At 60.8% G+C, this 56,846-nt stretch carries 54 protein-coding genes (1 of these 54 cut by a window edge); 19 read left to right on the plus strand and 35 right to left on the minus strand.

Going from position 1 to position 56,846, the window contains the following annotated elements; genetic code table 11:
* The 3 genes in view from FP026_RS23925 to moaB are tightly spaced (at most 8 nt apart) and all read left to right on the plus strand, a layout consistent with a single transcriptional unit that may run on beyond the window.
* Positions 1–1,580, plus strand: the 3' portion of a protein-coding gene (locus FP026_RS23925; protein WP_149637071.1) for a tetratricopeptide repeat protein. Its footprint begins 280 nt before the window's first position; the window shows 1,580 of its 1,860 coding nt (coding positions 281–1,860); its start codon lies off the left edge, out of view; the stop codon is at positions 1,578–1,580.
* 8 nt (positions 1,581–1,588) lie between these two features.
* Complete coding sequence (locus tag FP026_RS23930; protein ID WP_149637072.1) at positions 1,589–2,503, plus strand: 4-(cytidine 5'-diphospho)-2-C-methyl-D-erythritol kinase; 915 nt, start codon at positions 1,589–1,591, stop codon at positions 2,501–2,503.
* Positions 2,503–3,057 (plus strand): molybdenum cofactor biosynthesis protein B, encoded by a 555-nt coding sequence (gene moaB / locus FP026_RS23935; RefSeq protein ID WP_149637073.1) that lies wholly within the window; start codon positions 2,503–2,505, stop codon positions 3,055–3,057. The genes FP026_RS23930 and moaB overlap by 1 nt, the downstream gene beginning before the upstream one ends.
* A gap of 31 nt (positions 3,058–3,088) precedes the next feature.
* Here moaB and FP026_RS23940 read toward each other — a convergent pair whose 3' ends face one another.
* Both FP026_RS23940 and FP026_RS23945 read right to left on the minus strand, forming a co-directional pair.
* Positions 3,089–3,403 (minus strand): hypothetical protein, encoded by a 315-nt coding sequence (locus FP026_RS23940; protein ID WP_149637074.1) that lies wholly within the window; start codon positions 3,401–3,403, stop codon positions 3,089–3,091.
* 178 nt (positions 3,404–3,581) lie between these two features.
* Positions 3,582–4,100, minus strand: a complete 519-nt coding sequence (locus FP026_RS23945) for a glycosyl transferase (protein WP_149637075.1) — start codon at positions 4,098–4,100, stop codon at positions 3,582–3,584.
* A 240-nt stretch (positions 4,101–4,340) separates the two neighbouring features.
* Between FP026_RS23945 and FP026_RS23950 the strand changes: the two genes are divergently transcribed.
* Both FP026_RS23950 and FP026_RS23955 read left to right on the plus strand, forming a co-directional pair.
* Positions 4,341–5,498 (plus strand): PA0069 family radical SAM protein, encoded by a 1,158-nt coding sequence (locus tag FP026_RS23950; RefSeq protein WP_149637076.1) that lies wholly within the window; start codon positions 4,341–4,343, stop codon positions 5,496–5,498.
* A 105-nt stretch (positions 5,499–5,603) separates the two neighbouring features.
* Positions 5,604–6,263 carry a ribonuclease HII gene (locus FP026_RS23955; RefSeq protein ID WP_149637185.1) on the plus strand — a complete coding sequence of 220 codons (660 nt, stop codon included), beginning with the start codon at positions 5,604–5,606 and terminating at the stop codon, positions 6,261–6,263.
* A 4-nt stretch (positions 6,264–6,267) separates the two neighbouring features.
* Here the strand turns inward: FP026_RS23955 and FP026_RS23960 are convergent, their stop codons facing one another.
* The 10 genes from FP026_RS23960 to apbC all read right to left on the minus strand — a co-directional run bounded on the left by FP026_RS23960 (position 6,268) and on the right by apbC (position 15,915).
* Complete coding sequence (locus FP026_RS23960) at positions 6,268–7,032, minus strand: phosphotransferase enzyme family protein (protein ID WP_149637077.1); 765 nt, start codon at positions 7,030–7,032, stop codon at positions 6,268–6,270.
* Positions 7,033–7,146: 114 nt separating this feature from the next.
* Positions 7,147–7,638: a F0F1 ATP synthase subunit B gene (locus FP026_RS23965; protein ID WP_149637078.1), complete on the minus strand. Its 492-nt coding sequence runs from the start codon at positions 7,636–7,638 to the stop codon at positions 7,147–7,149.
* Between the two features lie 3 nt (positions 7,639–7,641).
* On the minus strand, positions 7,642–8,235 hold the full coding sequence (locus FP026_RS23970; RefSeq protein ID WP_149637079.1) for a F0F1 ATP synthase subunit B: 594 nt from the start codon (positions 8,233–8,235) through the stop codon (positions 7,642–7,644).
* 78 nt (positions 8,236–8,313) lie between these two features.
* The gene (locus FP026_RS23975; protein ID WP_004109844.1) at positions 8,314–8,541 is read right to left on the minus strand and encodes a F0F1 ATP synthase subunit C; all 228 of its coding nucleotides are present in this window, start codon (positions 8,539–8,541) and stop codon (positions 8,314–8,316) included.
* A gap of 66 nt (positions 8,542–8,607) precedes the next feature.
* Positions 8,608–9,360, minus strand: a complete 753-nt coding sequence (locus tag FP026_RS23980; protein ID WP_149637080.1) for a F0F1 ATP synthase subunit A — start codon at positions 9,358–9,360, stop codon at positions 8,608–8,610.
* A gap of 78 nt (positions 9,361–9,438) precedes the next feature.
* Positions 9,439–9,783, minus strand: a complete 345-nt coding sequence (locus tag FP026_RS23985) for an AtpZ/AtpI family protein (RefSeq protein WP_120663124.1) — start codon at positions 9,781–9,783, stop codon at positions 9,439–9,441.
* Positions 9,784–10,092: 309 nt separating this feature from the next.
* Positions 10,093–11,271, minus strand: coding sequence for a cell wall hydrolase (locus FP026_RS23990; protein ID WP_149637081.1), 1,179 nt, complete (start codon positions 11,269–11,271; stop codon positions 10,093–10,095).
* Between the two features lie 172 nt (positions 11,272–11,443).
* Positions 11,444–13,309, minus strand: coding sequence for a potassium transporter Kup (locus tag FP026_RS23995; RefSeq protein WP_432444144.1), 1,866 nt, complete (start codon positions 13,307–13,309; stop codon positions 11,444–11,446).
* A 53-nt stretch (positions 13,310–13,362) separates the two neighbouring features.
* Positions 13,363–14,340 carry a magnesium transporter CorA family protein gene (locus FP026_RS24000; RefSeq protein WP_149637083.1) on the minus strand — a complete coding sequence of 326 codons (978 nt, stop codon included), beginning with the start codon at positions 14,338–14,340 and terminating at the stop codon, positions 13,363–13,365.
* A gap of 414 nt (positions 14,341–14,754) precedes the next feature.
* On the minus strand, positions 14,755–15,915 hold the full coding sequence (apbC, locus tag FP026_RS24005; RefSeq protein ID WP_149637084.1) for an iron-sulfur cluster carrier protein ApbC: 1,161 nt from the start codon (positions 15,913–15,915) through the stop codon (positions 14,755–14,757).
* 234 nt (positions 15,916–16,149) lie between these two features.
* Here apbC and FP026_RS24010 point away from each other — a divergent pair, with 234 nt between their 5' ends.
* The gene (locus FP026_RS24010; RefSeq protein ID WP_149637085.1) at positions 16,150–16,380 is read left to right on the plus strand and encodes a hypothetical protein; all 231 of its coding nucleotides are present in this window, start codon (positions 16,150–16,152) and stop codon (positions 16,378–16,380) included.
* Positions 16,381–16,572: 192 nt separating this feature from the next.
* Here FP026_RS24010 and FP026_RS24015 read toward each other — a convergent pair whose 3' ends face one another.
* Complete coding sequence (locus tag FP026_RS24015) at positions 16,573–17,313, minus strand: helix-turn-helix transcriptional regulator (protein ID WP_432444145.1); 741 nt, start codon at positions 17,311–17,313, stop codon at positions 16,573–16,575.
* 320 nt (positions 17,314–17,633) lie between these two features.
* Positions 17,634–18,443, minus strand: coding sequence for an IclR family transcriptional regulator (locus FP026_RS24020; RefSeq protein WP_149637087.1), 810 nt, complete (start codon positions 18,441–18,443; stop codon positions 17,634–17,636).
* 127 nt (positions 18,444–18,570) lie between these two features.
* Between FP026_RS24020 and FP026_RS24025 the strand changes: the two genes are divergently transcribed.
* The 5 genes from FP026_RS24025 to FP026_RS24045 all read left to right on the plus strand — a co-directional run bounded on the left by FP026_RS24025 (position 18,571) and on the right by FP026_RS24045 (position 22,792).
* Positions 18,571–19,341: an SDR family NAD(P)-dependent oxidoreductase gene (locus tag FP026_RS24025; RefSeq protein WP_149637088.1), complete on the plus strand. Its 771-nt coding sequence runs from the start codon at positions 18,571–18,573 to the stop codon at positions 19,339–19,341.
* A 23-nt stretch (positions 19,342–19,364) separates the two neighbouring features.
* On the plus strand, positions 19,365–20,297 hold the full coding sequence (locus tag FP026_RS24030; RefSeq protein ID WP_149637089.1) for a 2-dehydro-3-deoxygalactonokinase: 933 nt from the start codon (positions 19,365–19,367) through the stop codon (positions 20,295–20,297).
* Positions 20,297–20,932 carry a 2-dehydro-3-deoxy-6-phosphogalactonate aldolase gene (locus tag FP026_RS24035; protein ID WP_149637090.1) on the plus strand — a complete coding sequence of 212 codons (636 nt, stop codon included), beginning with the start codon at positions 20,297–20,299 and terminating at the stop codon, positions 20,930–20,932. Before FP026_RS24030 ends, FP026_RS24035 begins: the two co-directional genes overlap by 1 nt.
* Before the next feature lie 2 nt (positions 20,933–20,934).
* The gene (locus tag FP026_RS24040; protein ID WP_149637091.1) at positions 20,935–21,822 is read left to right on the plus strand and encodes an SMP-30/gluconolactonase/LRE family protein; all 888 of its coding nucleotides are present in this window, start codon (positions 20,935–20,937) and stop codon (positions 21,820–21,822) included.
* Between the two features lie 349 nt (positions 21,823–22,171).
* Positions 22,172–22,792 (plus strand): PRC-barrel domain-containing protein, encoded by a 621-nt coding sequence (locus tag FP026_RS24045; RefSeq protein WP_149637092.1) that lies wholly within the window; start codon positions 22,172–22,174, stop codon positions 22,790–22,792.
* Between the two features lie 218 nt (positions 22,793–23,010).
* Here the strand turns inward: FP026_RS24045 and FP026_RS24050 are convergent, their stop codons facing one another.
* Both FP026_RS24050 and FP026_RS24055 read right to left on the minus strand, forming a co-directional pair.
* Entirely contained in the window at positions 23,011–24,366 is a 1,356-nt protein-coding gene (locus FP026_RS24050; RefSeq protein WP_149637093.1) for a putative bifunctional diguanylate cyclase/phosphodiesterase, read from the minus strand.
* A gap of 126 nt (positions 24,367–24,492) precedes the next feature.
* Positions 24,493–26,226, minus strand: coding sequence for a response regulator (locus FP026_RS24055; protein ID WP_149637094.1), 1,734 nt, complete (start codon positions 26,224–26,226; stop codon positions 24,493–24,495).
* A gap of 343 nt (positions 26,227–26,569) precedes the next feature.
* Between FP026_RS24055 and mutL the strand changes: the two genes are divergently transcribed.
* Positions 26,570–28,399 carry a DNA mismatch repair endonuclease MutL gene (gene mutL / locus FP026_RS24060; protein ID WP_149637095.1) on the plus strand — a complete coding sequence of 610 codons (1,830 nt, stop codon included), beginning with the start codon at positions 26,570–26,572 and terminating at the stop codon, positions 28,397–28,399.
* A gap of 163 nt (positions 28,400–28,562) precedes the next feature.
* Entirely contained in the window at positions 28,563–28,793 is a 231-nt protein-coding gene (locus tag FP026_RS24065; RefSeq protein ID WP_069612411.1) for a DUF2093 domain-containing protein, read from the plus strand.
* 29 nt (positions 28,794–28,822) lie between these two features.
* On the opposite strand, the gene lpxK is transcribed toward FP026_RS24065, so the two are convergent.
* From lpxK to FP026_RS24095, 6 genes are all read right to left on the minus strand, one after another.
* Positions 28,823–29,872: a tetraacyldisaccharide 4'-kinase gene (gene lpxK / locus FP026_RS24070; protein WP_149637096.1), complete on the minus strand. Its 1,050-nt coding sequence runs from the start codon at positions 29,870–29,872 to the stop codon at positions 28,823–28,825.
* An 83-nt stretch (positions 29,873–29,955) separates the two neighbouring features.
* Entirely contained in the window at positions 29,956–30,687 is a 732-nt protein-coding gene (locus FP026_RS24075) for an HAD family hydrolase (protein ID WP_149637097.1), read from the minus strand.
* Between the two features lie 12 nt (positions 30,688–30,699).
* Positions 30,700–32,019 (minus strand): lipid IV(A) 3-deoxy-D-manno-octulosonic acid transferase, encoded by a 1,320-nt coding sequence (waaA, locus tag FP026_RS24080; RefSeq protein WP_149637098.1) that lies wholly within the window; start codon positions 32,017–32,019, stop codon positions 30,700–30,702.
* Between the two features lie 177 nt (positions 32,020–32,196).
* Complete coding sequence (locus tag FP026_RS24085) at positions 32,197–32,442, minus strand: DUF4170 domain-containing protein (RefSeq protein WP_034508466.1); 246 nt, start codon at positions 32,440–32,442, stop codon at positions 32,197–32,199.
* Positions 32,443–32,503: 61 nt separating this feature from the next.
* On the minus strand, positions 32,504–33,313 hold the full coding sequence (locus tag FP026_RS24090; protein ID WP_149637099.1) for a 3'(2'),5'-bisphosphate nucleotidase CysQ: 810 nt from the start codon (positions 33,311–33,313) through the stop codon (positions 32,504–32,506).
* Between the two features lie 27 nt (positions 33,314–33,340).
* Complete coding sequence (locus FP026_RS24095; RefSeq protein WP_149637100.1) at positions 33,341–34,693, minus strand: TldD/PmbA family protein; 1,353 nt, start codon at positions 34,691–34,693, stop codon at positions 33,341–33,343.
* A gap of 150 nt (positions 34,694–34,843) precedes the next feature.
* On the opposite strand from FP026_RS24095, the gene FP026_RS24100 reads away from it, so the two are divergent.
* Positions 34,844–36,664, plus strand: a complete 1,821-nt coding sequence (locus tag FP026_RS24100; RefSeq protein ID WP_149637101.1) for a monovalent cation:proton antiporter-2 (CPA2) family protein — start codon at positions 34,844–34,846, stop codon at positions 36,662–36,664.
* A gap of 54 nt (positions 36,665–36,718) precedes the next feature.
* Here the strand turns inward: FP026_RS24100 and FP026_RS24105 are convergent, their stop codons facing one another.
* Genes FP026_RS24105 through FP026_RS24115 form a run of 3 tightly spaced genes read right to left on the minus strand, consistent with a single transcriptional unit; the run spans position 36,719 to position 40,117 of the window.
* Positions 36,719–37,585: a patatin-like phospholipase family protein gene (locus FP026_RS24105; protein WP_149637102.1), complete on the minus strand. Its 867-nt coding sequence runs from the start codon at positions 37,583–37,585 to the stop codon at positions 36,719–36,721.
* 18 nt (positions 37,586–37,603) lie between these two features.
* Positions 37,604–38,170: a 16S rRNA (guanine(966)-N(2))-methyltransferase RsmD gene (gene rsmD, locus FP026_RS24110; RefSeq protein ID WP_149637103.1), complete on the minus strand. Its 567-nt coding sequence runs from the start codon at positions 38,168–38,170 to the stop codon at positions 37,604–37,606.
* Between the two features lie 6 nt (positions 38,171–38,176).
* The gene (locus FP026_RS24115) at positions 38,177–40,117 is read right to left on the minus strand and encodes a pseudouridine synthase (RefSeq protein WP_149637104.1); all 1,941 of its coding nucleotides are present in this window, start codon (positions 40,115–40,117) and stop codon (positions 38,177–38,179) included.
* 72 nt (positions 40,118–40,189) lie between these two features.
* On the opposite strand from FP026_RS24115, the gene FP026_RS24120 reads away from it, so the two are divergent.
* On the plus strand, positions 40,190–40,648 hold the full coding sequence (locus tag FP026_RS24120; protein WP_149637105.1) for a nucleoside deaminase: 459 nt from the start codon (positions 40,190–40,192) through the stop codon (positions 40,646–40,648).
* A 136-nt stretch (positions 40,649–40,784) separates the two neighbouring features.
* Here FP026_RS24120 and FP026_RS24125 read toward each other — a convergent pair whose 3' ends face one another.
* The 6 genes from FP026_RS24125 to FP026_RS24150 form a co-directional block, all read right to left on the minus strand.
* Entirely contained in the window at positions 40,785–41,411 is a 627-nt protein-coding gene (locus tag FP026_RS24125; RefSeq protein WP_149637106.1) for a hypothetical protein, read from the minus strand.
* Positions 41,412–41,545: 134 nt separating this feature from the next.
* Positions 41,546–44,428, minus strand: a complete 2,883-nt coding sequence (gene ileS, locus FP026_RS24130; protein WP_149637107.1) for an isoleucine--tRNA ligase — start codon at positions 44,426–44,428, stop codon at positions 41,546–41,548.
* A gap of 300 nt (positions 44,429–44,728) precedes the next feature.
* Entirely contained in the window at positions 44,729–46,204 is a 1,476-nt protein-coding gene (gene mctP / locus FP026_RS24135) for a monocarboxylate uptake permease MctP (RefSeq protein WP_149637108.1), read from the minus strand.
* On the minus strand, positions 46,194–46,391 hold the full coding sequence (locus FP026_RS24140) for a DUF3311 domain-containing protein (RefSeq protein WP_034488324.1): 198 nt from the start codon (positions 46,389–46,391) through the stop codon (positions 46,194–46,196). Before FP026_RS24140 ends, mctP begins: the two co-directional genes overlap by 11 nt.
* A gap of 133 nt (positions 46,392–46,524) precedes the next feature.
* Positions 46,525–47,508 carry a bifunctional riboflavin kinase/FAD synthetase gene (locus tag FP026_RS24145; protein WP_149637109.1) on the minus strand — a complete coding sequence of 328 codons (984 nt, stop codon included), beginning with the start codon at positions 47,506–47,508 and terminating at the stop codon, positions 46,525–46,527.
* Between the two features lie 15 nt (positions 47,509–47,523).
* Positions 47,524–48,372 (minus strand): TIGR01459 family HAD-type hydrolase, encoded by an 849-nt coding sequence (locus FP026_RS24150; RefSeq protein WP_149637110.1) that lies wholly within the window; start codon positions 48,370–48,372, stop codon positions 47,524–47,526.
* Between the two features lie 424 nt (positions 48,373–48,796).
* Here FP026_RS24150 and groES point away from each other — a divergent pair, with 424 nt between their 5' ends.
* The 3 genes from groES to FP026_RS24165 all read left to right on the plus strand — a co-directional run bounded on the left by groES (position 48,797) and on the right by FP026_RS24165 (position 51,752).
* Complete coding sequence (groES, locus tag FP026_RS24155) at positions 48,797–49,093, plus strand: co-chaperone GroES (protein WP_004109735.1); 297 nt, start codon at positions 48,797–48,799, stop codon at positions 49,091–49,093.
* Positions 49,094–49,167: 74 nt separating this feature from the next.
* The gene (groL, locus tag FP026_RS24160; protein ID WP_149637111.1) at positions 49,168–50,808 is read left to right on the plus strand and encodes a chaperonin GroEL; all 1,641 of its coding nucleotides are present in this window, start codon (positions 49,168–49,170) and stop codon (positions 50,806–50,808) included.
* A 497-nt stretch (positions 50,809–51,305) separates the two neighbouring features.
* Complete coding sequence (locus tag FP026_RS24165; protein ID WP_188112663.1) at positions 51,306–51,752, plus strand: hypothetical protein; 447 nt, start codon at positions 51,306–51,308, stop codon at positions 51,750–51,752.
* 66 nt (positions 51,753–51,818) lie between these two features.
* Here the strand turns inward: FP026_RS24165 and FP026_RS24170 are convergent, their stop codons facing one another.
* On the minus strand, positions 51,819–52,526 hold the full coding sequence (locus FP026_RS24170) for a glutathione binding-like protein (protein WP_149637113.1): 708 nt from the start codon (positions 52,524–52,526) through the stop codon (positions 51,819–51,821).
* Positions 52,527–52,741: 215 nt separating this feature from the next.
* Between FP026_RS24170 and FP026_RS24175 the strand changes: the two genes are divergently transcribed.
* The gene (locus tag FP026_RS24175) at positions 52,742–53,185 is read left to right on the plus strand and encodes a DoxX family protein (RefSeq protein ID WP_149637114.1); all 444 of its coding nucleotides are present in this window, start codon (positions 52,742–52,744) and stop codon (positions 53,183–53,185) included.
* Between the two features lie 79 nt (positions 53,186–53,264).
* On the opposite strand, the gene hisG is transcribed toward FP026_RS24175, so the two are convergent.
* From hisG to hisS, 3 genes are all read right to left on the minus strand, one after another.
* Positions 53,265–53,960: an ATP phosphoribosyltransferase gene (gene hisG / locus FP026_RS24180; RefSeq protein ID WP_149637115.1), complete on the minus strand. Its 696-nt coding sequence runs from the start codon at positions 53,958–53,960 to the stop codon at positions 53,265–53,267.
* Positions 53,960–55,078, minus strand: coding sequence for an ATP phosphoribosyltransferase regulatory subunit (locus FP026_RS24185; protein ID WP_149637116.1), 1,119 nt, complete (start codon positions 55,076–55,078; stop codon positions 53,960–53,962). Before FP026_RS24185 ends, hisG begins: the two co-directional genes overlap by 1 nt.
* Positions 55,079–55,270: 192 nt before the next feature.
* Positions 55,271–56,794, minus strand: a complete 1,524-nt coding sequence (gene hisS, locus FP026_RS24190) for a histidine--tRNA ligase (RefSeq protein ID WP_149637117.1) — start codon at positions 56,792–56,794, stop codon at positions 55,271–55,273.
* Positions 56,795–56,846 lie beyond the last annotated feature (52 nt).

A 56,846-nucleotide genomic window follows, 5' to 3' on the forward strand; every position in this document is an offset into this window, starting at 1 on the left:
TGATGATCTCGCTGCTGCTCAACGGCAATCTGGAAGAGGGCGTCAAATACGCCAACGAGCTGAAGAGCGATCCTTCTGTCGAGCGGGTCACCACGATCGTGCGTGGCATGGATGCCATCCGTCGTCACGAATACCGCACCGCGCAGGAAATCCTCAAATATAACGGTCCGAACGATCTCGACCGGATGATGACCAACCTGCTCTCCGCTTGGGCCCGCGCCGGATCCGGCCGCGGCAAGGAAGCGATCTCGATGATCGACAAGATGAAGGGTCCGGACTGGTTCAACATCTTCAAGAACTATCATGCCGGCGCCATCGCGCTGACGCTGGGTGACCTCAAATCGGCACGTTCGCATCTCAACGACGCGATCCTCGACAAGACGGGCGGCGCAACGGCTCCCGATACTTTCATGCGCGCGGTCATGGCGCTTGCACGCCTCGAAGCCAAGGCCGGCGACAAGCAGAAGGCGCTGGATGCGATTTCGGTCGGCGACAATCTCGTCAGCAATTACGCGCCGCTGAACGCGTTGCGCGATAGCATCACCAAGGGCGATACGCCGGACCAGCAGGTCACCAATGCGAGCCAGGGCGCGGCCGCCGTGCTCTTTACCATCGGTGCCGCGCTGAACCGCGACGGTGCCGAGGATGTCGTCTCGCTCTACCTGCAGATTGCCAATTCGCTCGATCCGAAGGCCGCCGATACGCTGGTTCTTCTCGGCGGACTTGCCGAAAAGCAGGAGCAGACCGATCGCGCTGTCGCCTTCTACAAGAAGGTGCCTGACGATTCGCCGATGGCCCGCATTTCCGAGCTGCAGCTCGGCCTTGCGCTTGCCCAGTCCGGCAAGGTCGACGATGCCCGCAAGCATCTGAAAGCATTGATCGATTCCGATCCTAACGACGTTCGTAGCTATCTTGCCTATGGCAGCGTCCTTTCCGACGCCAAGGATTTCCAGGCCATGGCCGAGAACTACGACAAAGCCGTACAGATCATCGGCCCGGTGCCGAAGCGCAGCGATTGGGCCGTGTTCTTCCAGCGCGGCATCGCCTATGAGCGGCTGAAGAAGTGGCCGGATGCCGAGCCGAACTTCAAGAAGGCGCTCGAACTGAACCCGGATCAGCCACAGGTTCTGAACTATCTCGGCTATTCCTGGGTCGACATGAACATGAATCTCGACCAGGGCCTGAACATGATCAAGAAGGCTGTCGACCTGAAGCCGGACGATGGCTACATCGTCGACTCGCTCGGCTGGGCCTATTTCCGCCTGAACCGCTTCGACGACGCGGTGAACGAGCTGGAACGGGCAGCACAGCTGAAGGCCGGCGATCCGACGATCAACGACCACCTGGGCGATGCCTATTGGCGTGTCAATCGCAAGCTCGAAGCCGTCTACCAGTGGAACCGCGCGCTCGCCTCGAAGCCGGAAGAAGCCGATATTCCGAAGATCAAGGAAAAGGTCGAGAAGGGCCTGCCCGTGCTCGATACCGATCCGAAGACCGTCGACAAGAGCAAGCTACCCGATCCCGCGCCTGCGCCTTCGCCCGACACGAACGCTCCGGCGCCGGTCGACAAGAAGTCCTAAGACTTCCCATGAACACGATCTTGGCAGCGGGCGATTTCGACCTCATGGAGGAAGCGCCCGCAAAGATTAATCTCGCGCTGCATGTGACAGGCCGCCGCGCCGACGGCTATCACTTGCTCGACATGCTTGTCAGTTTTGCCCGCCATGGCGATCGTGTCGCATTCCGCGCAAGCGAGCAGGATGAGTTCAGCCTTTCCGGGCGCTTCGGCCCGCTGCTTTCCGTCGATGCCGAGGCTGGCGACAATCTCGTGCTCAGGGCGCGCGACCTGCTGCGGCAGGCCGCACAGGCGGCGGGCTTCGATGCACCCGCCGTTCATATCCATCTTGAGAAGAACCTGCCGATTGCATCGGGTATCGGCGGCGGCTCGGCGGATGCGGCCGCAACATTGCGCGGGCTGATGCAGCTGTGGCAGCTTACGCTGCCTGACGAGAAGGTCACGGCCATTGCCTTGAAGCTTGGCGCCGATGTGCCGATGTGCCTTGCCAGTCAACCCCTCGTGGCGCGCGGGATTGGCGAGGCGATAGGCTTGCTGCCGGCGTTTCCCTCCTTTCCCATGGTTCTCGGCAATCCGCTCGTCGGCGTCTCCACGCCGGACGTATTTCGCCATCTCGTCCGCAAGGACAATCCGCCGCTGCTGTTTCCAACACAGATGCCGCGCGGCTCCAGCGAGTGGATCGAGGTGATCCGGAACCTGCGCAACGATCTCGAACCGCCGGCACGCTCGATCTGCGGTGAGATTTCCGTGCTTTCCGGTCTGATCGAAAGCCAGCAGCCGACAGTGACTCGAATGTCCGGCTCCGGTGCCACTTGCTTCGGGATTTTTGAAAGCGCCGAACAGGCGAAGGCTGCTGCCTCCTCGCTTCACAGGCAGAAGCCGGACTGGTATTTCCAGGTGACGGAAACGATTGCGGGAGAGGCGTGATGGCAGGTTCAGTCAGCGAAAGATCCTTCATTCCCGTCGGCATCGCCGTGCTGACCGTTTCCGATACGCGCACGCTTGCAGACGACAAGTCCGGCGATACGCTGGTCGCGCGCATTGCCGAAGCCGGCCACAGGCTGGCGGCCCGTGCCATCGTTCCCGACGACAAGGAGCGCATCCGCGTGCAGGTGGAAGCCTGGACGAAGGACGATGCGGTCGACGTGGTGATCACCACAGGCGGCACCGGCTTCACCGGCCGCGATGTTACGCCCGAAGCGCTGGAGCCGCTGTTCGAGAAACGCATGGACGGCTTCTCCGAGGTCTTCCATCGCATCTCCTACGACAAGATCGGCACGGCGACGATCCAGTCGCGGGCGACCGGCGGTGTCGCCAACGCCACCTTCATCTTCGTACTGCCGGGATCACCCGGCGCCTGCAAGGATGCCTGGGACGGCATCCTTAAGGCGCAGCTCGACTATCGCCATATGCCCTGTAATTTCGTGGAGATCATGCCGCGCCTCGACGAGCATCTGAAGCGCGGCGCCGGCTCCAAGTAGATCTTGCTCGTGGCGGGACATTATAAGCCTGCTATGCCTTCGGCCCCGGCAAGACAGGAATTGATTCCCAACTATCGCCACTGAGGATGATGCAGCTGCGCCCTGAGGCGTCGCTGATCAGCAGCGTCCAGCTACCGCTCTCGGCAGCGTAGATCTCCACGATCGTATCGGGATTGAGCTTGCCGACCGCCGAAAGCTTTTCGGAAAGGTTGTCGCCAAGAAAGGCGACGATATCGACGCGCTGGGCGCAAACCAGCATCGCCTGGGAATCTGCAACGCCGGGAAAAAGGATTGCACTGGACATGAGAGCCATGGACAAGAGGCGGTAAAGCATCGTGCGTTTCATGACGCACCTCCTTTCGCCGGTATCCCGGCGGACAAGGAGTGTGCCGCTGACCTGTTCCGCCGCATATCGGCATCTTCATGGTCGACCGCCCGACGCGACACGCGTAAGGTGCCGCCACAGGAAAATTATCGCATGTATTTGCAGCTTTTCAAATGGAATCTGGTTCGAAATCCAAGCGCTATCGTGCCGCGCGCGCCACCCACGAGGGTATGAGCTCGCTTGAAAGACTGCGGCCCTTGCGGCCTTCGGCAAATTCGGCCAGCCGCATGCCGGTTCTGGCGGCGGCGATGGCCTGAGCCTTCGACAAAAGCAATCCCAGCTCCAAAGGCGGCGTGCCCTTGCGAATGCGCTGAAGGAAAGGCCGGCGATAACCGCGCGACGCGGTGAAGCGCGCCGGGGCCTTGTTCAGGGAGACATATTCCGCGATCTCGTCGATCCAACCCGCCTGCGGCCGCGCACCCGGCTCGACCAGCAGCAGCCAGTCGCCGCGCGCCGAACGCAATATGTCCTTGATATCCCACTGCGAATAAAAGCGGCATCCGGCGGCATCCGCCACTCGCGAAGTACCGTCCCTGGAGCCGTGATCGAGTACGACGACATCGCAGACCAGCCCCTCGACCGCGCCTGCCACCAATGCCGCCAATGTCTGTGCCAGCTCGGGTTCGTGATCCTGGCATTCGATGATGACCGTCAACATTGCCCATTTATAGAGCGGCGCACAATCTATTGCCAGCGCCTAACCCTTGGGGCCGAACGTTTAAGAAAAGCCTCATGCACCGCCTCGAAACTGCGGCGCCGCCGTCGCCAATACCTCGAATATGCGAAGCGGAAGATGGTGATTTCGAATTTTTGTTCTTGCAATGTTCTCATTTGTCGGATAGGAATTTAATCATCTTAGACGCGGCATGCGATGGCATGAACCGCCCTGGAGCTACCGATGAACGAGCAGTCCCTTGCAGGGCAGGTCGCATTCGCGCCTGCCAATACGGCAGACGTTGCCAACGCTTTGATCGCCGACGCGGGTCTCAGGGTCGACGCTGAGCGCCGGCGCGGACGCGGCGCCGGATTGAATCCGAGCGGCCGGTTCGAGCCGCAGCAGCGTGAGACCGTCGATGACGGCTGGCAAACATGGGAAGAGCTTCCGCCCTTCAAGACCGAAGTGCAGGTGGAAAAGCCGCGCACCGCGATCACGCGCAACGAATCCCCCGATATTCCCTTCGATCGTTCCATCAACCCTTATCGTGGCTGCGAGCATGGCTGCATCTATTGCTTCGCGCGGCCGACGCATGCCTATATGGGCCTGTCGGCGGGACTGGACTTCGAATCGAAGCTGTTTGCCAAGCCGGATGCAGCCAAGCTGCTGGAACGCGAGCTCGCAAAGCCCGGCTACAAGCCGCGCGTCATCGCCATCGGCACCAATACGGACCCTTATCAGCCGATCGAGAAGGAATGGCGGATCATGCGCCAGATCCTCGAGGTGCTGAACCGGGCCAATCATCCAGTTGCCATCGTCACCAAGTCGGCGCTGATCATGCGCGATATCGATATTCTCCAGGAAATGGCCGCCAAGAACCTGGTGCGGGTGGGACTGTCAGTGACGACACTCGACCGGAAGCTCGCGCGCACCATGGAGCCACGGGCAGCGACACCGCCGCGGCGGCTGGAGGCGATCCAGGCGCTCAGCGAGGCCGGCATTCGCACCTCGGTCATGGTGGCACCGATCATCCCGGCGCTTAATGACCATGAGATCGAGCGTATTCTCGATGCCGGCAAGGCCGCCGGCGCCCTGGAGGCAAGCTATGTCATCCTGCGGCTGCCGCTGGAGGTGAGCCCGCTGTTTCGCGACTGGCTGCTGCAGCATTATCCGGACCGCTATCGCCATGTGATGTCGCTGATCCGCTCGATGCGCGGCGGCAAGGATTACGATGCCGAATTCGGCAAGCGCATGAAGGGCGCAGGCCCCTATGCCTGGCAGATCAGCCGCCGCTTCGAAATGGCGACGCGCCGGCTCGAACTCACGCGTCGCAATATCGCATTGCGCGATGACCTGTTCGTGCCGCCTGACGGCAGCGGCGTTCAGCTATCGTTGCTCTGACATTCCTTGCGGGCTTTCCCTGTACCCGCTGGAAAAGCCCCCTGGTTCGCCGCCCTGATCCACCGGGGGCTTGCAGGAGATCGGGTGGTGTGCGAGCTTCGCCGCATGTTACGCAGTACGCCACCCGATTCTCCAATGCTATTCGAGGACATCCCGCTCGTCCCGACCTTCGAGCTGGAGCTGATCGCGCGGCGTGCCGGACATTGGCCGGTCGCCGGGGCAGACGAGGCGGGCAGAGGCCCGCTTGCAGGGCCGGTCGTGGCCGCCGCCGTCATCCTCGATCCAGAGCGCATTCCGAATGGGCTGAACGATTCCAAGCAGTTGACAGCCGCCAGACGCGAGGAGCTGTTCGTCGAGATTCTGGCGACGGCGACGATCTCCATCGCCTCATCGAGCGCAACCCGCATCGACACGACCGATATCCGCAAGGCAAGCCTGGATGCGATGCGACGCGCCATTTGCGGGCTGGCGGTGTCGGCAAGCTATGTGCTGACCGATGGGCTCGATGTGCCCGCTGGGCTCGCCTGCCCCGGAAAAGCCGTGGTCAAGGGCGATGCGCGCTCTTTCTCGATCGCAGCCGCCTCGATCGTCGCCAAGGTAACGCGCGACCGGATGATGGCCCGTGCGGGCATCGTCTTTCCCGCCTATGGCTTTGCCGCCCATGCCGGCTACGGCACACCGCAGCATCGCGCCGGCATCGAGCAACACGGTCCCTGCTCGCTGCATCGCATGAGCTTCCGCCCCCTCAAAAAGGAAGCAGTCTGAGGTCTCAATTCCTCAGCCCTTCCACGATCTCCGGCGACCATTTAGCGACATAGGCAACATCTTCCCTGTAGATGCGGTCATGCCCATCCTGCAGGTTCCGGCGATATCTCTCAATGCCGCGCGCAGCTTCCCGTTCCATGAAGGCCAATAGCGCTTCGAGCCGCTCGATGATGGCAGCCGGAAGCAGACTGCGCTCGGAAACCGGTAACCCGTAGGCATCGACAAAGACGCGCGCACGCTGGATCTGGCTGACAGGGCTATCCAATCCCTCCACCGCCATGCTTGAGGACAATGGCGCCCAGCGATAGACCGCGTAGGAGAGATCCCATATCCGCGGACCGGGATGGGCTGCCTCGAAATCGATGATCCCGGTCACCTCGCCATCGTTCAAAACGACATTGTAGGGTGCGAAATCTCCGTGACAGATGACCTCGGACGGCAGACGGGCCGGCAATTGCCACAGATTGCCGGCCTCAAGGGTCTCTGCGAACAAGACGGAACAATCATGGTAACGGCGCAGCAGCGCCGCCGCCGATCGCAGCACCGTCTCGCTGCGCATATCGGTACAGCCATCGAGGTCGCCGGTATCTCCGGGCAGATAGGTCACCCGCTCCCAGACCTCGTTATATCCCTCCGGAAGCGGAGCAGCCGTGAAACCATGCCGATGCAGGGCAGTCAGCAAGGCGTGCACGCCCGGTGTCCAGGGCCGCGCCGGCCTCACGATAAGATGGCCTTGACGAAATGGCCCATCGTTTGTTGCTGACTGCATCCGCCCTCCCCAATCCCATGATCTTGCTATCTGTCGCGGCAATGATCAACAAGGCGGGGTGGAAAACAAAAAACCCGCCGAAGCGGGTTTTTCGAGTTTCAATGTTCCGCGCGCTCAGTTCAACCGCGTCTTCACTTCCTTGACGGCATCGTTGAAAAGACCGGACTGGACGCTACCATCGGCCTTCTTCGCAAGCACCGATTCAGCCGCGGCGATCGCCAGGTCGACGGCGGCGGAACGAACCGCCTTCATCGCGTCGGCTTCTGCCTGCTTGATCTTCTGCTCGGAGAGAGCCGTACGGTTGGCGACGAATTCCTCCGTCTTCTTGCGGGCTTCCGTTGTCAGCATGTCGGCTTCGCGCTCGGCTGCGGCGACGATATGCGCTGCTTCAGCTTCGGCTTCCTTGCGCTTGCGCTGATATTCGGCCAGCAGATGCTGGGCCTCTTCGCGCAGACGCTTGGCTTCTGCCAGCTCGTTGCGGATCTGGTCGGCGCGGTCGTCCAGCGACTTCGCCATCATGCCCGGAACCTTCAGGTAGGCGATGAGACCGATGAAGATGATGAGCGCGACGAATGCAAAGAAAGTTTCGTCAAGACCAAACGTCATAACTTAGCCCTCCCGCTTCGCGGATGCTACGGCAACAGCCGAAGCGACATCAGCCTTGCCGGCGACATTGCCGACCAGCTGCTCGACGACAGCTGCGGCCGTTTCTTCAGCAATGGCACCAACATCGCCAAAAGCCTTCGTCTTGATCTCGGCGATGCGGGTTTCCGCAGCCTTGAGCTTTTCGGAAAGGCTTGCCTCGATCGCCTTGCGATCTTCCTCGGCCTTGGCCTTGGCAGCATCGCGGGCGCTTGCGCCGATGGAATTCGCCTTGGCGCGCGCGGTAGCCAATTCGCTTTCATAAGTCGCGACGGCGGCGTCGGCTTCGGCCTTCAGGCGAGAAGCTTCCTCGATATCCTGAGCGATCCGGTCGTGCCGGCTTTCCAGGATGCCGCCAACACGCGGAATGACAATCTTCTGCATGGCCACATAGAAGATGACGAAGGTGATCACCAGCCAAAGCAGCTGTGACGGATACGTCGTATGGTCAAACGGCGGAAAAACACCGGCGTGATGGCCTTCATTCGGCGCACCCGTTTCCGTATGCACCTCGCCGGCGGCCGGCGGTGCTTCTTCAGCATATGCCGGGGTCACAAACATGCTCACCTCCAGGTGGTCTGCAAATACAAAGAATCACGGCTCGCTATCCGCGAACCGTGATCTATGACGCCGCTGATATCAGACGGCGAAGAGCAGGAGGAGAGCGATGAGCAGCGAGAAGATGCCCAGAGCTTCCGTAACGGCGAAGCCGAATACCAGACGGCCGAACTGGCTGTCAGCAGCCGACGGATTGCGCAGTGCGCCGGACAGGTAGCTGCCGAAGATATTGCCGAGGCCGAGAGCCGTGCCGGCCATACCAAAGCAAGCCAAACCTGCGCCGATGAACTTTGCTGCTTCCGCGTCCATGTTGAACTCCTTTGAAATGGTTGTGCGGTGAATGACTGACGCCCTTAGACGCCAATGTCTTTATCCTTAGTGGCCACCCGGATGGATCGCGTCGTTGAGGTACATGCAAGTCAGCACCGCAAAGACGTAAGCCTGGAGGAAGGCGACGAGGAACTCGAGACCGGTGAGGGCGACGGTCATGATGAGGGGAAGAATGGCGCCACCGATGCCGAGCGCGCCAAGGGCTCCGAGCGAGGCGACGAAGCCTGCGAACACCTTGAGCGTGATATGACCGGCCAGCATGTTGGCGAAAAGACGAACGGAGAGTGAAATCGGCCGCGACAGGAAGGAGATGATTTCGATCACCACCACCAGCGGCAGAAGGATGCCCGGAACGCCTTGCGGCACGAAGAGCTTGAAGAAGCCGAAGCCGTGCTTGATCAAACCGTAGAGAATGACGGTGAGAATGACGAGCAGCGCCAGAGCGAAGGTGACGATGATCTGGCTGGTGATGGTATAGAAATACGGAACCATGCCGAGCAGGTTTGCCGTCAGCACGAACATGAAGAGCGAGAAGACCAGCGGGAAGAACTTCATTCCCTTCGTTCCCGCCCCTTCCTTCAGCATCGAGGCGATGAATTCGTAGGCCATTTCCGCAACCGACTGAGCGCGGCTCGGGATAACGCTGCGCTGTGCCGCGGCGAAGTAGAGGAAGCCGGCGGAGATTACCGCGGAGGCGACCATGAACAAGGAAGCGTTGGTGAACGAAAAATCAATTCCACCGATATCGATCGGAATAATCTTGAAGATCAGGAACTGATGGGTAGGTCCGTTTGCCACCGCTGGTTCTCTTTCATTTTCCCGCTCGAGCGAGCGGATGCCTCTCACCTGGAAACGGCGCCGCAGCGTCGCTTCCGCTCATTTCTTGTCTCGGCCTTGCTCATCCAGCGCCGGTGTCGCCACCTTGCCCGCAGAGCGCAGCACGTTCAGCACGCCGGCACAGAATCCGAGAAGCAGCAAGATAATCATGCCCCACGGCGCCGTACCGACAAAACGGTCGAAGACGTAGCCCAGAACAGCGCCAACGATAATGGCGGCAATGAATTCGCTGGAAAGCTTCATCGCCTGAGCATAGCCTTTACGGCCTTCCTCGGCGCGAACCTCCCCGTATTCATCCTCTTTCGCGGCAGCGCGCTTGCTCGCCAATTCGGCTCCCAGCTGCGCCCGCCGCTGTTCCAGACTTTCGTCGCGGTCGTCCGTCATGGTGATATCCTCCCCTTTCGTCGCGCGTTATCCCTATACCCCGGTCAACGCGTAAACGAACAGCAGGTTTCGCCACCTTTCGGCCCGTTTTGAAGTCGCGCGCAACATAGTTTTAGGAAAAAGCATAGTCAAGGCGTAGACGACATCTGTCCAGCCATAAATTAGCCTAATTAAATCATGAGTTTAGAGTGAAAGAACCGTGCCGGACGAAAACTGAGCCGAAGAATCCTCTTCAGCCCATGCTTTTCTATGGCTTTTTTGCCAGCCGCCATGGCCCTTCTTAGGGCCAATCCGCAAACTTCGAACGCCTCAGCTCCAGCCGCCGCCATACGTGCGGTAAAAGATATGCATGCCGATGCGTCCGACCTTCACCATCTCGGCCGCCCATTTCGGCCTGACGTAGACGGCATGGTAGTGGGTGGCGGAGCCGACTTCAGGCAACCAGATCTTACCGGCCGTCACCGCCATCGCGACCTGACGGGCGATGCGCCAGTGTTCCGGCGAGTTGACCCGATCCTTGACGTTGTCGCAGGCGAAGGAGAACTGGCAAGCGTTGGTCCAATCCTCGTTCTGATAGACGACGCCGCAGATGGTTTTGGGATAGACGGGATTGCGAACGCGATTGAGGATGACCTGGGCGACGGCCGCCTGCCCTTTCACGGACTCGCCGCGCGCCTCGAAATAGATGCCGGTCGCAAGGCATTGCTGCTCATCGGACGAGAACACAGATGGCGGCAGGATATTGGCTGCCCACAGGTGATCCTTCGGTCCGATCTGCGGCACGAAACGGCCCTCGCCGTCCTGATCCTTGGCAAGAATGGAATCGAAAGGCGAGACACGGGCATAGTCCGGCGCCGGCGATGCATAGGCCGCCGCCAGAACATCGGCATTCCGATTGGTGACGAGGTTTGCCAGATAGGCCGGCACGCTCTCGTCCAGCTTCGGCGGCTGCTTCTTGTAGAAGGCGGTGGCGATCTGGATTTCCTTGCCGTCGAGCTTCGGCTTCAGGAAGGCAGTGCGCTCACCGGTATCGGATTCCGGCCGAAACAGCATGCTTTGCCGCTCCAATACCGAGCCCGCAGAAAAATCCTTCGGCGGCTGCATCGGCGCTATGGCAACGACGCGGCCCTTCTTGTCCTGGCGGTTGACCCGGTCCTCATCCGGTCTCGGATCGCTGCCTTTTTGTTCCGACTGGAAAGCAACCCGCCGCCCGTCCGGCAGCACCAAGCCGCCGTCGCCCACCGCGGCGGCCGTCTTGGCATCGCCGAAGGCGAGTTCCGCCTGATGGGTGGAACCGGCCGGTGAGGCGGTCATCACCATGCGCCAGTTGGCCCCTTCCCTGTCGATGCCGGAAAGGAGGCCGGCAAGATCGGCGTAGGCCGCAGGAGACGGAAAGATCAGCCAGGCACAGAGCCCGAAGACGGCGGGCGAAGTCCAGTTTTTCGGCAAGAAACTCAATTTTCGGCTGACATAACGCGAGCGAGACAACACCGGACTCCAAACGGCACTCGAAACCAGGAGCCGGAATAATCCCCCATTAACCTTGATGGATGGTTAATTCGGGCGAATCTGTGATCGTGAATACAGCAAGCTACCCAGGGCAAGAGAAAAGGCCCGGCGGATGTCCACCGGGCCTTCGAACGATGCGATAAAATCAGCCTTAGATGATGACGTGCGAGCCCAGTTCCACCACGCGGTTGGCCGGCAGGCGGAAGTAGTCTGAAGGGTCGGTCGCGGCGTTGGCGAGTGCGATATAGAGCCGGTCCTGCCAGTGCGGCATGCCCGACTTGGCGTCCGGCACGAGCTTACGACGACCGAGATAGAAGGAGGTCGACATGATGTCGAACTTCAAACCGGTCTTGCGCAGGGTCGCGAGTGCCTGGGAGACGTTCTGCGATTCCATGAAGCCGAAGCGCAGCTCGACGCGCGAGAAGCGATCGGAAACCTTTTCGACCGTATAGCGATCTTCCTGGAGGACACGCGGCTTGTTCGTGGTGCGGATCGTCAGGATCACGTTCTTGTCGTGCAGGACGTGATTGTGCTTCAGATTATGCAGCAGCGCGGCAGGCGCGGATTCCGGATCGCTGGTCAGGAAGATCGCGGTGCCGGGCACATGGGCGGGCGAGTGATCGCTCTTGCGCTCGATCGAGCTGACGAAGGACGACAGCGGGATATCGGTGTGCCGCGTTTTTTCCATCAGGATCGCGGTGCCACGGCGCCAGGTCCACATGATGACGGTGAAAGCGGTCGCGATCAGCACCGGAACATAGCCACCGTCGTGGATCTTCAAGAGGTTGGCGCCGAGGAAGACGAATTCCAGGAGCAGCAGCGGCGTCAGCACGGCAACAGCCATGGGTAGCGTCCAGTTCCAGCGAACGCGGACGAATTCGAAAGCCATGATCGAGGTGACGACCATCGCGCCGGTAACCGAGATACCATAGGCCGTCGCCAGCGCGTCCGAGGTCTTGAAGGCCAGGACCAGGAAGATGACGCCGAAGAATAGGACGGTGTTGACCGACGGCAGGAAGATCTGGCCGGTATTGGTCTCGGAGGTGAACAGGATTTCCATGCGCGGCAGGAAGCCCAGATGGATGGCCTGGCGCGTGAGCGAGAAAGCGCCCGTAATGACCGCCTGGCTGGCGATGATCGTCGCCAGAGTGGCGAGAATGACCACCGGCAGGATCGCCCAATGTGGAAACATCAGGAAAAACGGGTCGGACATGGCCATCGGCTCGCGCAGCACCAAAGCGCCCTGGCCGAAATAATTCAGCGCCAGCGACGGAAAGACCACCACGAACCAGGCCCACTGGATCGGACGGCGGCCGAAATGGCCGAGGTCGGCATAGAGCGCTTCCGCGCCCGTCACGGTCAGAAACACCGCACCGAGCACGACGATTCCAAGAAAGCCTTCCCTTATAAGGAAGCTGATCGCATACCACGGATTGAGCGCGGCCAGAATGCTGTAATCGTCGGAAATGTGCATAACGCCGGCAAGGCCGATGATGATGAACCAGAGAGCTGTGATCGGGCCGAAAAAGCGGGCGACCGCGCCGGTGCCGTGCGACTGGATGGCGAAGAGCAGCGCCAGGATGGCGACCGATATGGGAACGATATAGTCTGACAGCTGCGGCGTGACCAGCTTCAGGCCTTCGACAGCCGAGAGAACCGAAAGCGCCGGGGTGATCATCGCATCACCAAGGAAGAGCGCGGCGCCCAGCAGACCCAGCAGCATCAGAATGGCGGTATGGCCGTTGGCCGTCTTCATCAACAGCGCCAGCAGCGACAGCGTGCCGCCTTCGCCGTCATTGTCTGCGCGGAGCAGAAAAAGGACATATTTGATCGTGACGATGATCGTCAGCGTCCAGAACATCAGCGAGACGACGCTGATGACTTCGCCGCGCGTCAAACCGTCAGCGGCTACCGGCTTCAGTGCCTCGCGAAAGGCATAGAGCGGGCTCGTACCGATATCGCCATAGACCACGCCGATCGAACCGAGGGCGAGGTATGCGAGCTTACGAGCGTTCATTTTCCCGTCGGGAGAATGATGGTTTTCGTTAGACATTCAGGATCACTAGACTCTCAGAGCCAGCCTTTCCAGCGAAAAAAGAAAAACGGAACGATGGCGGAAACCACCATCAACAACAACGATGCCGGGTAGCCGTAGGCGAAATGCAGCTCGGGCATATGCTCGAAATTCATGCCATAGACGGACGCCACAAGCGTCGGCGGCAGGAACACCACGGAAGCGATCGAAAAGATCTTGATGATGGCGTTCTGCTCGATATTGATCAGCCCGAGCGATGCATCCAGCAGGAAGGTGATATTTCCCGCGACAAAGGATGCGTGCTCGGACAAGGACTGGACATCCCGCGAGACATTGCGACACAGGTCCTTGGCCTCATGGTCCTGTTGCATGGCGGGGATGGCATGAAGGAAGGTCAGCAGCCGGGATAGCGAACTCAAGCTGTCACGCACCTTGCTGAGCGTGCGGTGATAGCCTGCGATGTCCTTGAGCTTTTCTTCCAGGTAGTTTGCCGGGCGGCGGATCTTCTTCACGCGATCGCCGAATACGTGCACCGACAATATATCGATACCGGCGACGGTCTGTTCAAGCACCTCGGCGGTACGGTCGACAATGGTTTCGAGAAGTTTGGCAAGGAGCGCGACACCCGTGCGCCGCTCCTGCGGAATGCGCTGCAGAGCCGCGATGAACAATGCGAAGGATTTCGGCTGTGCGTAGCGGATGGTGACCAGCCGGCGTCCCGTCAGAATGAAGGCGACATCGGTCAGCATCGGCAGATTGGTATCGGCCTTCCACAATAGGGAAGCGGTCAGAAAGACCGAGCCGTTTTCAACGTAGAGCCGGCTGGAAGGCTCTATGTCCTTCATGTCCTCGCGCGTCGGCACTTCGAGCCCAAGCAGCCGTTCGATATCGGCCTCTTCGTCGCGCGTGGGATCGACCATGTCGATCCAAACGGCATTGTCAGGCAAGCGGTCGGCGGCCGAGAGATCGGGGAGCTGAATCGGTTTGGAATCTGAGCAATAGGCAGTTATCAACTGCTCGCTCCCGCGACAGCGGAGACGACACTGAAGCCGAGGCACTTTGCGCGCATTCGCCGCGATCCCACCAATGGCCAATGAAAAAAGCTCATAAAACCCCGGTCGTATCCCGCCGGTCCGGCCGGGAATCCGTGTCCATGTTCCATTGCGCTGCTGTACCAATCCTTCGTCCGTCCTGGCGAAGGCGCCTGCTCGGACGAAATAAAACCACCATGCGGCGGAGGGCGGTCATCGGAAATGCTCGACCAGTTCCACGCCGGCGGCGCATATGCAGCAAAGCTCGCAAAGAATCAAGTCACAACCTCTTCATTGCGCGATTTCACCGCAGTTTCGATGATCTTGCGAAGTCATAGCACAGGATGCCGACAAGACAATGCGTCGCTATACAGAAAGCAGATATGTCTCTGTAATTTATTCGAATACGATCGACGGCGCAGCGCGTTGCGGTGTGCCCTCCACTTGCTTCCAAACCTTGGCAGCGATCTCGCGATAAATATTCGCGACGACTCCGTTCGGTTCGGCGGCGACGAGCGGCGTGCCAGCATCCGAGGTTTCACGAATGCCCATGGTCAGCGGCACTTCGCCGAGGAAAGGCACGCCGATGCGCTCGGCTTCCCTGCGCGCGCCACCATGGCCGAAAATATCGTAGCGGGCGCCGGTGTCCGGCGCGATGAAATAGCTCATGTTCTCGACGATGCCGAGGACAGGAACCTCGACCTTGCGGAACATGTTCAGGCCCTTGCGCGCATCGATCAAGGCGAGGTCCTGTGGCGTCGAAACGATGACGGCGCCGGCAAGCGGTACCTGCTGTGCCATGGTCAACTGCACGTCACCCGTGCCGGGCGGCATGTCCACCACCAAGACGTCGAGCTCGCCCCAGGCGACTTCGCGCAGCATCTGCAGGAGCGCGGATTGCACCATCGGCCCGCGCCAGATCATTGCGGTTTCTTCCTCCACCAGGAAACCCATCGACATGACTTTGAGGCCGTAATTCTCCATGGGATTGATGATGCGGCCGTCGATCTGCGTGGGACGTCCGGAAATCTTCAGGAGGCGCGGCATCGAAGGGCCATAGATATCGCCATCCAGAATGCCGACGCGCAGGCCGTTGGCCAGGAGGCCCAGTGCAAGATTAACTGCGGTGGTCGATTTGCCGACACCACCCTTGCCAGAAGCGACCGCGATGATGGCCTTGACGCCCGGAACGCCGATCTTGGCGGCGCGGGGCGGCTGTTGCGGCGCGTGCTGATGAGGATGCGGATGGGAATGGCCGTGCGGGGCAGCTTGCGCCGGCGTCGGCCGGGCGGCGGGCGCGCCGGCCTTCTTGTCGGCGGTCAAAGCGACCAGGGCGCCCTTGACGCCGGGCATTTCCTTGATGACGCGCTCGGCCGCAAGACGCATCGGCTCGAGATCCTTGGCGCGTTCGGCGGGAACGGTAATAGAGAAATAGACCTTGCCGTCGGAAATGAAGACATCCGACACCATACCGAGCTCGACGATATTGTGCTCCAGGTCCGGGCCGCGAACCGTCTTCAACGTTTCCAGCACCTGTTCCTTGGTGATATCTGCCATTCCACCCTCACTGCACGATCTTCATCCGGAGCGCAGCATTTGTCGCACGCTTCCTGAAATCTTTCTGGCTTAGATAGTAGAGCGGCGGGACTTCGCCAAACGAAATTCAAGGCGCTATCGATAAAAAGCGTCTTCGTTGCGGCCGGCAGGTCCGCCGGGTCCATCTATGACCCCACCAGCCGCAACGGTCTCCCAACACGGAAAGACGTTCGCCGGCCGACATAGAACAACTGCTTGGAAGGAATAGGGCAAGGTTGGGAAAATCGCCTCATCGGCCGCTTCGATCTTTGTGAGCGTGCCAATTGGGCAACAACCGCCGCCGACACCCTTCGCCTGGGAAGCTATGGCGACGGCATCGGCGACGGTCGTTTGATCCGCGCCCGTTTCATCGGCGCTGTTATCAAAGTCCCCTCTGGACCTCTGCCATTTAACAAGCAGGAAGCGTGCCAGTTTTCACAAAATTGAAAAAATCGCCGCATTTCAGAGACTTGGCGAGGAGCTGGTCGGCCTGATCAGAAGGGCGCGCCGATTCTCCTCATCATATTTTATTCGCAGCGCACAAAATTCATTCAGCAACTGCCCGAATTGCAGTCAATTGGCCACATCCTGCCGGCAATTAAAACTGACGACGGCAGCACTTCGGCGAGCCCGCAAGGATCACTTGATCAGCCCAACACGTAACGCCTTGGCAACGGCCTGCGTGCGGTTGACGGTGTCGAGCTTCTTGGTAGCGCGATTGAGGTAATGGTTGACCGTATGCTCCGACAGCGCAAGGATCTCGGCTATTTCCGCGCTCGTCTTTCCCGCCGCGGTCCAATTCAGGCAATCGATCTCGCGATCGGTAAGGGCGTCAACGACACGAACGTCGAGATTACGGATTTCCGCGAGCCGATCGAAGACGTGAATTGCGATGTAGGAGAGATCCTTGATCTCCTCGGACGAAAAGAGATCGCGATCACCAGCCAGGGAGACCGCGCCGCGAAGACCGGAGGCATCATGGGTCGGCAGATAGAGGAAGCGCGTCATGCGAAAGCGCTCGAACAGAGCGACGACGAGCTGCGATTTGCCTACCTCGCGATTGGGGCTCGCCACCACCTCATAGACGAAAGGAAGTGTTGAGCTGCGCAAGCGCAGCAATGGAGGGCTGGTCGGCAGCAGCCCTTCCTGATCATAAATCGACAGCAGTTCGGCCGGCCAGTTGTTGATCACCGAATTGCTCTGCAGTTCGAAAGAGGTGATCGGCGGTAGATTGAGCACCATGAAAGCGCGGCAGCGATAGGCCTCGGTCAGCCCTTTCATGAAACGGAACACATCAAACTGAGTCTTCAGCCTACCGATTTCTTCGATATAGTCCTCACCGCGAGGGGGCGTTCCCGCCTGTACCAATGCCGCCATCATCAGTCTTCTTTAGTAAAAGAGGAAAAAAATACGGGATTTCCGTATCTTGTCCCCCACGATTAACGCACCAGCGCCGATATAGGGCACCTGCCGAAATATAAGTTTTCGAAATTCGTGGCAGCTTCAACGATCGTTACTATGTCGTCCGGTCATAACCTCGCCAAATCCTTGATGATTCCAGCAATCATTTACTTATAATGGCAGCTCTTACGCATATCTCAACAATAAAATTCAAGATAAACGGGCGATTTGGCTAAGGTCCGGCATTGGCAGCATTAAAATTGAAAAGGCCTGGGCGGCCGCGATGAGAATTTGTGGAACTAGCGTTTCGGGCCCATGCGATTGCGCATATCCATCATGATCGATTGAGCGGCAGCCACCACCAGCGGCGCCCATGCCTGCAGGCTCTGCGGCGTGACACGATAGGCCGGTCCGGTGACCGAGACACCGGCCAGCATATGACCATCATCCGAGCGGATCGGGGCGGCAACACAGCATATGCCGCTTTCGTGCTCCTCGAGATCGAACGCATAGCCGCGTCGCCTGATCTCCGAAATATCCGAGAGCAGCTCTCCGGCATTGTGGAGCGTCTGCCCGGTATAGGGGTGAAATTCGAGACCGGCGATCCGGGTCGCAAGCTCGGTATCATCGAGCGCGGAAAGCGCAGCCTTGCCGATGCCCGTGCAATAGGTCGGCGAGGCATTGCCGATCTGCGAATACATGCGAACGGACTGCCGTCCCTCGACCTTGTCGAGATAGATGACCTCTGCGCCATGCAGAACGCCGAGATGCACGGTTTCGCAGGTGACGTCGTGCAGGCGCTGCAAATGCGGCTCGGCAATGGCACGAAATTCGTTGCGCGCCCAGCTGCGTGAGGCGAGCGTCAAAAGCCTGAGACCGATGAGATAGCGACCGTCGCGATCGACCTCCAGAAGCCCTTCCTCGACGAGATGCGACAATTGGCGATGCAGCGTGCCGCGCGGCTGATCGGACAGCGAAAGAATATCCGTAAAGCGCATGGGGCCATCGGCAAGCGCAACGAGATCGAGCAGCGCAACAAGCTTCCCAAGCGTTCCGGTTTCCCGGTCGCGGCGGCCGTTCGCTTTCACGCCTTCCGAATTCAGATCCATGTCCTTTCATTTATCGCTGGCACTGCAGCGTTATCCTTGACACGATGGAAGGGTAATCCGATAATTCCATATAGTCAAATATTGTTCCACATAATGGAACTTTGTAACCTATCTCGGAGGAGAGATCTTGGCTGAGACGCATGCGCAATTTCCCGACCTGAAAGATCGAACCGTACTCGTCACCGGCGGCGGCTCCGGCATCGGTGCGGCACTTGTAGAGGGGTTCGCCAAGCAGGGTGCGAAAGTTGCCTTCATCGACGTTGCCGAGGAGCCGAGCAAGGCGCTGGCCGCCAAGCTTTCGGCGAAATCCGCCCATCCCGTCGTCTTCTATCACGCCGACCTGCGCGATGTCGGCGCTATCAAAAGCACGGTCGCGGCGGTCGAATCCGATCTCGGCGCGATCCGCGTGCTCGTCAACAACGCAGCCTGGGACGACCGGCACGATATCGACACAACGACAGAGGACTATTGGGACAACAATCAGGCGATCAACCTCAAACAGGTTTTCTTCGTTTCGCAGGCGGCAGTTCCCGGCATGCGGGCAGCCGGCGGCGGCGCAATCATCAATTTTTCCTCAATCGTCTTCAAGACCAGCCCGCCGCTGCTGTCCTCCTATGCGGCGGCAAAGTCCGGCATCCTCGGGCTGACCAAGAGCTTTGCCGGACGCTTCGGCCCTGAGAATATTCGCGTCAATGCCGTCCTCCCCGGAATGGTCGTGACCAAGCGGCAGCTCGACCTATGGCTGACCGAAGAGGGCATGGCGAGTACGATCGATCGGCAATGCCTCAAGCGCGTGCTGAGCGCCGACGATCTTGTGGGACCGGTGCTTTTCCTGGCGTCTGAGTGCTCGGGCGCCATGACCGGACAAGCCATCACCGTCGATGGCGGCATCTTCTAACGAAAGACTTTGGAGCATTTCTCATGACCAAGCCCGCATATGTCGCGGTTGACTGGGGCACCAGCAGTTTCCGTCTGTGGCTGATCGGCGAGGACGGAAGCATTCTGGCAGAGCGCCGGAGCGGCGAAGGCATGACTGCGGCGGCCCAGACCGGCTTTGCCAAGGTTCTGCAGGCCCATCTGGACGCAGTATCCGTGCCGGACACCGTTCCCGTTCTCGTCTGCGGCATGGCCGGAGCGCGCCAGGGCTGGGTGGAGGCCGGATATATCGACACACCGGCATCGCTTGCCGCGATCCTCACCGGTGCCGTTTCCGTGCCCGGACAATCTCGCGACATCCGCATCCTGCCGGGCCTTGCGCAACGCAGCCAGCAGATGCCTGACGTCATGCGCGGCGAGGAAACACAGTTGCTCGGCGCGATCGCCGCCGATGCCAAGGGCGAACAGCTCGTGTGCATGCCGGGAACGCATTCGAAATGGGTACGCGTGCTTGACGGCCAGGTGACGGGCTTCTCCACCTTCATGACCGGCGAGCTCTTCGACGTCATTACCAAGCACAGCATCCTGTCGCATGCCGTTGCCGGCGCGGCGGATCAGCCTGCCGATACCAAGGTATTCGAGACGGCCCTCGGGGCAGCGTTCGACAAACCTGCCCTTGCGACCAACCTGTTGTTCACCGCACGTTCCGGCCAGCTTTTGCACGGACTGACGGCTGCCGGTGCGCAGGCGCTGATATCAGGAACCCTGATCGGAACGGAGATTGCCGGCGCGCTTGCATCAGCCGGGCAGAACGTGACCATTACGCTTGTCGCGTCCGGCCGCCTGCAGGCTCTCTATGAGGGTGCGTTCCGCGCCCTATCTCTCACCTACAAGACCATCGACGCCGACGCCGCCGTCCGTCGCGGGCTTTCCGCCGCGGCCGAAGCGATCTGGTTCAAAAAAGAAAGCAAAAGCTGATGACGACCCGCATCCCCTTCCCGCCCATGAAACGCCCGCTCATCGCCATTCTTCGCGGCATCAAGCCGGAGGAAACGGCTGATATCGTCGGCGCGCTGATCGAGACCGGCTTCAGCGCGATCGAAATTCCGCTGAATTCGCCCGAGCCTTTTCGTTCCATCGAGATTGCCGCCAAGATGGCCCCCGCTGATTGCCTGATCGGCGCAGGCACGGTGCTGACGGTCGAGGATGTCGACCGATTGGACAGCGCCGGCGGCAAGTTGCTCGTCACGCCAAATGTCGAGCCTGCGGTCATCAGCCGCGCCCGCGACAAGGGCATGGTGACGATGCCAGGCGTATTCACCGCGACGGAAGCGCTTTCCGCTGCCCGCGCCGGCGCCACCGGCCTTAAATTCTTCCCCGCCGGCGTACTCGGTGCCTCCGGTATCACCGCCATTCGCGCGGTCCTGCCGCCGGAGCTCGTCATCGCCGCGGTCGGCGGCGTTTCGGACAAGAATTTTGCCGATTACACCAAGGCGGGCATTCTGGCTTTCGGTCTCGGCACCAGTCTCTACAAGCCGGGAATGACCGCGGCAGAGGTTGCCGAACGTGCCAAGGCCACCATCTATGCCTATGATGCAGCCATAGGAGCCTGACTATGACCGATATCCACGATTTTCAGGGCAATATTCTCTGCAATACGTCCTCCGTCCTGGGGGAAGGCCCGACTTACGACCCCGATACGGACACCGTCTGGTGGTTCAATATCCTCGGCAAGGAACTGCACGAGTTGCATCTGCCGACCGGCAAGAAACAGGTTCACGAGCTGCCGATGATGGCAAGCGTGCTGGCCCGCGTCGATGCGGAACGGCAGATGATCGCCACCGAACAGGGCCTCTTCCTTCGCGACATCGCGACAGGCGAGCTGAGTTTTTATGCGGCGATCGAGGCCGACAAGCCGGAGAACCGTTCCAATGACGGGCGCACGCATATTTCCGGATCGCTCTGGATCGGCACCATGGGCAAGCGCGCCGAGATGCAGGCGGGCGCCATCTATCATGTCTCCGGCGGCAAGGTCACCAAGATCTTCGATCAGATTAGCATTCCAAACTCCATCTGCTTCTCGCCCGACGGCACGATCGGCTATTTCACCGACACGCGCGTCAGCCAGCTCATGCGCGTTCTCGTCGACCCGGAGACCGGGCTTCCGACGGGCGAGCCGATCGTCATGGTCGACAGCATGGAAGATCCGGGCGGGCTCGATGGCTCGGTCTGCGATGCCGATGGCTATATCTGGAATGCGCGCTGGGGCTCCGGTTTCGTCGACAAGTACAGCCCGGACGGCCTGCGCATCGAACGTTATCGCGTGCCTGCCATGCAGCCCTCCTGCCCGGCCTTTATCGGCAAGAATGCCGACCGGCTGGCAGTGACGACCGCCTGGGAAGGGTTGGACGACGAAGCCCGTTCCATGCAACCCCAAGCCGGCGCGCTCCTGGAACTCGGCCTGACCGTGAAGGGCGTCTTTGACCCGCTATACAAGCTTTGATTGAAAGCCCTCTTGAGGCGCTCCGTGCCTGAAGAGGGCTTTGCCTTGATGATCAATGCTGCATCAGCATCCGCCGATTTGCGGAAAATCTGAAATTTGTATCGACCCTTCTTCAGTTCAGCCAGTTCCCCAGGTTGTTTTTCGAAACATCAACCTATTGTTTTCATGTTACGTTCCCTCCATTTTCAACTTGCAGCCATCGACTTCTGCAACTTTTGACGGAACCAAAACCTTAGTGAACCATTTGCCTTTATAGCCGACACGATGAATGTCGGTAAATGGAGGTTCCACTCGCGCTGGTAAGCATGCGCACGAATGCATGCCCATCAGAATGAAAGGTAGGTTCACGATGACTGGGAAACTCTTCACTTCTGTCGCTGCAGGCGCAATCTTCGCCACGGCCTCGGTACTTTCGCCGATGGCGTACGCTCAGGCGCAGCAACCGGCGAACGGAGGCACTGGCAAGGCGCCGGTGACGCAATCCGCCCCTGCAACGCCGGACGCCACAAAGCCGGATAGCTCGATGCCGCAAACCAAGGCTCAGGCGCCCGCTTCGACGACCGGCACCGAACAGGCCGCCGGCTACATCACCACACAGTCGGCCGACCAGATCAGTGCCAAGACCTATATGGGCCAGTCGGTCTATAATGGTCAGAATGAAAGCATCGGTAGCATCAACGACCTGATCCTGCAGAAGCAGGGCGGTGTTGTTGCCGCCATCGTCGGCGTCGGCGGCTTCCTTGGCATCGGCCAGAAGAGCGTCGCCGTACCGTTCGACAAGATCAATGCCACGCAGAATCCGCAGGACGGCACTGTCAAGCTCACGACGACCGAAACGGCCGACTCGCTGAAGGCCGCGCCGGAATTCAAGACGCTGGCAATGCAGGCTTCCGACAAGGCGGCAAGCTCGGCGGGTACGTCGACAATGCCGGCGACGGACAACACTACGACTTCGTCGACCAACAAATAATAGTCAAATAAAACAATGGTCAGGCGAAATGCAGAAGCGGCGGCCCTTTCCGGCTGCCGCTTTCTCTGTTTTTCCCGAACGAAAAGCTGCTGTGCACTTTTCGTGGACTTGGCCTAAAGCGCGTCGCGATCTTTCAGATTCGCTCATTGCGTTTTGGGCCTTCGATCTCCCGCATGTCGTTATCGCAAAAACCGCTGCACACTTTTGCGCGACATGCTTTAGGCGATCTCGCGTTCGTTGCTGAGCTCTAGATAATGGCTTTGCAGATAACGAAGCGTCGCGGCGCTGTCTGCCGGCTTGCCGAAATAATAGCCCTGCCCCATGGCGCAGCCCAGCGCTTTCAGTTTCGCCGCTTCGGCATGTTCCTCGATACCTTCCGCCACCACACGCAGTTCAAGCCCCTCGCACATGGCCAGCACCGCCTTGATGATATGTTCGGACACCCGATCCGAATTCATGCGAGAGACGAAGGCGCGGTCTATCTTAACCTTGTCGAAGATAAATTCGCGCAAACGCCCGAGACTGGATTGACCAGTGCCAAAGTCATCAAGCGAGATGCGCGCACCCGCGGCACGGAGATCGGCTATGATCCGATGCGCCGTGTCGGCCGAGCTCATGACCGCGGTTTCGGTGATTTCGAGCTCGAGGCGATGCGGATCGAGGCCGGCACGTGCAAGGATGGCAAGGATGCTGCTGCTGGTACCCGGATCCATCAATTGTGCCGAAGACAAATTGAAGGACAGAAAAAGCTCACGTGGCCAGGAAAGCGCCGCCTCGGCCGCCTTCCGCAGAAGCGTTTCGGACAGAGCATCGATGAAGCCGCGCTCCTCGGCGAGCGGCACGAAGACAGCCGGGGAGACGAAGCCGAGATCCTGATCGTTCCAGCGGGCAAGCGCCTCGAAGCCGACAACCATGTTGTTGGCGAGCGAAACGATCGGCTGGAAATGCACATCGATGGCATCCGAAATGATGGCATTGCGCAGCGCCTGCTCGAGCTGCGTCGCGCGCTTCATTTCCTGAGCGATCTCCCTGGAATAGACGGTGATCTGCCCACGGCCGCGACGCTTGGAGCGATAGAGCGCGGTTTCCGCATTCTTCAGGAGGTCGTCGAATTCCTCCCCGGCGAACGGATGGATGGCGAAGCCGAAAGAGGCGGAAAGCCTGACATTGCGATCGCCGAGATCATAGGGTGCCGAGAGCACCTCGCGGATCATCTGCCCGAACTTCTCGGCGCCGACGCGCTCGAACACCAAGGGAAGAACAAAGGCGAATTCGTCCCCGTCATGGCGCGTCACCATTGCTCCGTCGGGAATGCAGGCCTTGAGGCGATGCGCGACCTGGCAGAGAATCTCGTCACCGGCTTCGACGCCAAACAGGTCGTTGATCGGCTTGAAGGCATCCAGATTGACGATGCCGATGGTGAAGGGTGCCGGATCGCTGGCCCGTTCGAGCGAAATCGAGCGCGTGCGTTCGCGCATGCGATGTCGATTGCCCAATCCGGTAAGCGGATCGGTATAAGCGATTGCCTGTGGCTCTTGACTGACTGGCCCTGGCAGCGTTTCAGCCGATTTCATATGTGGTCCCGACGTTTTCTCCACCCTCTAAAAAGCATGACGGCGAAGTCTTAACAAAGGATAGCGGGAGGACGGTGATTCAATGCCGGCGATAAGTTGCCTTCACCGGCGATCTCTTTGTAACATCTATCTATTTTGCGCCTTGTAGAGACTGCGCATATACTTCTGGAATACCGTCTCGATGATGTCGGGACTGACCGGTTTCAGGATGACATCGTCCATGCCGGCATCCCCGCACTCCTTACGATCGCGCTCGAAGGCCTGTGTCAGCACGCCGACGATCGGCGTATGGGAGCCGCTACCCTCTTCCGCATTGCGGATCAGCCTTGCGGCTTCGAAGCCATTCAGGCCGGGTAGCGAAATATCCATCAGGATCAGCTCCGGACGATGCTCCTGCCACAACCGCACCGCCTCGTCGCCGCTTGCGGCGATCACATAGCTGTATCCCAGACCTTCCAGGATCTGCGAGAAGACGATCTGATTGATGTCGTTATCTTCGGCGACGAGGATCTGTGCGCGGCGATCGTCACCGGCCGTGCGCCGCCATTCCGGCAAAAGCCCCGCTTCCGTAGCATTCCCGGGCTCGCCGCGGATATTGCGGTTGAAATGGCGGGCGATCAGAAAGGCAAGTTCCGTGGCAAGCTGCGAGCCATCCAATGACAGAGCGGCAAGATTTTGCCGTTCAGCCAGCTCGATGCCGCGCTTACCCAGCTGGTTGTCGACGATGACAAGATCGATCTTGACGCCGTGCGCGCTCGCCACATCCAAAAACGCCGCCTCTTCGTTCTCATTGTGAACGACGCAAGCCTCGAAACCGTATTTCTCGAGTGTCTTCAATGCGGCCGTTTCCGCGGCAAAGTCAGGCGTGACGACGAGAACCTTGCGGCCGCTGAAATTTTCCGGGACAAAGGTCTCCATGGCGGCAGGACGGCGCGAAATGGTCTGCAATGCGGCCATGGGAACATAGGCACGCCGATAGGAGCGGTCGCTGTTTTCCCGGATATGCGAGGCAAGCGCGAATTCATCGAAATCGCCACCATCCTTGGGCAGATCCTGCATGGTGCAGACAAGAAAATAGCGGCCGGATTTGCCAATACGCTGCTTGCGCGTCACGATATCGCGCTCGATGCCGTCGCGGGCAATCTGGCGCTGCCGCGAGATCGACATCTCGCCGGTCTCGATCACATGCCGGTCGCTCTCGTGGAAGCGATTGGCAATATCCGTGGAAAAGAGATCGATGCTTTTGCGGCCCCGCACCTCATCGGCCGCCGTCTGGTACTTTTCGCAGAACGCCCTGTTGACCGCGACATAGATGAGATTCTGGTCCTTGACGAATACCGGGAACGGCAGATTGTCGAGAATATCCTCGGTCAGCTGCACGCGCTCCATGTCGACGCGCCACTGCTCTTCGCGCTTCTTTACTTCGGAGACATCGGAGATGATGCAGAAGCCGATGCCGGAGGACAGCCGCCGCTTGCTGATGCGCACCCAGCGGTCATCCGTGAAATGCTCCGTCGTCTCGAAGCGTTCGCGCCAGTGCGAGGCGATGCGCTGCGATATCCAGCTGTCGCGATTGGCTGAAGTCTTGGCCTGATTTGCCTGAGGTCGCATGCCCGTGTCGAAGACGACACCGAGGAAGTCGCGCAACCGCGTCGACGGCTGCAGGTATTCCGGTTGGATGGGGAAGAAATTCAGAACCTGGCGGCTGGCAAACAGCAGCAGATCGTTCTTGTCATAGGCGAAGAAGGCGCTGGAAAGACCGTCACAGAAAGCATCGAAGAACATCGCCTGCAGATTGCCGCCAAAGGACGCATCCGCAGTCGCCATTGCCAGGGCTGCCTTGTCAATCTCGGCAGTCATTCGTCCGATTCCTACACTCAACCAGTTTCACAGCAAGGCAAACCGACGGGACGGCGCGCTCGATAAAGGGATGTTTGAAAAGTTGCATGCTGGCCTGTGCACTTGAAGCAGATGGCACCTGGCTCATGAAAGTTGACGGCCACCAACCTGCCATCAAGAGCCGTCAGCATGCATGAAGCGCGCCACCTGTAGTCATTTCAAGCTTCTCTCCCACAACCTGTCATCATTCCCTTAAACATTGATTAAATTTCTTAACAAAGCCCCAGAGACGGAAACGGTGAAAGAAGGTGAGCCAATCGCCTTTCCTCTTTCCACACCGCCGCGAATCCACGACAATGACGCCATGGCCATCAAGCAACTCTCCGAAACACTGATCAACCAGATCGCTGCCGGCGAAGTGATCGAACGCCCGGCAAGTGCCGCCAAGGAGCTGATCGAAAACGCGCTGGATGCCGGAGCGACCCGCATCGAGATCGCGACTGCCAGCGGCGGCAAGGCGCTGCTGCGCGTGACCGATAACGGATCCGGCATGGCGGAGACCGATCTTGAGCTCGCCGTTCGGCGCCATTGCACCTCGAAGATCTCCGAAACGCTTGATGACATCCGCACCCTCGGTTTTCGCGGCGAGGCGCTGCCTTCCATCGGTTCCGTGGCGAAGCTCTCAATCGCCAGCCGCAGGGCGGGTGCGGCCGGCGGCGCCGAGATCGCGGTTGCCGGCGGCAAGGTTCTGTTTCTGCGACCGGCGGCGGCCAATACCGGCACGATCGTCGAGGTGCGCGACCTGTTCTTCGCGACGCCGGCGCGCCTGAAATTTCTGAAGACCGAGAAGGCGGAAGCCGCCGCGATCACCGAGGTCGTCAAGCGCATGGCGATCGCCTTTCCGCGCGTGCGCTTCGTGCTGTCGGGCAGCGACCGCTCAACGCTCGAATTTCCCGCGACCGGCGATGATCATCTCGCCCGCATGGCACAGATACTCGGTGCCGATTTCAAGGACAATGCCATCGCGCTCGACGCCGAACGCGAGGATGTGAGTTTGACCGGATTTGCCGGCGTGCCGACCTTCAACCGCGGCAACTCCGCCCATCAATATGCCTTCGTCAACGGCCGGCCGGTGCAGGACAAGCTGATCCTGTCGGCGATCCGCGGCGCCTATGCCGAAACCATCCCCGCCGGACGCTATCCCATCGCCGTGCTTTCATTAACGCTCGATCCGGCGCTGGTCGACGTCAACGTGCATCCAGCGAAATCCGATGTGCGCTTCCGCGATCCGGGACTGGTGCGCGGCCTGATCGTCGGTGCCGTTCGCGAAGCTCTAGCACGCGAGGGCGACCGGGCGGCCACGACAGGCGCTGACGGCATGTTGCGCGCCTTCACCCCCGGACGCTCCGGCTTTCAACAGGGATGGCGACCCGCGCCAGCTCCGACCACTTGGGCGGCCGAAACGTCGCCGTCCCGTCCCTACGAAAAAGCAGCAACGGCAGGCTACGGATTTGCCGAGCGACCGCAGGCCGCCTTCGAGGGACTTGCCATCCCCACCGCGCGCGCCGAAGTGGCGCCCCCGGCGGAACCAATACGAGCCGAGGAGCCGGCGCGCTTTCCGCTGGGTGCCGCCCGCGCGCAGCTGCACGAGAACTATATCGTCGCCCAGACGGAGAACGGGCTTGTCATCGTCGATCAGCATGCTGCCCATGAGCGGCTGGTGTTCGAGGCCATGCGCAAGGCGTTGCATTCGAAACGCCTGTCCTCGCAGGTGTTGCTCATTCCCGAAATCATCGACTTGCCCGAAGAGGATTGCGACCGGCTGATTGCATTTGCCGACGAACTCGGCGAGCTTGGGCTCGCCATCGAGCGCTTCGGCCCCGGCGCAGTTGCCGTGCGGGAGACACCGGCGATGCTCGGTGAAGTCGATGCGCAAGGCCTGGTTCGGCAATTGGCCGATGAGATCGCCGAATGGGATACTGCATCCGGCCTTGCCGCCAAGCTGGAATATGTCGCCGCGACTATGGCCTGCCACGGTTCGGTGCGCTCGGGCCGACGCTTGCGACCGGAAGAAATGAATGCCCTTTTGCGGCAAATGGAGGCCACGCCCGGCTCCGGACAATGCAATCATGGCCGGCCGACCTATATAGAGCTGAAGCTTTCGGACATCGAGCGGCTCTTCGGGCGCAGCTGACGCCTGCCGTTTTCGAAAGGAACTTTTCCGGGAAATGCTCTGGAAAAGTCGCTCCTGCTGCGCAATTTTTAAAGTGCTACAGCGACCTTTGCGTATCATATTTGACGCGCGGCGCTGTAGTGCGGTATGGCAAACAGATGACAGAGATCAAGGACGACGTCAGATGAATCTTTTCGAAGGACATGGAAACCGCGAGGCGAAAGTTCGCTATCTCGACGGCGATTTCCAGATCCTGATGCCGGGCTCTTACGTCGTCTGCGCCATGACCGGCAAACATATCGCGCTCGATGAGCTGCGCTACTGGAGCGTTGCCCGGCAGGAGCCCTATGCCGACGTCATCACTTCGCTCGAAGCCGAAAAGCGCGCCGGGGCACTCCCCAACCAAAAGCGCTGATTTTCCGCGCTGAATAACTGGACCTGGCTTTAAGCTGCTTTGCTGCTGCGCTTTTCCCGCAAGCGGCGCTCACGCGCGGCGGCAATGGCCCTGTCGATAATCAGTGCCGGCGCCTGCGGATCGGCAAAGACCATGTCGATCTCAATCACCCTGCAACGCTGTAGCAATTCGTCGGCGCGGCCATGATGGCCGATCAGGCGCACATAGTCCTTCGACGTGGTGACGATCTCCAGCCCTTCGCGCGAGGCTATGTCGAGCATGTCGGAGACGTCGTCTTCGCCGGGATGTTCGTGATCGCCGAAGCTGCGTGCAACGGCGATATCAGCCCCCAACGTCTCGACCGTGCGGAAGAACTTGGCCGGATCGGCGATGCCCGCGAAGGCAAGCACCTTGCGCCCTCGCAAATCCTCCTGCCCGCGTACTCTGACGCTCGCAGAAAAGAAGGGCTTCCCCGCCCTTGCCGCAAGGCGAACGACACGATCGGCGGCGGTACCCTCACCCACCTTCAAGAGAGCGGATGCATAAAGAAGCTGGGTGCGCAGCGGCGCCCGCACCGGGCCGCCTGGAACGAGATGGCCATTGCCGATGCCTCTGCCGGCATCGATCACCACAAGAGCATAGTCGATGGCAAGATGGGCGCTCTGGAAACCATCATCCATGATGATGAGATCGGCGCCCTCGCGCACGAGCCTTTCCGCCCCCTCTTCACGACGACGGGCAATGACCGTCAGCGCCTCGCGGGCAAGCAGTAGCGGCTCGTCGCCAACGGCCGTGGCATGGTGATGCGAGGGATCGACGACGGTCGTGACATCGAGCGAGCCGCCATAACCACGACTGAGGAAACCGGGTATCAGCCCCTTCGCCTTCGCGGCCTGGGCGAGCGCGAGCGCCGTCGGCGTCTTGCCGGCCCCGCCGACGGTGAAATTGCCGACACAGATAACCGGCACCGGCACAGAGGCGCGTTTGCCATGCACCATGCGGTGCCCGGCGATACGGCCATACAGGAAGGAAAAGGGTGAGAGCCCCCAGGCACGCCAATCCGGCTTTCGCCACCAGAAAGGTGGGGCTTCCGATACCATGCGTCTAATCCAGCCCTATTCTTGTGCCCGCGACGAACCGCAAGAAAGGGCAGATTGCGTGAAAAAGCAAGCCACTGCCAGGGTCAGGCCGATTGCGCCACAGGCATGAGCAGGCTTTCCAGCTCGGTAATGTCGTTGAGACAATAGTCGGATGCGGCCGTCAGCGTTTCGCGCGAGCCGGTGCCCGTCAACACGCCGACGGTCAGACCGACGCCCGCATTGCGGCCCATGTGGAGATCGTGATTGTTGTCACCGACGACGGCGACCTGCGCCGGCGAAAGACCGGTTGCCGCATAGAAGCCGAGCACCATGCCCGGCTCCGGCTTGGTGCCGAAGCCGCTGTCATAGCCGGCGATATAGTCGAGATAATCGATGAAGCCGAAGCGGCGCGCCGTCTGGCGGATGGAGCGCTCATTGTCGCTGGAGGCAACGCCGAGCTTGTAACCGCGCTCATGCAGGCGGCGAAAAAAGGCCGAAAGATCGGTGACCGGCGAGGAGAAATCAGCCGCGTGCGCGAAGAGCGCATCGAGCTTTTCCACCAGCTCGGCGACATCCATTTTCGAGCCGGCAGCCACCAGCCCCTCAGAAATCTGCCGGGTATTGCCGGCGGCGAGCAGGCTATCGGGCACGATATGGCCGGAAATCGGATCCATGCCGCAGGCGGATAGAAGGTGATCAGCGAGGATAGGATCGTCCTCAGCGGCGATCCTGGCGAGCTCGCGGTTGACCGGCAGCCAGCTCTGGTCATAGTCGAGCAGCGTGCCGTCCTTGTCGAAAAGAATGCCCGCAATCGCTCCCATCTTGACCGCCGCCATGCCCTTGCCTTCTTAACCGTTCGCCATCGTCTTCGGCATCAGCCGCGCCTTCACCGAAAGCGGATTGATATAGGGCTCCAGCCCTTTCACCGTTGCTGCCAGTGCGCCACGCATTTCATGCACGGCTGCGAAGCCGGCATCGATCATGCTGCGTCGCGCCGTGTCGTTGGTCAGCAAATAATGCACGCCGCGCGCCAGCATCTCGGTATCGCGCACCATGCGGGCGCTGCCGCGGCGAGCGAGCAACTGATAGGAGTCGCGGAAATTCTGGACATGGCCGCCCGTCAGGATCGCGCAGCCGAGCATGGCCGGTTCGAGCGGATTCTGGCCGCCTTCGTTGAACAACGATTTGCCCATGAAGGCGACTTCGGTCATGCGCAGGTAAAGCCCCATCTCCCCGATCGTATCACCGAGAAAGACGTCGACTTCAGGTGAGAGAATGTCGCTGCGGGTGCGGCGCGCCACCTTCAAGCCCTGCTCCACGAGCATGGCCTCGATCGCGTCGCAGCGCTCCGGATGACGCGGTACGATGATGGTGAGCTGGCCGTTGTGCTCCTTCAGCATCTTATGGACGGATGCCGCGGCACTTTCCTCTCCATCGAAAGTGGAGACCGCAGCCCAGGTCTTGCGGTCGCCGACCTGCTTCAGGTAGCCGGCAAGCGTCGGCGCATCGTAGGACGGCGCGTCCGTATCCACCTTGAGATTGCCCGATCTGATCACCTGCACGGCACCGAGATCGCGGAAGCGTTCGGCGTCGAGGTCCGATTGGGCCACGACCAGCGCCAGGTTTTCAAACAACGCCTCGGCAAGCGTGGGATGGCGGCTCCAGCGGGCAAAGGAGCGATCCGACATGCGGGCATTGACGAGGATCTGCGGAATGCGTCTGCGGCCGAGCTCGGTGATGGTCGTCGGCCAGATCTCGGATTCGGCGAAAATGGCGCAATCGGGCTGCCAGTAGTCAAGGAAGCGTTTGATGGCCGGCTTGAGATCCAGAGGAACATACTGATGGATGACCTCTTCACCAAGGCGCTGATGCGCGACCTTGGCCGAGGTGATCGTACCCGTCGTCAGGATGACGTGAATATCGCGACGACGGATTTCACGGATCAGCGGAATGACGGCAGACGTCTCGCCGACGCTTGCCGCATGGAACCAGATCAACGGCCCTTGCGGACGATTGGCGCTCGCATAACCGGAACGCTCCAGTTTGCGGGAACTCTCTTCCTTGCCCTTCGCCGCGCGAACGGCAAGATAAGGCCCGATGAACGGATAGATGGCGATCCCGCCAAAACGATAGGCGCTCAAGGCAAGACGCGCCCTGAGGCTACTCATTTCGATCGCCTCCTATCCCAGCTGATCATCATCTATGCCAAATCCCGATTGTCATACGGCCGAATAAGCAGCCGGATTTTCGTTCTTATTGTGTCAAGGATACTGCTTCATGGCCGGATTTAAAGCGAGAACGCCTTACCGGATGGAGATATCAAATGCAAATTCGGTGATGCGACCTCAGGATGCCGCTTTTTCCTGCGGATCGAGCAAGCGATGCAGATGGACGATGAAATAACGCATATGGGCGTTGTCGACAGTCTGCTGCGCCTTGGATTTCCATGCCGTCAGCGCACTCGCATAGTCGGGATACATGCCGACGATATCGAGCTCGTTGAGATTGCGGAATTGAACTTCTTCGAGGTTTTCCAATTCACCGCCGAAGACGAGGTGCAGGAGCTGCTTCTTGCCGCTGGTATCAGTCATTTTCGTCTCTTTCTACTATCGTCCCCCTCCGCTCTTCATCTGAGGGATTTTGACCGAAAGGTCAACCGTCTCGTCGGTGCGATAGTTGACGGAGAAACTCCGGCAATTGCGATGCCGATGCCCCGCAAAGTTCGTCATGCGATACCTCGGCGCGATTGTAGCGCAGGACGTTGCCCGCGAGATCCACGAGGGCACCGCCGGCCCGCTGCAGAATGAGATCGGCGGCCGCCAGATCCCAGTCATGCGAATTGCGCTTGACGATGGTTCCTTCGAGCCGACCGTCCGCCACCATGGCGAGGCGATAGGCAAGCGAGGGAACATGCTTGACCCGCTCGACCGTCTTGCGGAAATCCGGAGCGAAGCTCTTCAGCATATCCTCGCCGGTCGCCAGCCGATGGATGGCATCGCCAATCCTCTCGGAAACGCTGATCGGCTTGCCGTTCTTCAAAGCCTGCCCATCGGCGGTTGCCACGAACAGCTCGTCCAGCGCCGGCGCATAGAGAACCCCGGCGACCGGGCGGCCATCGGTGACGACGGCAACACTGACGCACCAGAGATCCGAGCCTGAGAGAAAGCCGCGTGTGCCGTCGATCGGATCGACGACGAAAACGGTCGCATGCGACAGCCGCGCGGCGTCGTCATCGGTTTCCTCGGAAAGCCAGCCATAATCCGGCCGCGCCGAGCGCAGGGTGGCGGCAAGGCTCTCATTGGCGGCAAAATCGGCGGCGCTGACCGGGGATTGACCGTTGTTCTTCCACCAGACCTCCGGCGATTGCCGGAAGAAACCGAGAGCGATCTTGCCCGCCTCGAGCGCAGCACCCACGATGAGGTCCACATCGCTCAAACGGCCGGCCTTCTGGCTATCGATCATTCACAAATTCCAATCTCCGCTCGTTTTTCAGCGGCCAGCCAGCGTCATGCCTTCGATCGCAAGCGTCGGAGCCGCGACGCCGAAATCGCGATCGATATCGCTCGCCGGCGTCACGCGCATGAACATGTCCTTCAGGTTGGAGGCGATCGTCACCTCCGAAACGGGGAAGGTCAATTCACCGTTCTCGATCCAGAAGCCGGTCGCGCCCCGGCTGTATTCGCCGGTGATCATGTTGACGCCCTGGCCGATCAGCTCGGTCACATAGAAGCCCGTTCCGACGCTGCGGATCAGTTCTTCCGGCGAAATATCACCCGGTTCCAGCGCCAGGTTGGTGGATGCGGGCGAGACCGCCGTGCCGCCGCGCACGCCGCGGCCGTTGGTCCTCAGGCCGCCGCCGATTTCCCGCGCCGTTGCCGTCGACAGGAACCAGGACTGCAGCACGCCGTCCTCGATCATGACCAGCCGCTTGCCGGACACGCCCTCGCCATCGAAGGGCCGCGAGGACGGGCCGCGCACGATCAGCGGATCGTCCGTGATAGAGAGGCCTGATTTCAGCACCTGCTGACCCATCTTGTCGCGCAGGAAGCTGGTCTTGCGGGCGACGGAAGCGCCGTTGATCGCACCGGCGATGTGGCCGGCAAAACCGCGCGCGACGCGCGGATCGAAAACGACGGTGACGTTCTTGCCCGTCGGCACCTGACGCGGATTGAGGCGCTTGACCACCCGTTCGCCGGCGCGGCGGCCGATCTCCTCGGCCGCATCCAGCTCGGCGAAATAAAGGCGGCTGTCGAAATCATAGTCGCGCTCCATGCCGGTGCCTTCGCCGGCAATCACGCTGACGGAACGCCCGAAACGCGAGCCCATATAGTGGCCGGCAAAACCATGCGAGGTGACGAGCACGAGGCCGCCCATGCCGGCCGAGGCGCCGGCGCCGGAGGAATTGGTGACGCCGGAAACGGCAAGTGCGGCCGCTTCGGTCGCGAGCGCCGCTTCGCGCAGCTGCTCCGAGGAGACCTCGGTCGGATCGAACAGTTCGAGATCAGGATAGTTCTTGGCGAGATCCGCCTCATCGGCGAGGCTGGCGAACGGGTCTTCGGGCGAAACCTTGGCCATGGCAACCGCACGCTCAGCAAGAGCGTTGAGATCGAAGCCGGGATTGGCCGAAACGCTGGCCGCTCGATTGCCGACGAAGACCCTCAGCGAAAAATCGTCGCTCTCCGACGACTCCGTTCCCTCGACCTTGCCGAGGCGGACGCTGACGGAATGGGCTCTCGATCGCACCACGACGGCATCGGCCGCATCCGCACCGGCTTTCCGGGCGAGATCGATCAACTGGCTGGCGCGGGAAAGCAGAGTGGCGGAATCGATTTCAGAGGTCATGACTTGGCCTTTCCTTCGCGTTCCATTTATTGTGCACTACATGAAGCATCAAGGGCGGCAAAGCCGATTCTTGTTCTAATCCCTTCACGCATGGTTGTTTATCATGACCATGTGTCGCAACACCGCCTGCCCCATGGAAAGAAACAGACGATGTCCGCCGCCAATAGTCTCTTCACTGAAACCCTGATGCTGCTCGGAGGCGCCGTCGTCACGGCGCCGATCTTCAAAAAACTCGGATTGGGGACAGTGCTTGGCTATCTGGCTGCCGGTGTGGTGATCGGCCCTGTCCTGCACGGCATCGGCGACAGCGAAGCTGTGCTTGCCGTGGCGGAACTGGGCGTCGTCTTCCTGTTGTTCATCATCGGCCTGGAATTGAAGCCCTCGCGCCTCTGGCAGATGCGGCGGGATATTTTCGGCCTCGGCTCGGCCCAGGTAATTTTAAGCGGCCTCGCGCTCATGCTCGCCGCCTATTTCGGCGGCATTGCGGGATGGAAGGGCAGCATCATCATCGGCTTCGGCCTGGCGCTCTCCTCGACCGCCTTTGCCATGCAGATTCTTGAACAGCAGGGCGACGTCAATACGAAATACGGGCAGCGTTCCTTCTCGATGCTGCTGCTGCAAGATCTTGCCATCGTGCCCCTGCTGGCGCTGATCACCGTTCTCGACGGATCGAAGGAAACCAGCAATCCACTCCCCGATCTTGCGATCGCCATCGGGGCGGTGGCGGCAATGGTCATCGCCGGCCGCTATCTGCTGACGCCGCTATTCCAGGTGATCGCACGCACCGGCGCGCGCGAGGCGATGATTGCAGCCGCCCTCCTCGTCGTCATGGGTTCGGCGACGCTGATGCAGCTTGCCGGCCTCTCGATGGCGATGGGTGCCTTTCTTTCCGGCGTGATGCTCGCCGAATCCTCCTATCGTCACGAACTGGAGGCGGATATCGAGCCCTTCCGCGGCGTGCTGCTCGCCATTTTCTTCATTGCCGTCGGCCTGTCGTTGAAACTCGAGGTGATCCTCGACAATTGGGTGCTGATCCTGCTCGCCGTCCCAGTCATGATGATCATCAAGGCGATCGTGATCTATGCGCTCTGCCGCGCGACGGGCTCGCCGCACAATGATGCCGTGCGCATCGCCGGCCTGTTGCCGCAAGGCGGCGAATTCGGCTTCGTGCTCTTCAGCGCCGCCAGCGCCAGCGGCGGCCTCTTCTCGGCCAATACCGCCTCGATGCTGATCGCCATCGTCACGCTGTCGATGGCGCTGACACCGCTAAGTTCCGCGCTTGCGAAGCGGCTGATGAAGGGCGACACGCAGGAGGAACTGGACGAGGATTTCGAAGGCGCCGGCTCCGACGTATTGATGATCGGCTTCTCGCGTTTCGGCCAGATTGCCGCGCAGATCCTGCTTGCCAGCGGCCGCGACGTGACGGTCATCGATTTCTCCGCCGACCGCATCCGCCAGGCATCGAGCTTCGGCTTCCGCATCTATTTCGGCGACGGAACCCGCAAGGACGTGCTGCGCTCCGCCGGCATCGATCGCGCCAAGATCGTCGTCGTCAGCACGCATCTGCGCGAGGTAACCGACAAGATCGTCGAACTCGTGCAGACGGATTATCCGCACGCGCGCATCTTCGTCCGCTCCTACGACCGCATCCATTCGATCGAGCTGCGCCACAAGGGCGTCGATTACGAGCTGCGCGAGACGCTGGAATCCGGTCTGCTCTTCGGCCGCCGCACCCTGGAAGCGCTCGGGGTCAGCGAAGCGGAAGCCTACGAGATCGGCGAGGATATCCGCAAGCGCGACGAACAACGGCTCGTGCTGCAGGTCAGCGAAGGGCTGCAGGCGGGCACCGACATGCTCTATTCCCGCCCTGTCAAGCCGGAACCTCTGGTCAAGCCGAAACGTGCCGCCGACACCTACAGCGACGCCGACGATCTGGTGGCGTTGCCGCAAGAGGAGCCGGAGCGGGTTTAGGCTACCGTTTGTGCAGCCAGGGAAAGTGGCGCCGCTCAATTTCCGTAAGATGCTCTAATTCTTCGCCGTCATCACGCGGTCGAGGGCGAATTTCAGCTCGTCCTTCACGCTGGCCGACATGGCGAGGATATCGCGCGCCTTCAGGAAATCGAGGACGCCCGTGCGGCCCACGGCCGGGCGCAGGAAGATCTGCGGCGCCTGCAGGCGCAGCTTCAAGGCAATATTGGACTGCATGGTGAGCTGGCCGGCGCCGAACAGGCTTTCGATGCGGTTCGGAATATGCCGGCCGCCGCCTTCTGGGCCGCCGACGACGTCGATGCCGATGATGACATCGGCAAGCCCGGCAAGATGCTCATAGGGAACCGGGTTCATGATGCCGCCGTCGATCATCACGCGATCCCCCAGTCTCACCGGCATGAAGACGGCGGGAATGGCGGCGGAAGCGGCAAGCACCGGAAAGAGTTCGCCCTTTTCGATCACGACTTCGGCCTGATCGTAGTAATCCGTCGTCACCACCTTCAGGGGTATGTGCAATTCCGAAAAATTCTCCGGAAATGTGGTCGGCAGGAATGTGCGAAGAATGCGTTCGAGATTGAACTGGCCAAATCGGATGCTGCGCATGTTGACCGGCCGCAAGCTCCAGATCTTGTTGAGCACGGCGGGACGATTGCCGACGGTTGCAAGCGTATGGTCGCGGATTTCCGCGCCGCTCATACCGACCGCCATCGCCGCGCCCATGATCGAGCCGATGGAGGAGCCGGCTATCGCGACCGGGCGGATGCCGAGTTCGTCCAGCGCCTCGATGATGTGGATATGAGCGAGCCCGCGCGCGCCGCCGCAGCCGAAGGCGACCGCGACGCTCGGCATGCCGGAGGCGGCAACCGGGTAATCGCTGCCGACGAAATCAGCATAATCGCCCATATCTTTCCCCTTCCTCCGTTATGCCATCCGCGGCTGATAACGGAAGAAATGCATCTTGCTATCGCCGAAGGTCCGTTCCTCCAGAAACAGGAAATCCGAGGGTAGGACAACGGTCACGTCGGAACGCTCTTCGAGGATGGCCAGCGCGCCCGGAACCAGCCAACCACCGGCAGCCGCCGCTGCAAAGGCTTTCTCCCCCTGTCCCTTGCCATAGGGCGGATCGGCGAAGAGAAAATCGAAAGGCTCGAGATTGCCGACGCTGCCGAGATCTGTCGCATCCCGCCGCAGCATGCGCGTGCGGCCATGCAGGCCGAGCGCATCGATGTTTTCCCAGAGAAGACCCCTGCCCTCGACGCTGCTTTCGACGAAGAGCACATGACGGCAGCCGCGGGACGCTGCCTCCAGGCCGACTGCGCCGGTGCCGGCAAAGACGTCCATCATCCGGGTGCCGTCGATGGCTTCCGGATAGGCATGGCTCAGGATGTTGAAGAGGCTTTCACGCGTGCGATCCGCCGTCGGACGAATATCGTTCGACTTCGGCGTTGCAAGCGAGCGACCGCGAAACTCACCGCCGACGATCCTCACCGCGCGTCAGCCCCTGCCGCCCTTAGGGCCGCCCCTGCCGGGGCCACCGCGACCGGAGCCGCCGCGTGGGCCTCCCGAGGGACGACCTGCGCCACCCGGCTTGCCGCCAAAGCCGCGCGAGCCACCGGGCTTCCCGCCCGGCTTGCCACCAAAGGATTTGCCGCCGCCGGGCTTCTTGCCGAAGGGCTTGCCGGCCGGCCGATCACCGAAGGACCGTTCGCCTTGTGGGCGATCACCAAACGGGCGATCGCCGCGGGGCGGCCGATCTCCAAACGGACGATCCCCGCGAGCGGGACGCTCACCCTGGGGGCGATCGCCGCGGGGACGTTCCGACCGCTGCTCGCCGCCGAAAGACGTGCCGCGCGGACGCTCGTCTCCCTCGGCACGCGGACGCCGGTCGCCACGAGGCTTGTCGCCAAACGGACGATCACCGCGCGGCTTGTCGCCATATGGGCGTTCACTGCGCGGCGGACGATCCCCGAAGGAACGTTCCGAGCGGGCTTCGCCCTGGAAGGATTTCGCGCGGGGACGGTCGCCGAACGGACGGTCCGCACGAGCGGGACGATCACCTTGCGGGCGGTCGCCGCGCGAACGCTTGCGATCAAAGCCCTCGTCGTCACGCGACTTGCGCGGAGCTTCCTCGCTCGAACGAATCCATTCGCCATCGCCTTCGTCGACGCGATTGATGCGAACGCGGGGACCTTCGTCCGGACGATCGAAGCCACTGCGCTGCGGGCGTTCCGCCTCGCCGCGCTTTGCAGCGGTTCTTGCATTCTTGGCAGCCTTTGCGGCTGCCTTTTCGCCGAGCGGGCGGGCACCTGGCGCCATCCACACATTGGCGCTGCGACGCGGGGCGAGCGGCTGGCGCTTCGCCCGGTCGTCGTCCTTGTGGCCGCCTTCGCGGCGATCATCACGCTTGGCATCGCGCTTTGTATCGAGGCGGCTCAAGGCGCGCTCGCGCTTGTCCTCGGGACGCTCGCGACGCGGCCGCTCTTCCTTGGCCGGGCGGGCCGGCTTGGCATCCGCCTCTTCGGCATCGGCAACGGCCGGTGCGTTATACAGCGGAGCATCGAAATTCGCCTTGGCCTCATCGACCAGGCGCGGACCCAGCTGATCGCGCAGTGTGCGGCCGCGCACCTCAAGCACATGGCCTTCCGGCAGCTCGCCGAGCTGGAACGGGCCGTAGGAGATGCGGATCAGGCGGTTGACCTCGAGGCCGAGCGCGCCGAGCACGTTCTTGATTTCGCGGTTCTTGCCCTCACGCAGACCCATGGTGATCCAGACGTTGGAGCCTTGCGTGCGGTCGAGCGTCGCGTCGATCGAGCCGTAGAGCACACCGTCGACGGCAATGCCTTCCTTGAGTTTGTCGAGCGCTTCCTGATCGATCTCGCCATGGGCGCGGACACGGTAGCGGCGCAACCAGCCGGTCGTCGGCAGCTCCAGAACGCGGGCCAGGCCGCCGTCATTGGTCAGCAGCAACAGGCCTTCGGTGTTGATGTCGAGGCGGCCGATCGACAGGACGCGCGGCAGCTCTTCCGGCAGATTGTCGAAAACGGTCGGGCGCCCTTCCGGATCGGCATTGGTGGTCACGAGGCCGGCAGGTTTGTGATAAAGCCACAGGCGCGTGCGCTCGATGCCGCGGATCGGCACGCCGTCAACCTCGATCTTGTCCGCAAGGGTCACGTTGACCACGGGCGTATCCAGCGGCACGCCGTTCAGCCGGACGCGGCCATCCAGGATCATGCGCTCGATATCGCGGCGCGATGCCACGCCGGCGCGCGCCATCACCTTGGAAATGCGCTCGGCCTTTCCATCGCCTGCCACGGTTTCATCCGCCGCCTTGACGGCTGCGGCCTTTGCCGGCTTCGCGTCATCGCGTTTCATCGTCTTCTTATCGCCAGCAAAGGGTTTAGACCCAGGCCGCTTGGGCTTGTCATTCATCGTCATTTGTTGTTTGCCTGAATTTTTAACGCGTGTTCCTATCAGGTCACGCCCTTGCGGTTAAGTGGAAAAACTTGAATGGCGGCTACAAATCAATTCATGGAGCTTGCTTTGGCCGAAGCACGCCGTGCCGGAGAGCGCGGCGAAGTGCCGATCGGCGCCGTTGTCGTGCTCGACAGCGAGGTCATCGCCACCGCCGGCAACCGCACTCGAGAGCTTAACGACGTCACCGCTCATGCCGAAATCGTCGCCATCCGCCTGGCCTGCGAGGAGCTTGGCCAGGAGCGTCTCGCGGGCGCCGATCTCTACGTCACGCTGGAGCCCTGCACCATGTGCGCCGCGGCCATTTCGTTCGCGCGCATCCGCCGTCTCTACTATGGCGCCGAGGATCCGAAGGGCGGAGGCGTCGACAACGGCGTGCGCTTCTATCATCAATCGACCTGCCATCATGCGCCGGAGGTCTATTCCGGCCTCGGCGAGACCGCATCCGCCGATATCCTCAGAGGCTTCTTTCAAGCGAAACGCTCCGAAGACTGAAAAGCGGCAGATTACAGCGCCGCGCGTCTTTCAATACGCGCAAAGGACGCTGTAACACTTTAAAATTCTGCATAATTTTCCCTTAAATCGATTCCGATTTAAGGAATTATGCAGTCGCCGCCGCTTTGAGAGCTTTTTACTGGAAGGGCTTCCACCAGCTGCTGTTGTTGGTCTGCTGCGCAGCCTCCGCATCCTTCTTGCGCTTCTTTTCTTTCTTGCTCTCGGGCGTGCCGAGATCGCTGAGCGCGGCCTGGTCGGCGACCTGGCGATACTGTTGCGGCGGATCGATCAGGTAGCGGCGCTGATCGTAGGTACCGGCCTGGTCCTGCCGCGCGGCGCGATAGGCGGCCGTCTGCTGCGCTTCCGTCATACGGTTTCTGCTGCTGTCGGCCTGGGCCAGCGGCGAGCGATAGTTGACGTCGCTCTTCTTCTCGTCGGCTTCTGCGGCGAGACGCTTGCGGGCGTCTTCCGGCGATTCGAGCCAGGCCGGATTGTCCTTGCTTGCCAGCGACTGCTGCGGCGCGGTCAGAGTGTCCTTGGCGCCGCCAACAACCAAGCCGGGGCGGTTCGGATATTTCACGCCCTTCTCTTTCGGCGTTGCGGCCGAAACAGAGGCGATATCGCCGAGGTCGTCCAGGAGCTGCACGCCGGCGGTCTTGTCGGTGCCATAAGTCGGGCTGCTCAGGCAACCGGACATTGCGCCACAGCCAACCACAAGTGCCGCCAAGCTGACGCCGACACGAACCTTATGCATCGCTCTCATGAAAACCCTTCCCAGCCATGCCGGAATAAACGTAACAGTACCCCATTAGACGGCAACTGCCGTAAAAATCGGGCCATTTTCAGGCAGCTTTTACCGGATGAACGCCGCAAAGGCAATTCATCCGGCAACTTTCTTCAGTTGACAGCCATCAGCTCGCGCAGTGCCGCGGCATCGCGAGCCGAGACATCCGGATATTCCGGATCGGAGCCGACATCGGTGGTGATGCGCCAGGAACGGGCGCATTTGCGGCCTTCGGCAAGCTTCGGAACCACGCTGACCCTGGCGGTGTCATCAAGGCGGAATGCGTCCGTCGGACCTTCACTGCCGAGGACGGTGATGCCCGAGGTGATGCAGATCTCGGAGAAATCCTGCCCTTCCAGCACCTTCAGCAGCTCCGGATCGGCGATATAGACCACCGGGGCGGCTTCCAGCGAGGAGCCGATGCGCTTGTCCTTGCGTTCGATTTCCAGCGCGCCGGTGACGACGCTGCGCACGGCGCGGATCTTCTTCCACTTCTCGGCCAAGGCTTCGTTCTTCCATTCAGCGGGAATGGTGACGAACTGCTCAAGATGAACCGAGACCGCCGACGGATTGCGCGACAGCCACGCCTCTTCCGTGGTGAAAGGCAGCATCGGCGCCAGCCACGTCACCATGCAATCGAAGATCGTGCGAATGACGGCGAGCGAGGCGCGGCGGCGCAGGCTCGACGGCGCATCGCAATAGAGCGCATCCTTGCGAACGTCGAAATAGAAGGCCGAAAGCTCGACATTGGCGAAATCGATCAAGGCGCGGGCAATGCGCTTGAAATCGAAGGCGTCGTAGCTTTCGCGCACCAGCTCGTCGAGCTCGGCGAGACGATGCAGCATCAGCCGCTCCAGCTCGGGCATGTCGGCATAGGCGACCACTTCGCCCTTGTCGTGCGCGAGCGTGCCCAGCATCCAGCGGATGGTGTTGCGCAGCTTGCGATAGGCATCGACATTGGTCTGGATGATGGCCTTGCCGAGACGCTGGTCCTCCCAATAATCCGTGGTCATGACCCAGAGACGCAGGATATCGGCGCCGGCATCCTTCATCACGTCCTGCGGGGCGACGACATTGCCGAGCGACTTCGACTGCTTGCGGCCCTGCTCGTCCATGGTAAAGCCATGCGTGACGACCGTATCATATGGCGCGCGGCCACGGGTCGCTGCACTTTCGAGCAGCGACGAATGGAACCAGCCGCGATGCTGGTCGGAGCCTTCGAGATAGACGTCCGCCGGCCATTTCAGATCCGGGCGGTCTTCCAGCGTGAAGGTGTGTGTCGAACCGGAATCGAACCACACGTCAAGGATATCCATGACCTGCGTCCAGGGCTCGTTGGCTTTTTCGCCGAGGAAGCGCTCACGCGCGCCTTCGGCAAACCAGGCATCGGCGCCTTCCTGCTCGAAAGCCTCGAGGATGCGGGCGTTGACGCCGTCATCCTGCAGGATGTTGCCCTGCTCGTCGACGAAGATCGCGATCGGCACACCCCAGGCGCGCTGGCGCGACAGGACCCAATCCGGACGCTGTTCGATCATGGCGCGCAGGCGGTTCTGGCCGGCTGATGGCACGAAGCGCGTGTCGTCGATCGCCTTCAAGGCGCGCGAGCGCAGCGTCGAACCATCCGCGAAGTCCTTGTCCATGTAGACGAACCACTGCGGCGTGTTGCGGAAGATCACCGGCTTCTTCGAGCGCCAGGAATGCGGATAGGAGTGCTTCATCCTGCCGCGTGCAAAGAGCGTGTTCGTCTCGATCAGCGCCTTGATGACGAGATCGTTGGCATTGCCCTTCTTGCCGTTGTCGTCCATGACGCGGCCGCCTTCGAAGCCCGGGGCATCGGCGGTATAGAAGCCGGCATCGTCGACCGGGAACGGGATAGTGGACGAGATGCCCCGGTTTTCGAGGTCGCGCGCATGCGACATCCAGGCGTCAAAGTCCTCGCGGCCGTGGCTCGGCGCAGTGTGCACGAAGCCGGTGCCGGCATCGTCGGTGACGTGATCACCGTCGAGCAGCGGCACCTTGAAGCTGTAGCCGAGCGAGGCAAGCGGATGCGCGCAGGTGAGCGCGGCCAGATCGGCAGCGGTCACATCGCCAAGGCGCTTGTACTGCAGCTTTGCCTTGGCGAAGGATTCTTCTGCCAGCTTGTCGGCGAAGATCAGCTTCTCGCCGGGGCGCGGACCGAAATCATTGGCCGCTTCCGTGACTTCGTAAAGCCCGTAGGACACACGCGAGGAATAGGCGATCGCGCGGTTGCCGGGGATCGTCCAGGGTGTGGTCGTCCAGATGACGACGAAGGCACCGGTGAGATGAGCCGAGCCTTCCGCCACCGGGAACTTCACCCAGATCATGTCGCTCTCGACATCGGCATATTCGACTTCGGCTTCGGCAAGCGCCGTGCGCTCGACCACCGACCACATGACCGGCTTGGAGCCGCGGTAAAGCTGACCGGTGCGGGCGATCTTCAAAAGTTCGCCGGCGATGCGGGATTCCGCATGGAAATTCATGGTCAGATAGGGATTGTCGAAATCGCCCGTGATGCCGAGGCGCTTGAACTCCTCGGACTGGATCTTGATCCAGCCGGCGGCAAAGTCGCGGCATTCCTGGCGAAACTCGTTCACCGGAACCTCGTCCTTGTTCTTGCCCTTCTCGCGGTACTTTTCCTCGATCTTCCATTCGATCGGCAGGCCGTGGCAATCCCAGCCGGGAACATAGTTGCTGTCATAGCCGCGCATCTGGAAAGAGCGGGTGATGACGTCCTTGAGGATCTTGTTGAGCGCATGGCCGATATGGATGTGGCCATTGGCATAGGGCGGGCCATCGTGCAGCACGAACTTCTCGCGGCCGGCGGCGGAGGCGCGAAGCTTCTTATAGAGGTTCATCTCCTCCCAGCGCTTCACCAGCTCCGGCTCCTTCTGCGGCAGCCCGGCGCGCATCGGAAAATCGGTTTCCGGCAGGTAAAGGGTCTTGGAGTAATCCATCTTTTCAGCGGTATCGGTCATAGTCGTGACAATTGCCTCGGTGTCTCGGGCGTCTTGCGCCTCAGCTGGCGCAGCCATATGGGGATTTTTCGGCGGCGGAAAGCGTCTCGTAAACGAGACGCCAAAAACCCGGACCTTCCGGCAGCTTACAGCGCGCGGAAGGCCGGGCCAATAATTCGTATCGAGTGGCTCAGCCGAAATTGGGTCATGGTCGCCGGTTCATAGGCGTTTTTTCCAGGGAAAGGAAGAGGAAACAACGCAGCCGGCATATAGAAAGGCCGCGGACGTTTCCGCCCGCGGCCGATTTGACGATCTCTTCGATCAGGCCCGTGCCGCCGCCCGTGCCGGCACGACCGCGTTGACGATGACAGCCACGACGACATTGGCGAGAAGCGCCAGCAGCCCCGTATAGACGGTGAAGCCGGTTTCGCCGAGCGGGACCATGTGCAGCGGTTTCCAGCCGGCATCCCAGACGAGATAGGTGCCGCCGAAGAAGCCGACGAACCAACCGGCTAGCAGAGCGGGCGCGCGGAACCACCTGGTATAGAGGCCGAAGACCAGGGCCGGCAGCGTCTGCAATATCCAGATGCCGCCGAGCAGCTGCAGATCGAGCGCGAATTGCGTCGGCAGGAAAATGATGACGAGAAGCGCACCGACCTTGACGACGAGCGAGGTCATCTTGGCGACCTTCGCCTCGCCGGCATCGGAAACCTGCGGATCGACATAAGCCTTCCAGAAGTTGCGGGTGAAGAGGTTGGCAGCGCCAATGCTCATCACGGCCGCAGGAACGAGCGCACCGATGGCGATGGCCGCGAAGGCGAAGCCCGCAAACCAGCTCGAGAACAGTGTCTGGAACAGCGCCGGGACGACATCATTGGCGCTGTCGAGTTTCAGGTGAGCGGCATGGCCCATATAGCCGAGCAGCGCCAAAAGACCGAGCAGCAGCGTATAAGCCGGCAGCAGCACCGCATTCTTGCGGATGGTATTGCCGCTGTTGGAGGCGAAGATGCCGGTGAGCGTATGCGGATACATGAAAGCCGCCAGCGCCGAGCCAAGCGCCAGCGTCGCATAGGCGACATACTGGTTACCGCCGAGCAGCAGGCTGCCCGCGCCCTTGGCCTGGAAATCCGCATCGGCTGCCGCGAAGACATTGGCATAGCCACCGAGCTTGGCGGGGATCAGCGCAATGGCTGCGATCACCACGATATAGATCATGATGTCCTTGACGAAGGCGATCAGCGCCGGCGCGCGAAGGCCGGCCGAATAGGTGTAAAGGGCCAGAATGATGAAGGCCACCGCGAGCGGTAGTTCGCCATGGAGCCCCAAGGCCTTGAAGACCGCCGTCATGCCGACGAGCTGCAGGGCGATATAGGGCATGGTCGCGATGACGCCTGTCAGAGCGACCGCCAATTCGAGCGCGCGCGAGCCATACTGGCCATGCACCACATCGCCAGCGGTGACATAGCCGTAATCTTTCGCGCGCCTCCACAGAAGCGGCATGACCATGAAGACGAAGGGATAGACGACGATCGTATAGGGCAGCGCGAAGAAGCCATAAGCGCCGACGGTGTAGACCAGGGCCGGGACGGCGATCACGGTATAGGCGGTGTAAAAGTCACCGCCGACGAGGAACCAGGTGATCCAGGTACCGAAGGTGCGGCCGCCAAGGCCCCATTCGTCGATATGGGCAAGGGTCTTCGGCCTGCGCCACCGCGCCGCGACAAAGCCCATGACGGTCACGAGCGCCAGGAAGAAGATGAAGACGGCAAGGGCTGTCGGATCGATATCAGTCGTCATGGCGCATGCTCCGGTAGGCGATCCACGTCAGGATTGCTGTGATCGGCACCCAGGCCAGCTGGTACCAGTAGAAGAAAGGGAAACCGAACAGCACCGGATCGTGACTGTTGTAGAAGGGAACCCAAAGCAAGCCTATGTAGGGAATGACGAGCAGCCAGCAGGCCGCCGTGCCGAAGCGTTTGTCCATCTCGTGCGCCTTTCGGAAAAATGGGTGCCGCGACTCGCACCCAGCTATATGAGAATTGCAGCATCTTCCTACCCGCTCAAGGCAAAAACATACTGCACTGCCGCAATCTCCGCGCGCAGCATGCCGAATAAAATCAGTCGAAGGCGATGACGCGATCGAGGTCACTGAGCGGCTGGACGCCGGCAAGCAGCGCTCGCGCCTCTTCCTCGTCCTTACGGATCTGTGCGACCAGCGGATCGAGGCCGTCGAACTTCAGTTCGGGACGGAGATAGCCGAAAAAGGAGACGGAGCAGACCTGGCCGTAGAGGTCGCCGCTGAAATCGAAGACGAAGGTCTCGAGCAGCGGCGCGCCATTGTCCGTTACCGTCGGGCGGCGTCCGTAGCTGGCGACGGCATCACGGATGACACCATCGGCCGTGCGGAAGCGCACGGCATAGATGCCCGATCTCAGCGATATTTCCGATGGAAGCTGCATGTTTGCCGTGGGGAAGCCGAGCGTGCGGCCGAGCTTCTCGCCGCCGATGACGGGCGCCTCGACAGTGAAGCGGTATCCAAGCAAGCCGGCGGCCTGGGCGACATCGCCTTCGGCCAGCAGCGTGCGGATGCGGCTCGACGAGATGACTTCGGTATTCTCATCGCGGAAGGCATCGATGAGCGTCACGCCGAAACCGTTGTGGCTGCCGGCATTCATGAGGAAGGCCGGACCACCCTGGCGATCGTGGCCGAAATGGAAATCGAAACCGGTGACGACTTCCGAAGCGTGCAGCCAGTCGATCAGGATCGAATGGACGAATTCATCCGCCGAACGCTGCGAGAAGGCACGATCGAAGGGATATTCGATGACGGCGTTAAAGCCGAGCGCTTCCAGGAGACGCGCCCTCAACGGTGCTGGTGTCAGCCGAAAGACCGGCTGTTCGGGCTTGAATATGGTGCGCGGATGCGGCTCGAAGGTCAGCACGAGGGCTGGAATGCCGCGTTCCCTGGCAATCTCCAGTGCGCGCGTGAGTACGGACTGATGGCCACGATGCACGCCATCGAAATTGCCGATGGCGACGACACCGCCCTTCAATGTATCGGGAAGCGGCTCGCGGGTCTCGTTGCGATGGAAAACAGTCATCGTCTGCCACTCTCCTCAGACAAGGCGCGGCATCCACCACCTCGGCGAAGCCTGCTCGCGCGCCAGGAAGGCGCCAAGAGCGGCCTCATCCGTGTGGCCCTCAACGACATATTCGCGGGCATGGATGCCATGGCTGATATAAAGGAGATCGAGGCCATAATCGAGCGCGCCGCGCACGTCGGTCGGCATGCCGTCGCCGATCGCGACCACGCGGGATAGCGGAAATTCACCGCGCACGTCGCGGGCCGCTGCGAGCGCTGCATCATAGATCGGCTGGTGCGGCTTGCCGGCGATGCGCGTCTCACCCCCGAGCCGCTCATAATAGGCGGCCATGGCGCCGGCACAGGGGATCATCCGGTGGCCACGCTCGACCACGAGATCCGGATTGGCGCAGATCAGCGGCACGTTGCGGGCCGACCAGGCGGTCAGCATATCGGTATAGTCGTCAGGCGTCTCGGTCTCGTCATCGAAGAAGCCGGTGCAGACGATGCTTTCGGCCTCGCCGGCGTCGACACGCTGTACATCAAGCCCTTCGAGGATGCCGATATCGCGTTCCGGCCCTAGCAGGAAGACCTTCTTCGGTCCCTCGGCGATCAGCTTGCGGGTGACATCGCCCGACGTGATGATGCGATCATAAACGCTGTCGGGAACGCCGATCGCCCGGAGTTGCTCGACCACCTTGGGAGCAACGCGCGGGGAGTTAGTGATGAGAACCACCGTGAGACCTTCAGCGCGGGCCGCCTCAAGGGCAATCGAGGCTTCTCCGTAGGCACTGACGCCGTTGTGGAGCACGCCCCAGACATCGCAGAGCGCAACATCATAAAGTCCGCCGATGTCGCGAAAGCTTTCGATCCGTTTGCCCATGCCGTCCTCGCACCAAATAAATCACGGGCTGACATCGCAAACCGGCCGGCAAATTACAAGAGCGCCGCGCAAGGTTTTTGCGCCGCACAAGGCTCGATGAGCGAACGGAAGCAACGCTGGAAAGCGGCAAAAATCACATGCGGAGACCCTGGCGGAGCGAGCCGGAAGGGCGTTGCCAAGCCCTCAGGCGCGAGGTCAAAATGAGATAGCCGTTGCAATGATATGCTACGCAGGACGGCTCTGGTCGTTAATCATGCTCGACACGAGCCGGTCCGCGCCGCAAAAAATTCACAGTGCTGTTCTTGACTCGTTTGGGAGCCACCCCTAAATCACCGTCGCTAGCACTCCTACAGGCTGAGTGCTAACAAAGCCCATACGGATCCCCCGCTGATCCGTGAATGTCATTTGATCGAGGGATTAGACAATGGCAAGCACCAATTTCCGCCCCCTTCATGACCGTGTCGTCGTTCGTCGCGTCGAGTCGGAAGAAAAGACCAAGGGTGGCATCATCATTCCGGACACCGCCAAGGAAAAACCGCAGGAAGGCGAAATCGTCGCCGTCGGTTCCGGCGCTCGCGATGAATCCGGCAAGGTCGTAGCACTCGACGTCAAGGTTGGCGATCGCGTTCTGTTCGGCAAGTGGTCCGGCACCGAAGTCAAGCTCAACGGCGAAGACCTTCTGATCATGAAGGAAGCCGACATCATGGGCATCATCGGCTAATTTAGCCGGTTCCCTTTTCCGATAAAGCTGACGGGCCTTAAAGCCCGGAAAACGCGAATTCAGGAGTTCAAACAATGGCAGCTAAAGAAGTAAAATTCGGCCGCAGCGCCCGCGAAAAAATGCTTCGTGGCGTCGACATCCTCGCTGACGCAGTGAAGGTCACGCTCGGCCCGAAGGGTCGCAACGTCGTTATCGACAAGTCCTTCGGCGCTCCGCGCATCACCAAGGACGGCGTCACCGTCGCCAAGGAAATCGAACTCGAAGACAAGTTCGAAAACATGGGCGCCCAGATGGTCCGCGAAGTTGCTTCGAAGACCAACGACATCGCCGGTGACGGCACCACGACTGCAACCGTTCTCGCGCAGGCCATCGTTCGCGAAGGCGCCAAGGCAGTTGCAGCCGGCATGAACCCGATGGACCTGAAGCGCGGCATCGACCTCGCCGTTGCCGAAGTCGTCAAGGATCTCCAGGCCAAGGCCAAGAAGATCAACACGTCGGAAGAAGTCGCACAGGTCGGCACGATCTCCGCAAACGGCGAAAAGCAGATCGGTCTCGATATTGCCGAAGCCATGCAGAAGGTCGGCAACGAAGGCGTCATCACGGTTGAAGAAGCCAAGACCGCCGAAACCGAACTCGAAGTCGTCGAAGGCATGCAGTTCGACCGCGGCTACCTCAGCCCCTACTTCGTGACCAACCCGGAAAAGATGATCGCTGACCTCGAAGACGCGTTCATCCTCCTGCACGAGAAAAAGCTCTCGAACCTGCAGGCCATGCTCCCGGTTCTCGAAGCCGTCGTTCAGACCGGCAAGCCGCTCCTCATCATCGCTGAAGACGTCGAAGGCGAAGCTCTTGCGACGCTCGTCGTCAACAAGCTGCGCGGTGGCCTGAAGATCGCTGCCGTCAAGGCTCCTGGTTTCGGCGACCGCCGCAAGGCCATGCTGGAAGACATCGCCATCCTGACGGGCGGCACTGTCATCTCCGAAGACCTCGGCATCAAGCTCGAGTCTGTTACCCTCGACATGCTCGGCCGCTCCAAGAAGGTTTCGATCTCCAAGGAAAACACCACGATCGTCGACGGCGCTGGTGCCAAGTCCGACATCGAAGGCCGCGTTGCCCAGATCAAGGCTCAGATCGAAGAAACCACCTCCGACTACGACCGCGAGAAGCTGCAGGAACGCCTTGCCAAGCTCGCTGGCGGCGTTGCCGTTATCCGCGTCGGCGGCTCGACGGAAATCGAAGTGAAGGAAAAGAAGGACCGCATCGACGACGCTCTCAACGCGACGCGCGCTGCCGTTCAGGAAGGCATCGTACCGGGCGGTGGCACGGCTCTGCTGCGCTCCTCCGTCAAGATCACCGTCAAGGGTGAAAACGACGACCAGGAAGCTGGTATCAACATCGTTCGCCGCGCTCTGCAGGCTCCTTGCCGCCAGATCGCTGAAAACGCTGGTGACGAAGCTTCGATCGTCGTCGGCAAGATCCTCGACAAGAACGAAGACAACTGGGGCTACAACGCTCAGACGAGCGTCTACGGCGACATGATCGCCATGGGCATCGTCGACCCGGTGAAGGTCGTTCGCACGGCTCTGCAGGACGCAGCTTCAGTTGCTTCGCTGCTGATCACCACCGAAGCCATGATCGCCGAACTGCCGAAGAAGGATGCCCCTGGCGGCATGCCGGGCGGCATGGGCGGCATGGGCGGCATGGACATGATGTGATAGGCCAACGGCCTAATCACAGGAATGTTCATAAAGCTTCGCCCATGCACTTTTAGTGCTTCAGGCCGCCAAGCGGCCTGAAGTGGCGGCTGGACATGATGTGATAGGCCAACGGTCTGTTACGATTGTTCAATCCGACATCCGGAATTGACGAAGGGCGGCTCTCGAGCCGCCCTTTTCGTTTGTGGGTCTATAGTTTCGATGCAGACCGGCAAGTTTCGCGGTAGCGCAAATTTACGCAAATTGCCCCATTGCCGTTTTCGAAAAAGCTCTTATAAATCGCAGCGCAGCGATTTTAGAGGGTTAGCTGCAATGCACGCAAATTTTACTTATTTTCGGCACGCTTAATCGGCGCCTGCGCGTGGGCATGACCTTGAGAATTGATAGGCGTCCGGATTTTTTACTTGAAATGACTTCGCAGACGGGATCGACAGCCCGGAAGACGCTGGGAATTTGGATGAAGCGCAGGAGGATCATGCGCTTAAGTGGGGATCATCTTGTTCAAAATTGCCAAGGCCAATTTTGCCGCACCGTTTGCGCCGGGTTCGCTGGAGTTTGACGGTCACAATCCTGAGCTGCTCGCGCAGTTCTGCGTTTCCGAGGGCTGGACGGGCGACCTGTCGAGCGGCATCATCAAGCTCGGGCAATGGAGCACGATGCTGCACGGCCTGAGCTCTTCGGAATGCGGCCTGCTGAGCCTGATGCACTGCTATGACGTGCAAGATCGCGTGCGTATCCTCGATCTATTCGAACAGGCGGCAACCACCAATTCCTCTTTCTGCTATTCCACCACGACGCTTGGCGCCAGCGGTCATCGCCAGCCGATTTTTTGCGTCGGCGAATCCGTTGCCGCGGATGGGCAACACACCGGCAGCATGATCGGCGTCTTTCTGTTTCCACGCTTCAAGCTGGAGCCGGGCAGCCAGTTGGCGAGCCGGCAGTAAAAACGACTGCAGATGACGGTCAGGTGAATCCGTCATCGCCTGACCAGCTCACGAACTCGAATCCAATCAATCCCGCTTCGGAATATTAAGGCCCCGCTGACTTGCTGGACGTGCGAGAGCGCGGTCAAGCCACCTCATGACCGAGGGGAAGCTTTCGAACTCCAGAACCTCACGGCCGCCATAAAACACATCGACGCCGCGGACCCATGGGAAGGTTGTGATGTCGGCAATGGTATATTCATCGCCCATGATCCACTGGCGCCCCTGCAGACGGTCCTCTAGCACGCTCAGCAGGCGCTTGGCCTCGTCACGGTAACGCTCGACCGGGTAGGAGTTGTTGGCGACCTTTTCGGCCGCGAATTTGAAGAAATGACCGAACTGGCCGAACATCGGGCCGATGCCGGCCATCTGGAAGAAGACCCATTCCAGCGTTTCGTAACGCCCGGCTGCATCGCTCGGGATAAGCTTGCCGGTCTTTTCCGCGAGATAGACCAGGATCGCGCCCGATTCGAACAGACCGATCGGTTTGCCATCGGGACCATTGGGATCGATGATCGCGGGAATGCGGCCGTTCGGATTCAGCGAAACGAATTCCGGCGACTTCTGATCATTGGTGCCGAAAGAAACCAGGTGCGGCTCATAGGGCAGACCAAGTTCCTCGAGCGCGATCGAAACCTTCACGCCATTCGGCGTCGGCAGCGAATAGAGCTGGATGATATCAGGATTGCTGGCGGGCCAGCGCTTCGTAATCGGAAACGAGGACAGATCGGCCATGGGATTTCCTTCCAAAGATCATGATTTGGCGAACAAATTTGCGCCACCATATCCGATATGGAGCCGATGGGAAGAGCGCATAAATCGCACCATTGTTCAATAATTGTGAACTAATTGTGCGCAGTTGTTTATCTTTTCAATTGCCTGAAAATCACGAATATCTGCCTCCAGAAATTGTCGCCACCCGATCCGAACTAAATTTACTGGAGATCGTCATGTCCAATACCAACAACATCATCATTCTCGTGGCGCGCATTCTGCTCGCATTCATGTTCATCTTCGCCGGCTTCGGCAAGCTGACCGATCCGTCCGGCACCGCCGGCATGATCGCCGGCGCCGGCCTGCCCGCTTCGACGCTGCTGACCTATGTCGCCGGCGCCTTCGAATTCATCACCGGCGTCTGCGTCCTTATCGGCTTCCAGGTCCGCATCGTCGGCTGGCTGCTTGCCGCTTTCTGCGTCTTCACCGGCGTCGTCTTCCATCTGCCGACCGTCAACGTTCCGGATTTCCCGGCGGCCGCCAATGGTTGGATCAACGGCCTGAACTTCGTCAATTTCCTGAAGAACGTCACGCTCGCCGGCGCCTACATCATGCTCGCCACCAATGGCGCAGGTGTTTACTCGGTCGATGCACGCCGCGGCGCCTACGCTGCAGCCTGATTACCGCATACTTCCCAAGACAAAAGGCCCGCCGGAATTCCGGCGGGCCTTTTTTTTGCGCGAATGGGAAACTGAAAGGTCAGAGCGCGCTGCGCACTGCCGAGATGATGCGCTGAACCATCGGATCGCCCTCGTGGCTTCCCTTGCGGGCACGCACCAGGCAAGCCTCCGAGCGCAGGATGATCCCATCCGACAGGACCTTCAAATGGTTCGCCCGCAGCGTCGAGCCCGTAGACGTAATGTCGACGACGATGTCGGCCGAGCCCGCGGCCGGCGCCCCTTCGGTCGCACCGAGACTTTCGACGATACGATAGAGCTGGATGCCGTGCTGGCGCGAAAAGAACTGCTGCGTCAGCCGCCAGTATTTCGTCGCGACCGTCAGCCTGCGGCCATGACGGGCACGGAAATCGGCCGCAACATCGCCGAGATCGGCCATGGTGTCGACATCGAGCCAGATATCCGGCACTGCGACCACGACATCGGCATGGCCAAATCCAAGCCTTGCGCAGAACTCGACGCGGCGATCGGCCTCCGCCATGCCCTCGCGCACGAGGTCTTCGCCGGTAATGCCGAAATCCACGCTGCCATTGCCGATCTCGCGCGAGATTTCCGAAGCCGACAGGAAGGCGATCTCGACGCCTTCCAAGCCTTCGACACGGCCGCGATAGGAGCGATCATTGCCGACAGCGACGATGGTCATGCCGGCACGCTCGAAAACAGCCGAGCAATCGTCCTTCATCCGGCCCTTGGAGGGAAGCGCTATCGTGATAGTCATCAGGCCGCCCTCGCGGTTTCGATGCGGTCGAGCCAGAGCGCGAAGCCGACAGCCGGAATGTGACCCTTGGCACCGAGCAGGGTCATCAGCCGGTCGAAGCGGCCGCCCCCGGCGAGCATCGCGCTCGATCCTTCCACCGTCACTTCGAAGACGAGGCCGGTATAGTAATCAAGTGGGCGACCGAAGGCGGCGCGATAGTCGATCTTCGCGGTATCGACGCCGGCATCTGCCAATGCTTTGACGCGGGCGTCGAAATTCTTCAGAGCCGCGCCCAGCTCCAGTTCTGCCGCATCGGCAAAGCCGGCCAGCGCCGCGGAAGCATCCGCCAACGGCACGGTTAGCGATAGAAACTCCTCCAGTACACGAAAGGCGGCGTCATCGAGCCGCGTTTCCGACAGGACCAGCTTCTCGCGAAGGCGGCGAGCGATTTCCTGCGGCGAGCGGCTGGCATTGGTGGAATAGCCGGTAGCCTGCATGGTGGCATCGATATGCTTGACCAGCCCCTGCTCGTCGCCGCGGCTGAGGAAATCGAGCGCATGCGCATCGAGCCCCGTGACAGGCGGCGGGCTTGCGAGACGCTCCAGCAGGGTTTCGAGCTGCATCATATTGCCGAAAGCGTGGATCAGCCGCTTCTGCCAGCCTGTGGGCAGGCCGAGCGCCTGGACCACAGCCTCGAACACGGCCTGATCGCCCAAGGTCACCGAAAGCGGCTTGCCCGGGACCAGGCGGGTCAGAATACCGATGGCGTCACCGACGGCGCGGGCATCAGCGCTTGCCGTATCGCCATCGCCCAGATCCTCGATGCCGGCCTGATAGAACTCATGCCCGCCCTCGCGGCGTTGGCGAAAGATCTCGCCGAGATAGGAATAACGCTTCGGCGTGCCCGTGGCGGTTTCGATGTGGCGCAGACAGACCGGGATCGTGAACTCCGGACGCAGGCAAAGGCTGGCACCCGTTTCGCTTTCGGTCATGAAGATGCGCCGGCGAAGATCCTCGCCGGCCATGTCGAGAAAGGGCTCGGCCGGCTGGATGATGGGCGTGTCCACCCTCTCCGTTCCGCGAACCGAGAATTCGTCTAGCAGATCGCTGGCAAAGTTCGGAAGATTGATCAGGGGCATGGGCTCAGAACTCCACTAAAGCCCCCCATCCGGCCTGTCGGCCACCTTCTCCCCGTTTGGACGGGGAGAAGGGGATCGGCGCGCCATCTATCTCCCCTCACCTCTGTGAGAATCGATGGGCTGCGGCAAAAGAGGTCGTCCCCTCTCCCCGCCAGCGGGGAGAGGGCTAGGGTGAGGGGCAAAGCCACGCACTCAGACATTGCCGAGTGCCTTCTTCCGGTCTTCCGCCTGTGCCGCCAAGATAGCCTTGACCTTCGCGATCAGCTCGGCTTCCGGCACGGTTTCCTGCGCCACACGCGCCTCACGCCAGCTGGCATTGTCTTCGATCTCGCCGGAAAGACGCTTGCCCTCGATCAGATCCTTGATCTGGACGACACCCTGAGCGCGCTCGTCGCCACCCTGGATGATGGCGATCGGGCAGCCGCGGCGGTCGGCATATTTCAGCTGGTTGCCGAACTTCTTCCAATTGCCCTGGAACATCTCGGCGCGGATGCCGGCGGCACGCAATTGCTGCGTGAAGCGCTGATAGCGTCCCATGGCATCGACATCGCCATCCATGACGGTGACGAGCACGGGCTCGACCACCTCTTCGGTGCCGAGCTTGCCGAGGTTCTTCAGCGCCGTCATCAGGCGCGACACGCCGATGGAGAAGCCGGTGGCCGGCACCGGCTGGCCCATGAAGCGCGAGACGAGCCCGTCATAACGGCCACCGCCGCCGACGGAGCCGAAAACGACCTTCTCGCCCTTCTCGTTGGTGACGTCGAACAGCAGCTCAGCCTCGTAGACCGGGCCGGTATAGTATTCGAGGCCACGCACGACGGAAGGATCGATCTTGATGCGATCCGCCTCATAGCCGGCACTGGTGACGAGGCTGCCAATGAAGTTCAGTTCCTCGACGCCTTCGCTGCCATTGGACGTACCGGCGACGAGCTCGGCAAGCTGAGCCGCACTTTCGGCGTAGTCCTTGATGCCGACGAAGAACAGCACCTTCTCGATCTGATCGGCGTTGAGGCCAGCACCCTTGGTGAAGTCACCTGACTCATCCTTGCGACCGGGACCGAGCAGCAGCGCCACGCCTTCCGGGCCAAACTTGTCGAGCTTGTCGATGGCACGCAGCACGCTCAGCCGCTGCGCAGCCTTGTCATCGCCACCGAGACCGATCGCTTCCAGTACGCCGTCGAGAACCTTGCGGTTGTTGACGCGGATCACATAGTCGCCGCGCTTGATGCCGAGGGCTTCCAGCGTATCGGCCATCATCATGCACATCTCGGCATCCGCCTGCACGCCCGGCGCGCCGACGGTATCGGCATCGAACTGCATGAACTGGCGGAAACGCCCCGGGCCTGGCTTCTCGTTGCGGAATACATAGCCGGCGCGATAGGTGCGGTAGGGAAGCTGGATCTCGTTGAAATTCTCGGCGACATGACGGGCGAGCGGCGCCGTCAGGTCGTAGCGCAGCGACATCCACTGCTCATCATCATCCTGAAGCGAGAACACGCCCTCGTTCGGCCGGTCGCTGTCGGGCAGGAACTTGCCAAGCGCATCGGTATATTCGAACAGCGGCGTTTCGACAGGATCGAAACCATAATGCTCATACACGGCCCGGATCTTTGCGGTCATTTCGTTAACGGCGCGAATATCGCTGGCCGAACGATCGACAAAGCCACGCGGCAGGCGGGCCTTGAGCTTCTGTGGTTTCTTCTGTTTGTCGCTCATCTGTAGGGTAATCCGGTACGGGAACAGTCGCGGTTAACTAGCGGATTGGGCT

It is taken from the genome of Martinezella tropici, from assembly GCF_008370325.1.
In the GTDB taxonomy this organism is placed as follows: Bacteria; Pseudomonadota; Alphaproteobacteria; order Rhizobiales; family Rhizobiaceae; genus Rhizobium; species Rhizobium tropici_B.

Bases quoted from the DNA above. Each gene is read 5' to 3' on its own strand.
- FP026_RS24015 (WP_432444145.1), bottom strand. From the start codon at position 17,313: ATGATGGCGGCATTGGTACAGGCGGGAACGCCCCCTCGCGGTGAGGAC.
- FP026_RS24100 (WP_149637101.1), top strand. From the start codon at position 34,844: ATGTCCGCCGCCAATAGTCTCTTCACTGAAACCCTGATGCTGCTCGGA.
- FP026_RS24095 (WP_149637100.1), bottom strand. From the start codon at position 34,693: ATGACCTCTGAAATCGATTCCGCCACTCTGCTTTCCCGCGCCAGCCAG.
- FP026_RS23970 (WP_149637079.1), bottom strand. From the start codon at position 8,235: ATGTTTGTGACCCCGGCATATGCTGAAGAAGCACCGCCGGCCGCCGGC.
- FP026_RS24175 (WP_149637114.1), top strand. From the start codon at position 52,742: ATGTCCAATACCAACAACATCATCATTCTCGTGGCGCGCATTCTGCTC.
- mctP (WP_149637108.1), bottom strand. From the start codon at position 46,204: ATGACGACTGATATCGATCCGACAGCCCTTGCCGTCTTCATCTTCTTC.
- waaA (WP_149637098.1), bottom strand. From the start codon at position 32,019: ATGAGTAGCCTCAGGGCGCGTCTTGCCTTGAGCGCCTATCGTTTTGGC.
- FP026_RS24150 (WP_149637110.1), bottom strand. From the start codon at position 48,372: ATGGGCAAACGGATCGAAAGCTTTCGCGACATCGGCGGACTTTATGAT.
- FP026_RS23940 (WP_149637074.1), bottom strand. From the start codon at position 3,403: ATGAAACGCACGATGCTTTACCGCCTCTTGTCCATGGCTCTCATGTCC.
- hisG (WP_149637115.1), bottom strand. From the start codon at position 53,960: ATGACTATCACGATAGCGCTTCCCTCCAAGGGCCGGATGAAGGACGAT.
- FP026_RS24020 (WP_149637087.1), bottom strand. From the start codon at position 18,443: ATGGATCTGAATTCGGAAGGCGTGAAAGCGAACGGCCGCCGCGACCGG.
- FP026_RS24035 (WP_149637090.1), top strand. From the start codon at position 20,297: ATGACGACCCGCATCCCCTTCCCGCCCATGAAACGCCCGCTCATCGCC.
- FP026_RS24055 (WP_149637094.1), bottom strand. From the start codon at position 26,226: ATGACTGCCGAGATTGACAAGGCAGCCCTGGCAATGGCGACTGCGGAT.
- FP026_RS24050 (WP_149637093.1), bottom strand. From the start codon at position 24,366: ATGAAATCGGCTGAAACGCTGCCAGGGCCAGTCAGTCAAGAGCCACAG.
- mutL (WP_149637095.1), top strand. From the start codon at position 26,570: ATGGCCATCAAGCAACTCTCCGAAACACTGATCAACCAGATCGCTGCC.
- apbC (WP_149637084.1), bottom strand. From the start codon at position 15,915: ATGGCAGATATCACCAAGGAACAGGTGCTGGAAACGTTGAAGACGGTT.
- FP026_RS23995 (WP_432444144.1), bottom strand. From the start codon at position 13,309: ATGAACGCTCGTAAGCTCGCATACCTCGCCCTCGGTTCGATCGGCGTG.
- FP026_RS23975 (WP_004109844.1), bottom strand. From the start codon at position 8,541: ATGGACGCGGAAGCAGCAAAGTTCATCGGCGCAGGTTTGGCTTGCTTT.
- FP026_RS24185 (WP_149637116.1), bottom strand. From the start codon at position 55,078: ATGCCCCTGATCAATCTTCCGAACTTTGCCAGCGATCTGCTAGACGAA.
- ileS (WP_149637107.1), bottom strand. From the start codon at position 44,428: ATGACCGATACCGCTGAAAAGATGGATTACTCCAAGACCCTTTACCTG.
- FP026_RS24090 (WP_149637099.1), bottom strand. From the start codon at position 33,313: ATGATCGATAGCCAGAAGGCCGGCCGTTTGAGCGATGTGGACCTCATC.
- FP026_RS23950 (WP_149637076.1), top strand. From the start codon at position 4,341: ATGAACGAGCAGTCCCTTGCAGGGCAGGTCGCATTCGCGCCTGCCAAT.
- lpxK (WP_149637096.1), bottom strand. From the start codon at position 29,872: ATGGTATCGGAAGCCCCACCTTTCTGGTGGCGAAAGCCGGATTGGCGT.
- FP026_RS24170 (WP_149637113.1), bottom strand. From the start codon at position 52,526: ATGGCCGATCTGTCCTCGTTTCCGATTACGAAGCGCTGGCCCGCCAGC.
- FP026_RS24075 (WP_149637097.1), bottom strand. From the start codon at position 30,687: ATGGCGGCGGTCAAGATGGGAGCGATTGCGGGCATTCTTTTCGACAAG.
- FP026_RS24040 (WP_149637091.1), top strand. From the start codon at position 20,935: ATGACCGATATCCACGATTTTCAGGGCAATATTCTCTGCAATACGTCC.
- FP026_RS23930 (WP_149637072.1), top strand. From the start codon at position 1,589: ATGAACACGATCTTGGCAGCGGGCGATTTCGACCTCATGGAGGAAGCG.
- FP026_RS24030 (WP_149637089.1), top strand. From the start codon at position 19,365: ATGACCAAGCCCGCATATGTCGCGGTTGACTGGGGCACCAGCAGTTTC.
- FP026_RS24065 (WP_069612411.1), top strand. From the start codon at position 28,563: ATGAATCTTTTCGAAGGACATGGAAACCGCGAGGCGAAAGTTCGCTAT.
- FP026_RS24145 (WP_149637109.1), bottom strand. From the start codon at position 47,508: ATGACTGTTTTCCATCGCAACGAGACCCGCGAGCCGCTTCCCGATACA.
- groL (WP_149637111.1), top strand. From the start codon at position 49,168: ATGGCAGCTAAAGAAGTAAAATTCGGCCGCAGCGCCCGCGAAAAAATG.
- FP026_RS23965 (WP_149637078.1), bottom strand. From the start codon at position 7,638: ATGACGTTTGGTCTTGACGAAACTTTCTTTGCATTCGTCGCGCTCATC.
- FP026_RS24105 (WP_149637102.1), bottom strand. From the start codon at position 37,585: ATGGGCGATTATGCTGATTTCGTCGGCAGCGATTACCCGGTTGCCGCC.
- FP026_RS24120 (WP_149637105.1), top strand. From the start codon at position 40,190: ATGGCGGCTACAAATCAATTCATGGAGCTTGCTTTGGCCGAAGCACGC.
- FP026_RS24140 (WP_034488324.1), bottom strand. From the start codon at position 46,391: ATGGACAAACGCTTCGGCACGGCGGCCTGCTGGCTGCTCGTCATTCCC.
- FP026_RS23960 (WP_149637077.1), bottom strand. From the start codon at position 7,032: ATGCAGTCAGCAACAAACGATGGGCCATTTCGTCAAGGCCATCTTATC.
- FP026_RS24045 (WP_149637092.1), top strand. From the start codon at position 22,172: ATGACTGGGAAACTCTTCACTTCTGTCGCTGCAGGCGCAATCTTCGCC.
- FP026_RS23985 (WP_120663124.1), bottom strand. From the start codon at position 9,783: ATGACGGACGACCGCGACGAAAGTCTGGAACAGCGGCGGGCGCAGCTG.
- hisS (WP_149637117.1), bottom strand. From the start codon at position 56,794: ATGAGCGACAAACAGAAGAAACCACAGAAGCTCAAGGCCCGCCTGCCG.
- FP026_RS24085 (WP_034508466.1), bottom strand. From the start codon at position 32,442: ATGACTGATACCAGCGGCAAGAAGCAGCTCCTGCACCTCGTCTTCGGC.
- FP026_RS24125 (WP_149637106.1), bottom strand. From the start codon at position 41,411: ATGAGAGCGATGCATAAGGTTCGTGTCGGCGTCAGCTTGGCGGCACTT.
- groES (WP_004109735.1), top strand. From the start codon at position 48,797: ATGGCAAGCACCAATTTCCGCCCCCTTCATGACCGTGTCGTCGTTCGT.
- FP026_RS23955 (WP_149637185.1), top strand. From the start codon at position 5,604: ATGTTACGCAGTACGCCACCCGATTCTCCAATGCTATTCGAGGACATC.
- moaB (WP_149637073.1), top strand. From the start codon at position 2,503: ATGGCAGGTTCAGTCAGCGAAAGATCCTTCATTCCCGTCGGCATCGCC.
- FP026_RS24115 (WP_149637104.1), bottom strand. From the start codon at position 40,117: ATGACGATGAATGACAAGCCCAAGCGGCCTGGGTCTAAACCCTTTGCT.
- FP026_RS23945 (WP_149637075.1), bottom strand. From the start codon at position 4,100: ATGTTGACGGTCATCATCGAATGCCAGGATCACGAACCCGAGCTGGCA.